General features: G+C 41.7%; 46 protein-coding genes and 3 pseudogenes (1 of these 49 running past the window's edge). 26 read left to right on the forward strand and 23 right to left on the reverse strand.

The window, feature by feature from the left end:
• Positions 1-31 precede the first annotated feature (31 nt).
• Positions 32-238 carry a hypothetical protein gene (locus HMPREF9009_RS26215; protein WP_083444197.1) on the forward strand — a complete coding sequence of 69 codons (207 nt, stop codon included), beginning with the start codon at positions 32-34 and terminating at the stop codon, positions 236-238.
• Here HMPREF9009_RS26215 and HMPREF9009_RS14735 read toward each other — a convergent pair.
• A pseudogene (locus tag HMPREF9009_RS14735) lies at positions 192-833 on the reverse strand (PAS domain-containing protein); the annotation flags it as partial. The gene HMPREF9009_RS26215 and the pseudogene HMPREF9009_RS14735 overlap by 47 nt on opposite strands.
• A 338-nt stretch (positions 834-1,171) precedes the next feature.
• Between HMPREF9009_RS14735 and HMPREF9009_RS14740 the strand changes: the two are divergent.
• The 3 genes and pseudogenes from HMPREF9009_RS14740 to HMPREF9009_RS26470 form a co-directional block, all read left to right on the forward strand.
• The gene (locus HMPREF9009_RS14740; protein ID WP_049702569.1) at positions 1,172-3,031 is read left to right on the forward strand and encodes an SLC13 family permease; all 1,860 of its coding nucleotides are present in this window, start codon (positions 1,172-1,174) and stop codon (positions 3,029-3,031) included.
• Positions 3,032-3,320: 289 nt separating this feature from the next.
• A complete protein-coding gene (locus HMPREF9009_RS26465; protein ID WP_032851507.1) occupies positions 3,321-3,821 on the forward strand; it encodes a hypothetical protein in 501 nt (166 codons plus the stop codon).
• A pseudogene (locus HMPREF9009_RS26470) lies at positions 3,757-4,194 on the forward strand (LruC domain-containing protein); the annotation flags it as partial. The gene HMPREF9009_RS26465 and the pseudogene HMPREF9009_RS26470, both read left to right, overlap by 65 nt.
• Positions 4,195-4,978: 784 nt before the next feature.
• Here HMPREF9009_RS26470 and HMPREF9009_RS14755 read toward each other — a convergent pair.
• Together HMPREF9009_RS14755 and HMPREF9009_RS26415 are read right to left on the reverse strand one after the other, a co-directional pair.
• On the reverse strand, positions 4,979-5,626 hold the full coding sequence (locus HMPREF9009_RS14755) for a GNAT family N-acetyltransferase (RefSeq protein ID WP_032811781.1): 648 nt from the start codon (positions 5,624-5,626) through the stop codon (positions 4,979-4,981).
• Positions 5,627-5,795: 169 nt separating this feature from the next.
• A pseudogene (locus HMPREF9009_RS26415) lies at positions 5,796-5,906 on the reverse strand (Ppx/GppA family phosphatase); the annotation flags it as partial.
• A 172-nt stretch (positions 5,907-6,078) separates the two neighbouring features.
• On the opposite strand from HMPREF9009_RS26415, the gene HMPREF9009_RS14760 reads away from it, so the two are divergent.
• From HMPREF9009_RS14760 to HMPREF9009_RS14770, 4 genes are all read left to right on the forward strand, one after another.
• Positions 6,079-6,657, forward strand: coding sequence for an HdeD family acid-resistance protein (locus tag HMPREF9009_RS14760; protein ID WP_004315724.1), 579 nt, complete (start codon positions 6,079-6,081; stop codon positions 6,655-6,657).
• 74 nt (positions 6,658-6,731) lie between these two features.
• Positions 6,732-6,881, forward strand: a complete 150-nt coding sequence (locus HMPREF9009_RS26000) for a hypothetical protein (protein ID WP_008022861.1) — start codon at positions 6,732-6,734, stop codon at positions 6,879-6,881.
• A 241-nt stretch (positions 6,882-7,122) separates the two neighbouring features.
• Complete coding sequence (locus HMPREF9009_RS14765) at positions 7,123-8,481, forward strand: transposase (protein ID WP_008022065.1); 1,359 nt, start codon at positions 7,123-7,125, stop codon at positions 8,479-8,481.
• Positions 8,482-8,617: 136 nt separating this feature from the next.
• Positions 8,618-9,055 carry a DUF6169 family protein gene (locus tag HMPREF9009_RS14770; RefSeq protein ID WP_083444198.1) on the forward strand — a complete coding sequence of 146 codons (438 nt, stop codon included), beginning with the start codon at positions 8,618-8,620 and terminating at the stop codon, positions 9,053-9,055.
• Between the two features lie 155 nt (positions 9,056-9,210).
• Here the strand turns inward: HMPREF9009_RS14770 and HMPREF9009_RS14775 are convergent, their stop codons facing one another.
• The 6 genes from HMPREF9009_RS14775 to dapF all read right to left on the reverse strand — a co-directional run bounded on the left by HMPREF9009_RS14775 (position 9,211) and on the right by dapF (position 16,584).
• Positions 9,211-11,400, reverse strand: coding sequence for a glutamine synthetase III family protein (locus tag HMPREF9009_RS14775; protein ID WP_009040499.1), 2,190 nt, complete (start codon positions 11,398-11,400; stop codon positions 9,211-9,213).
• A gap of 176 nt (positions 11,401-11,576) precedes the next feature.
• Positions 11,577-13,016, reverse strand: coding sequence for an ammonium transporter (locus HMPREF9009_RS14780; RefSeq protein WP_049702571.1), 1,440 nt, complete (start codon positions 13,014-13,016; stop codon positions 11,577-11,579).
• A 16-nt stretch (positions 13,017-13,032) separates the two neighbouring features.
• Positions 13,033-13,389, reverse strand: a complete 357-nt coding sequence (locus HMPREF9009_RS14785) for a P-II family nitrogen regulator (protein WP_004303701.1) — start codon at positions 13,387-13,389, stop codon at positions 13,033-13,035.
• A 148-nt stretch (positions 13,390-13,537) separates the two neighbouring features.
• A complete protein-coding gene (locus HMPREF9009_RS14790; protein ID WP_049702572.1) occupies positions 13,538-14,299 on the reverse strand; it encodes a hypothetical protein in 762 nt (253 codons plus the stop codon).
• 186 nt (positions 14,300-14,485) lie between these two features.
• Positions 14,486-15,718 (reverse strand): LL-diaminopimelate aminotransferase, encoded by a 1,233-nt coding sequence (locus tag HMPREF9009_RS14795; protein WP_004315728.1) that lies wholly within the window; start codon positions 15,716-15,718, stop codon positions 14,486-14,488.
• 50 nt (positions 15,719-15,768) lie between these two features.
• The gene (gene dapF / locus HMPREF9009_RS14800) at positions 15,769-16,584 is read right to left on the reverse strand and encodes a diaminopimelate epimerase (RefSeq protein ID WP_049702573.1); all 816 of its coding nucleotides are present in this window, start codon (positions 16,582-16,584) and stop codon (positions 15,769-15,771) included.
• Between the two features lie 414 nt (positions 16,585-16,998).
• Between dapF and HMPREF9009_RS14805 the strand changes: the two genes are divergently transcribed.
• Positions 16,999-17,295: a thioredoxin family protein gene (locus HMPREF9009_RS14805; RefSeq protein WP_049702574.1), complete on the forward strand. Its 297-nt coding sequence runs from the start codon at positions 16,999-17,001 to the stop codon at positions 17,293-17,295.
• Positions 17,296-17,397: 102 nt separating this feature from the next.
• On the opposite strand, the gene HMPREF9009_RS14810 is transcribed toward HMPREF9009_RS14805, so the two are convergent.
• From HMPREF9009_RS14810 to gltB, 6 genes are all read right to left on the reverse strand, one after another.
• Complete coding sequence (locus HMPREF9009_RS14810; RefSeq protein ID WP_083444199.1) at positions 17,398-17,976, reverse strand: GNAT family N-acetyltransferase; 579 nt, start codon at positions 17,974-17,976, stop codon at positions 17,398-17,400.
• A 5-nt stretch (positions 17,977-17,981) separates the two neighbouring features.
• The gene (locus HMPREF9009_RS14815; RefSeq protein ID WP_153882613.1) at positions 17,982-18,152 is read right to left on the reverse strand and encodes a hypothetical protein; all 171 of its coding nucleotides are present in this window, start codon (positions 18,150-18,152) and stop codon (positions 17,982-17,984) included.
• 110 nt (positions 18,153-18,262) lie between these two features.
• Positions 18,263-19,027 carry a glycerophosphodiester phosphodiesterase family protein gene (locus HMPREF9009_RS14820; protein WP_049702576.1) on the reverse strand — a complete coding sequence of 255 codons (765 nt, stop codon included), beginning with the start codon at positions 19,025-19,027 and terminating at the stop codon, positions 18,263-18,265.
• 172 nt (positions 19,028-19,199) lie between these two features.
• Entirely contained in the window at positions 19,200-20,867 is a 1,668-nt protein-coding gene (asnB, locus tag HMPREF9009_RS14825; protein ID WP_049702577.1) for an asparagine synthase B, read from the reverse strand.
• A gap of 214 nt (positions 20,868-21,081) precedes the next feature.
• Positions 21,082-22,422: a glutamate synthase subunit beta gene (locus HMPREF9009_RS14830; RefSeq protein WP_049702578.1), complete on the reverse strand. Its 1,341-nt coding sequence runs from the start codon at positions 22,420-22,422 to the stop codon at positions 21,082-21,084.
• Positions 22,423-22,543: 121 nt separating this feature from the next.
• A complete protein-coding gene (gene gltB, locus HMPREF9009_RS14835; protein WP_049702579.1) occupies positions 22,544-27,139 on the reverse strand; it encodes a glutamate synthase large subunit in 4,596 nt (1,531 codons plus the stop codon).
• A 362-nt stretch (positions 27,140-27,501) separates the two neighbouring features.
• On the opposite strand from gltB, the gene glmS reads away from it, so the two are divergent.
• The 5 genes from glmS (at position 27,502) to HMPREF9009_RS14860 (ending at position 37,075) form a co-directional block, all read left to right on the forward strand.
• A complete protein-coding gene (gene glmS / locus HMPREF9009_RS14840; protein ID WP_004315736.1) occupies positions 27,502-29,346 on the forward strand; it encodes a glutamine--fructose-6-phosphate transaminase (isomerizing) in 1,845 nt (614 codons plus the stop codon).
• Between the two features lie 132 nt (positions 29,347-29,478).
• On the forward strand, positions 29,479-31,362 hold the full coding sequence (locus HMPREF9009_RS14845) for an amidophosphoribosyltransferase (RefSeq protein WP_008022839.1): 1,884 nt from the start codon (positions 29,479-29,481) through the stop codon (positions 31,360-31,362).
• A 27-nt stretch (positions 31,363-31,389) separates the two neighbouring features.
• Entirely contained in the window at positions 31,390-32,523 is a 1,134-nt protein-coding gene (gene carA, locus HMPREF9009_RS14850) for a glutamine-hydrolyzing carbamoyl-phosphate synthase small subunit (RefSeq protein WP_007752280.1), read from the forward strand.
• A 73-nt stretch (positions 32,524-32,596) separates the two neighbouring features.
• Positions 32,597-35,824 carry a carbamoyl-phosphate synthase (glutamine-hydrolyzing) large subunit gene (gene carB / locus HMPREF9009_RS14855; RefSeq protein ID WP_004315739.1) on the forward strand — a complete coding sequence of 1,076 codons (3,228 nt, stop codon included), beginning with the start codon at positions 32,597-32,599 and terminating at the stop codon, positions 35,822-35,824.
• 204 nt (positions 35,825-36,028) lie between these two features.
• A complete protein-coding gene (locus tag HMPREF9009_RS14860) occupies positions 36,029-37,075 on the forward strand; it encodes a mannose-1-phosphate guanylyltransferase (RefSeq protein ID WP_049702580.1) in 1,047 nt (348 codons plus the stop codon).
• Between the two features lie 94 nt (positions 37,076-37,169).
• Here HMPREF9009_RS14860 and HMPREF9009_RS14865 read toward each other — a convergent pair whose 3' ends face one another.
• Positions 37,170-37,460, reverse strand: coding sequence for a helix-turn-helix transcriptional regulator (locus HMPREF9009_RS14865; RefSeq protein ID WP_049702581.1), 291 nt, complete (start codon positions 37,458-37,460; stop codon positions 37,170-37,172).
• Complete coding sequence (locus HMPREF9009_RS14870) at positions 37,457-37,810, reverse strand: type II toxin-antitoxin system RelE/ParE family toxin (protein WP_007752298.1); 354 nt, start codon at positions 37,808-37,810, stop codon at positions 37,457-37,459. The genes HMPREF9009_RS14865 and HMPREF9009_RS14870 overlap by 4 nt, the downstream gene beginning before the upstream one ends.
• A 173-nt stretch (positions 37,811-37,983) precedes the next feature.
• Between HMPREF9009_RS14870 and HMPREF9009_RS14875 the strand changes: the two genes are divergently transcribed.
• From HMPREF9009_RS14875 to HMPREF9009_RS14895, 5 genes are all read left to right on the forward strand, one after another.
• Positions 37,984-39,243, forward strand: a complete 1,260-nt coding sequence (locus HMPREF9009_RS14875; protein ID WP_049703338.1) for a TolC family protein — start codon at positions 37,984-37,986, stop codon at positions 39,241-39,243.
• Positions 39,244-39,259: 16 nt separating this feature from the next.
• Positions 39,260-40,171: an HlyD family secretion protein gene (locus tag HMPREF9009_RS14880; RefSeq protein WP_049703339.1), complete on the forward strand. Its 912-nt coding sequence runs from the start codon at positions 39,260-39,262 to the stop codon at positions 40,169-40,171.
• Positions 40,172-40,188: 17 nt separating this feature from the next.
• On the forward strand, positions 40,189-41,658 hold the full coding sequence (locus tag HMPREF9009_RS14885; protein ID WP_049702582.1) for an ATP-binding cassette domain-containing protein: 1,470 nt from the start codon (positions 40,189-40,191) through the stop codon (positions 41,656-41,658).
• A gap of 2 nt (positions 41,659-41,660) precedes the next feature.
• Positions 41,661-42,764, forward strand: coding sequence for an ABC transporter permease (locus HMPREF9009_RS14890; RefSeq protein ID WP_049702583.1), 1,104 nt, complete (start codon positions 41,661-41,663; stop codon positions 42,762-42,764).
• Positions 42,765-42,852: 88 nt separating this feature from the next.
• Positions 42,853-43,968, forward strand: coding sequence for an ABC transporter permease (locus HMPREF9009_RS14895; RefSeq protein WP_049702584.1), 1,116 nt, complete (start codon positions 42,853-42,855; stop codon positions 43,966-43,968).
• Positions 43,969-44,089: 121 nt separating this feature from the next.
• On the opposite strand, the gene HMPREF9009_RS14900 is transcribed toward HMPREF9009_RS14895, so the two are convergent.
• The 3 genes from HMPREF9009_RS14900 to HMPREF9009_RS14910 all read right to left on the reverse strand — a co-directional run bounded on the left by HMPREF9009_RS14900 (position 44,090) and on the right by HMPREF9009_RS14910 (position 46,076).
• Positions 44,090-44,518 carry an Hsp20/alpha crystallin family protein gene (locus HMPREF9009_RS14900; RefSeq protein WP_004300008.1) on the reverse strand — a complete coding sequence of 143 codons (429 nt, stop codon included), beginning with the start codon at positions 44,516-44,518 and terminating at the stop codon, positions 44,090-44,092.
• 271 nt (positions 44,519-44,789) lie between these two features.
• The gene (locus HMPREF9009_RS14905; RefSeq protein WP_008640605.1) at positions 44,790-45,266 is read right to left on the reverse strand and encodes an alanyl-tRNA editing protein; all 477 of its coding nucleotides are present in this window, start codon (positions 45,264-45,266) and stop codon (positions 44,790-44,792) included.
• Between the two features lie 3 nt (positions 45,267-45,269).
• Positions 45,270-46,076, reverse strand: coding sequence for a KilA-N domain-containing protein (locus HMPREF9009_RS14910; RefSeq protein WP_008022818.1), 807 nt, complete (start codon positions 46,074-46,076; stop codon positions 45,270-45,272).
• A gap of 345 nt (positions 46,077-46,421) precedes the next feature.
• On the opposite strand from HMPREF9009_RS14910, the gene HMPREF9009_RS14915 reads away from it, so the two are divergent.
• Complete coding sequence (locus tag HMPREF9009_RS14915; RefSeq protein ID WP_008022815.1) at positions 46,422-47,123, forward strand: SGNH/GDSL hydrolase family protein; 702 nt, start codon at positions 46,422-46,424, stop codon at positions 47,121-47,123.
• A 342-nt stretch (positions 47,124-47,465) separates the two neighbouring features.
• On the opposite strand, the gene uvrB is transcribed toward HMPREF9009_RS14915, so the two are convergent.
• A complete protein-coding gene (gene uvrB, locus HMPREF9009_RS14920) occupies positions 47,466-49,496 on the reverse strand; it encodes an excinuclease ABC subunit UvrB (protein WP_008643821.1) in 2,031 nt (676 codons plus the stop codon).
• A 135-nt stretch (positions 49,497-49,631) separates the two neighbouring features.
• Here uvrB and HMPREF9009_RS14925 point away from each other — a divergent pair, with 135 nt between their 5' ends.
• The 5 genes from HMPREF9009_RS14925 to HMPREF9009_RS14945 all read left to right on the forward strand — a co-directional run bounded on the left by HMPREF9009_RS14925 (position 49,632) and on the right by HMPREF9009_RS14945 (position 53,530).
• Complete coding sequence (locus HMPREF9009_RS14925) at positions 49,632-50,930, forward strand: phenylacetate--CoA ligase family protein (protein WP_008022811.1); 1,299 nt, start codon at positions 49,632-49,634, stop codon at positions 50,928-50,930.
• Between the two features lie 69 nt (positions 50,931-50,999).
• Positions 51,000-51,425, forward strand: a complete 426-nt coding sequence (locus tag HMPREF9009_RS14930) for an amino acid-binding protein (RefSeq protein ID WP_008022809.1) — start codon at positions 51,000-51,002, stop codon at positions 51,423-51,425.
• A 399-nt stretch (positions 51,426-51,824) separates the two neighbouring features.
• The gene (locus HMPREF9009_RS14935) at positions 51,825-52,628 is read left to right on the forward strand and encodes an outer membrane protein assembly factor BamD (RefSeq protein WP_004312707.1); all 804 of its coding nucleotides are present in this window, start codon (positions 51,825-51,827) and stop codon (positions 52,626-52,628) included.
• Between the two features lie 14 nt (positions 52,629-52,642).
• Positions 52,643-52,978, forward strand: coding sequence for a DNA-directed RNA polymerase subunit omega (locus HMPREF9009_RS14940; RefSeq protein ID WP_004299989.1), 336 nt, complete (start codon positions 52,643-52,645; stop codon positions 52,976-52,978).
• 108 nt (positions 52,979-53,086) lie between these two features.
• Positions 53,087-53,530, forward strand: coding sequence for a DUF4293 domain-containing protein (locus tag HMPREF9009_RS14945; RefSeq protein ID WP_004312708.1), 444 nt, complete (start codon positions 53,087-53,089; stop codon positions 53,528-53,530).
• Positions 53,531-53,796: 266 nt separating this feature from the next.
• On the opposite strand, the gene HMPREF9009_RS14950 is transcribed toward HMPREF9009_RS14945, so the two are convergent.
• The gene (locus HMPREF9009_RS14950; RefSeq protein ID WP_049703340.1) at positions 53,797-54,519 is read right to left on the reverse strand and encodes a porin family protein; all 723 of its coding nucleotides are present in this window, start codon (positions 54,517-54,519) and stop codon (positions 53,797-53,799) included.
• Positions 54,520-54,526: 7 nt separating this feature from the next.
• Positions 54,527-56,293 (reverse strand): PBP1 and LysM peptidoglycan-binding domain-containing protein, encoded by a 1,767-nt coding sequence (locus HMPREF9009_RS14955; protein WP_049702585.1) that lies wholly within the window; start codon positions 56,291-56,293, stop codon positions 54,527-54,529.
• A gap of 158 nt (positions 56,294-56,451) precedes the next feature.
• On the opposite strand from HMPREF9009_RS14955, the gene uvrA reads away from it, so the two are divergent.
• A protein-coding gene (uvrA, locus tag HMPREF9009_RS14960; protein ID WP_008022804.1) for an excinuclease ABC subunit UvrA crosses the window boundary here: on the forward strand, positions 56,452-57,671 show its beginning. It continues 1,606 nt past the right edge of the window; only the first 1,220 of its 2,826 coding nucleotides appear in the window; its start codon is at positions 56,452-56,454; its stop codon lies off the right edge, out of view.

A 57,671-nucleotide genomic window follows, 5' to 3' on the forward strand; every position in this document is an offset into this window, starting at 1 on the left:
TCAGACTGATTTTGGATAACGCCTACAACTTATGGGTATGATACTGCGTATTGCCTCAAGTCGCATAGTGGGGCAAGGGGATATTGTGGGCAGAAGTGGGTATTTCAGCCTCAATTTATCTGCTAATTCAGTGATGAGAGGACGTTTAGACGCAAGAAGGACGCTGAAGAGCTTAGTTGCGGATTTGAGGGTCTTGTTTCTTCCCATTGCACCCGGTAATTTTTATCAATATAGATAAGCCCGAAGTCAATACTTTTTAGAGCTAGTTTCTGCTTCTTCAATGCTTTTTCCAGTTCTTCTTTGGCTGCAACCAATTCTCTTTCATAATTCTTGAGTTGAGTGATCTCCCATCGGGTTGCGAGCAGCCATCTTTTTTCCCCTTCCCATGAAATAATTGATTTTACAGCAATCGTATCATGGGTGATTCCATCGGGAGTGATATATTTTTCTTCTTTGCGGTATACTTTGCCTTCTTGTACGAGTTCTTTGTCGATATTCCGGTATTTTTCTCCTCTTTCTTCTCCGTATATTTCGTAGTCAGTATGTCCGATGGCTTCTTCACTGCTAATGCCGGATTGAGCGGCTGATTCTTTATTCCAGTAATAGTATCGGAAATCATTTGTAATGTCTTTTACGAAGATAGGAAAAGGAAGGTTGTCGAGAATGTCAAAAGAGAAACGGTAGGAATGATTGGTTTTTTTAATCGTTTTTTGTAATTTACGGATTCTATATAATAAGATGCTGATGATAAGGAGTAAAATAATTACCAGTAAATAATTATAACTCCAATATGCTTCACTAATCCAAGAAATTAACAAAATATTGTTTGCCATAAAATGTTTGATATAAATGAGGTTGTAAAGATATGAATTGTTCTCTGAATTATCAAAAGATAATACATAAATATATTGATTTTCAACCTTATATTGTGACAGTGTAATAAAATGTGATGGATAAATGGGGACGTATGGTGTCTTTTATTTCCTGTATGGTATGATATTTTGCTTAATTTTGATTCTTTTTTTAGAGGTAAAATGTATTAAAATATTAAATGATGTCTCATGAACTAAAATCATTTCTAATTTGTTTTAATAACGCTGGAGTATTTTCTATTTTTGTTCACCTAAATTAGTTTTGATAGAGTCAAAATAAAACAATCATTTAATTACGTATGCTGATAACCATTATTATTCTCGTTCTTTCGGCTGTCTTTTTCGTGAACGGCAAGGTTCGTTCGGATATTGTGGCGCTATGTGCGCTGATAGCCTTACTTGTTTTTCAGATATTAACTCCTGACGAGGCACTCTCCGGTTTTTCCAATTCGGTAGTCATTATGATGATCGGATTGTTTGTTGTAGGAGGGGCTATTTTCCAGACGGGACTGGCAAAAATGATTAGTTCCCGAATTCTTAAACTTGCGGGAACCAGTGAGATCCGGTTGTTTCTATTGGTGATGTTGGTGACTTCTGTCATTGGCGCGTTTGTCAGTAACACAGGTACGGTGGCATTGATGCTTCCTATTGTTGTTAGTCTGGCGATGAGTGCCGGCATGAATCCCAGCAGGCTGTTGATGCCGTTGGCTTTTGCAAGTAGTATGGGAGGTATGATGACTCTGATTGGTACTCCGCCGAACCTTGTGATACAGAATACGTTGACTTCCGCCGGACTTGAGCCGCTTTCTTTCTTCTCTTTCCTGCCTGTCGGCATTGTTTGTGTAATTGTCGGTACACTGGTTCTGATGCCGCTTAGTAAATGGTTTCTTTCTAAAAAAGGCCAGAAAGATGATAATAAACGTTCGGGCAAGTCATTGAAACAGTTGGTTAATGAATATGGACTTTCCAGTAATTTGTTTCGTTTACAGGTGATAAAAGATTCAAGGCTTTTGGGGAAGACAATTATTGATCTGGATATTCGCCGTAAATATGGTTTGAATATTATGGAAGTTCGTCGTGGTGATGCATCGCAACATCGTTTTCTAAAAACGATTACTCAAAAGTTTGCTGCACCGGACACGATGTTAGAAGTAGAGGATATTTTGTATGTGACTGGAGACTTTGATAAGGTGCAACTCTTTGCGGAAGATTACCTGTTGGAGATCTTGGGCGACCATGCAACGGAAGAAACAAAAAGTACGACTAATTCGCTTGATTTTTATGATATCGGTATTGCTGAAATAGTATTGATGCCATCTTCTAATTTGATAAACCAGACAATTAAAGCAGCTGGTTTCCGTGATAAGTTTAATGTGAACGTATTGGGGGTTCGTCGTAAAAAGGAATATTTATTGCAAGATTTGGGGAATGAGCGTATTCATAGTGGTGACGTGCTTTTGGTGCAAGGAACATGGAATAATATAGCCCGTCTTAGCAAGGAAGATGCTGATTGGGTTGTTTTGGGACAACCTTTGGCGGAAGCGGCTAAAGTTACGTTAGATTATAAAGCTCCGGTAGCAGCTGCTATTATGGTGTTAATGGTGGCAATGATGGTTTTTGATTTCATTCCGGTAGCTCCGGTTACAGCCGTTATGATAGCGGGTATATTGATGGTGCTTACGGGATGTTTCCGCAATGTGGAAGCGGCTTATAAAACGATCAACTGGGAAAGTATTGTATTGATTGCTGCCATGCTCCCTATGTCTCTGGCATTGGAGAAAACGGGAGCTTCGGAATATATTTCCAATACATTGGTGAACGGTTTGGGATCATATGGACCGATTGCATTGATGGCAGGTATTTATTTTACGACTTCGTTGATGACGATGTTTATTAGTAATACGGCTACCGCTGTTTTGCTTGCTCCGATTGCTTTGCAAAGTGCCATACAGATTGGAGTCAGTCCGGTTCCTTTCCTGTTTGCCGTGACGGTAGGTGCAAGTATGTGTTTTGCTTCTCCGTTCTCTACGCCGCCTAATGCCTTGGTAATGCCTGCAGGACAATATACTTTTATGGATTATGTAAAAGTAGGATTACCGTTGCAGATTATTATGGGAATCGTGATGATTTTTGTATTGCCATTGATTTTCCCCTTTTAGTCTTTGTCTTTTTATGAAGAGTTGCATATTTCCATGCAACTCTTTTTTTTGCTGTATACTATTGAATAAATAGTATTAAAATTTTTATATTCAACGATATAACTAACTGTCATCTAATATAAATAATTAGAGTGAGGCGCTTTAAAAGATGTTAACTGCAAATCGGAAAATGCAATGTAATCTGTATAATGTTTATAAATACAATTATCTTTGTGCGTTCATTGCTGATTATTGATTAGTAGTGATTTATGTTTTTCGCAAATAAAACAAACTAAAGCATTAAAAGATTATGAAACAGAACATTGCAAAAGTATTCACTTTCTCGTTGTTGGCGTCTTCCATCAGTTTTATCAGTTGTGTTGATAATGAGAAAAATCTGTTTGATGCAGATCAACTGAAGCAAATTTACGAAGAAACTTTTCCTGTAAAAAACATCGATCTTGATGGTGATTGGACAGTGTCACGAAGTGTGATAGCGTGTGTGTCAGTTAATGGAGATCAGGGAGTAGATTATAAGATACAAATATTTGATGCCGATCCATTAAGTCCGGGAAGTACAGCAAAACTCTTAGCGGAAGGAACTGTCAATCAAAGTACGACTTTGAATGTGGTGATGGATTGTGCAACAGCGCTTGATAAGGTGTTTGTTGCACGCATAGATGAGCACAAACGCTATCTGGTTCAACCGGTAGCGATTGAAAATGGTACAGTGACAGCGCATTTAGGAGACGCACATTATATATGGATATACAGGAGCACAACGTCTCATGTTGAATACAGGGAATGCTAGTACCCCTCTGACCGATATATACATTCTTGAAGTGAACGTCAAACTTAAGAATACAATATCTGTCCCTAGTGTGACAGATGGCTTAGACTTCTTCATTGCTTATCAGGGGATAGGTCAAAAGAGAACGGAAATCCATTTGACTCATTTTAATTCGGCTACGGCGAATGGCCAATTAGCAGATAATGAAGTGCTCGAAGTAATCAAGGCAGTTAATAATACTTGGGCTCTTTGCGTTCCTGATAAATTTGTTTATCCAACAGAAACAACAGTGATAACGAATGCATATTCTAAATTTGCAGATTGGGCACACGATCAGAGCTCAACCACAGATTGGTATAAGACTGTTAGTAGTGACAAGGTGATTCAGTACTAAACTTTTCGTCATCTCTACACTTTTTACATAAAGTTTTAGAATCCCTGATTATACTGACGATTGTTTGTGTAATCAGGGATTTTGCTATCTCACATGTTTTGTTATTTTTCTCTGTTAGCAAGCAAAAACCTTTAAAATGCTGAAAATTTTGCTTGTTTTGTACAAAAGCACCGTGTTTCTCATTGAAAAGCATCGTTATATTTGTGAAAAACATAAGGATAAAGTAAGCAAAAGATGCGGATAATGTCACCAAAAGCTATGGATAGAGTAAGCAAACCATTGGGATAGTGTCGCTATGTCGTAAATATTGTTAGTATTTTCTACTTTCCTTCCATTGATTTTTCTACTTCGGTCTTTGATAATGATAAATAGAAAAGAATAAAAGGGAACTTTATTAGTATAGATAATATCTTTTTGGTGGTAAAATCTTTGATGATGTATCAAAAAGTGTATATATCGTGCCTGATTATAGAATAACGATTTGAGCAAATTCCTCTACAGTGACAGAAACTCTTTATTCCAATAAAAGGGAGGAAAGAAACGATTCCTGGTAGATTAAGAATTACAAAGTGTCAATGGTGACTTTTTGTAAACTATAGTTTCTATAAGATAGGTTTCATCAATTGTTAAGGCATTTTTTCTCTCTGTTACAATTATATATTTTAATGCTTTGTAACTATGAAGAGACAAAGAATAGTAGCTATGTTGAATAATAGTTGCTTGATGGCATAGCACGATAGAACTTCCGTAATGTACAAATCAAGCGATTTAAGGTTGAATAAACTTAAATCGCTTTTCTCCGCATCACTACTATCTGATCGAACCGCTTTTGTGACGGAGTGCCAACTATAATTTCCTTTGGAGGGAATCGCTTATCGAACTCATTAGCAGCTGATTTATCGACCTGATATATTTCATCTTCTATGTAACGTCCTTTAGCGTTGGCTAAAGCATTATCATATAATTCATAAACATGAAGAGCTGTGGCATACATATTATCTTCGGTGCGAATCCCTAATGTTTCAGCAGGAATGAATCTTTGCCGGAGGTAATAATCCGGATCACCGCAAAGTAAAATGGCACGAAATCCCATATCGAAAGCTCGTTCTTTGGTCAGCGCAATCATTTTTCCTCCAATACCTTTCTGTTGATATTCGGGAAGAACAGAAATAGGCCCCAGACTCAATACTTCATATTGGTTACCGTCATCTGCCATGATAAATGATTTAAGGCAGACCACATTGCCGACAATCTTGCCATTAAGTTCTGCAACAATATCGAGTTCCGGTACAAATTTGGGATGGTTACGCATGATATGGAGCAGATAATGTTCGTCACACCCCGGAGAAAAATGATTCCAAAAGGCTTCCCGTGTGACATTTTCGGTTTCATTATAATCCGAAGGTTGCTCAATTCTAAGTTTTATATCCATCTTATCAAATATATAGTTGCACAAATATAGAGAACAAAATTTGAATATTTACCTCTTTAAGGACGAATCTGTACATTATAGCAAGATGAGACAAAAACTCCCGATACAAAGTTTGAATATACACTAGTATCAGGAGCTTTTTGTATTGATGCATCAAGATTGTAGAGAATTAAACCTTGTTCATATTTTGCGTGTACAGACTATCGATGATACCGTCGGACAGTCCGATGGTAGGAACAATAACATCGGCCCGGTCTGGTTTCAACTTATATTGTTTCATACTGAAAGAGAACTGTTTAAATTTTCTGCAGAAATATCAATGCGAGATGTAATCGTCATAACGATATTATTACGAACTTATTACAATGTTTATTTGTTATTTTTATATATCAGTAGAAACACTTATATTCGCAAAAGTATTGAAACAGACTCGGTTAAAAAATATAGAATTTATGAAAACAATGAATTATTCCCTTATTCGCATTCTCTTTGCACTTGTAATAGGATTGGTGCTCGTTATTTGGCCAAATGCGGCTGCCAGCTATATTGTCATTACAGTTGGTGTTGCCTTTTTGATTCCCGGTGTTATCAGCCTTTTTGGTTATTTCGGCCGGAAAAGACAGGAAGGTGAAGCGGCTCCCCGTTTCCCGATAGAAGGAATCGGCAGTTTGTTATTTGGACTTTGGCTGATTGTGATGCCTGAATTCTTTGCAGATGTTCTGATGTTTTTATTGGGATTTATCCTGATAATGGGAGGAGTGCAACAGATTGCTTCTTTATCGATGGCACGTCGGTGGATGCCCGTTCCGGGAGCGTTTTACCTGGTTCCTTCATTGATTCTTATTGCGGGTATCATCGCTTTGTTTAATCCGACAGGAGCACGTAATACTGCATTTATAATTATTGGTGTGAGTAGTTTGGTTTATTCGCTTACCGAATTAATCAACTGGTTCAAGTTTACCCGTCGTCGTCCGAAGACTCCGGTGGTACATGACGATGATGATATTGAGGATGCAAAGATAATCGAATAAAAAAGAAAAAATAGTAGGTAATGTTGTTATGTCTCTGAAAAAGAGTATCTTTGTGGTATAATAAAAACAAATGTATGAAGCCTGAAAAGAAACAAAGCAAATCTTCTTCTTTCTTTCAAAAAGTATTGGAGGACAAGAAAGCGATAAGGAAATGTATACAGGAGGGTGGAGACTTGAAAAAAATAGCCAAAGAGCGTGACATCAAATTCTCAACTCCCGTATGAATTCTGTAAGGAATCAGATTGGAACTACTCATTTATAACGATAAGCGGTGTAAAATACATCGCTTATTTTGTTGATTACTCTGTATATCACCCGGATTTTGACGAAGTAGGGATATTCCTAAAATAATAAAATTTAAGGCAACTAATTCATTGCGAGTTAGTTGCCTTTTTTGTATCTTTAAGCATTCCCCCCAAAAAACGGTTTGACGGCCAAAACGGGGGTAATTAAAAATAAAAACACATGGTAAAGATACAAAAAATCTCAGAAATCGAACCTTGTTTAGGTTTTACTGAGTTCGATATGCTTAAAAAATATCGTCAAAGTTTTGCAACGAGTGAATTAGGTCGCCTCCATTCTCTGTTCCCTTTCTCGGAACTGGCCCGACAAATGCATTTGAAGTCCTCTCCTTTTGGGCGTAAAAGTTATTTTTCTCCCGAAGGTAAAATAGCCTTGATGGTCTTGAAGTCCTATACCAACTTTTCCGATGCACAACTGATTGAGCATTTAAACGGTAATATTCATTACCAGTTATTTTGTGGTGTTCAGATTGATCCGCTTCATCCACTAACCAATCCTAAAATCGTTAGTGCAATTCGTCAGGAACTAGCGGATCGCCTTGACGTTGAGTCCCTCCAGCTCATTCTTGCCGAGCATTGGACACCTTATCTTGAGAACCTTCATGTCTGTATGACCGATGCCACCTGTTATGAAAGTCATCTGCGTTTCCCTACTGATACCAAACTCTTATGGGAAGGTATTGTATGGCTTCATCGTCATCTGTGCAAACATTGCCAGACCTTGCACATACAACGTCCCCGTAACAAGTATCTTGATGTACGCCGTGCCTATCTTGCTTATAGCAAACTGCGTAAACGCAAGAAATCACAGACTCGTATGATTACACGAAGGTTACTTCAGTTATTGGAAAAGTTACTTGACCAGCTGGAGCTGCTTCATTCATCCTACAGGAACAGGCTTACACTATCCTCTGATTACCAAAGACGTTTCTCGGTCATACAGACAGTCCTTGAGCAAGGGAAGAATTTATTTGCAGGCAAAAAAGTGTCCAACCGTATCGTGAGTATCGACCGGCATTACCTTCGCCCCATTATCAGAGGCAAGGAAACCAAATCCGTTGAATTCGGAGCCAAAGTCAACAATATACAGATAGACGGAATCTCCTTTATAGAACATATCTCCTTTAAGGCTTTTAACGAAGGAGTACGTTTGAAAGACTGTATTCATCTGCAACAACAACTGACCGGGGTTAGGGTTAAGGCGCTTGCGGCGGATTCAATCTATGCCAATAATGCCAACCGGAAATTTTGTACAAAATATCATATAAGTACTTCCTTTAAGCGTAAGGGCAGAGCTGCCAAAGATGAGCCGCTTCGGAAAATCTTACGGTCGGAACTCAGCCGTGAAAGAGCTACCCGCCTGGAAGGAAGTTTTGGAACGCAGAAACAACATTACTCACTGGCCAGGATAAAAGCTAGAAACAGGAAAACGGAAGTACTTTGGATTTTCTTTGGGATACATACAGCCAATGCGGTATGTATGATAGAAAAGGTCGAAAAGAAAAAAAGAAAGGCAGCATAATCTAACTAAAATAACAGGAAAAACAGGAGAGGTTTTAACTTCCCCTAAAAAAGACATGTACATAATGCATGGGTGGGAAGGAAAAAATAAGAATATGTAAACAATATTCTACAAAAAAGATAGAAGACTGGGAGAGTTGAACGAAAAAATCAAGAGAAAAGCTCACGTAAAGCAAAGCTTTTCTCTTGATTTTTTAGAAAGAGGAACATTTACTGAATATCCCGAAGTATATACTTTTAGTTTTGAACCGGAAGAATCAACTCCTCATCCTATTGATCCAAAGATAGCGGCAACAATTGTTACGATCTTACAAGAATTCTTTCAAAGTAAAGAAAGAGCAATGATTCTTGTATGCGATAATATTGATGGAAAAGAAAATAAAAGAAATAGATTGTTTAGTCGGTGGTATACTAATTTTAAAACCAAAGATATTCTAAAATTTGATGCTTCGGCTACTACTGAAGGGTATCAATTATATGTTTCTATCTTGTTAAGTTCTTCCCATCCTCGAAAAGAAAAGTTGATTGCGGCTTTTTATGAGTTAGTTAAAAATGAATTTTATCCTGTTGAATAAAAAAGAAGAGGACTGCTTCACAGCACCCCTCCCCGCAAACTTAAAACAACCAACAAAAGAAATAGATAATTTCATAACGGTGAACTGTGAGTGGTAAACGGTAAATGCGTTGCAGTGCAATTTGTTCACCGTTTATCGTTCACCGTTCTTTTTTTCTATCTCACAAATAACAGTTCCCTGTATTTCGGAAGCGTCCACATCTGGTTGTCAACAATGAGTTCCAACTTATCGATGTGGTAGCGGATTTCTTCCAGTGCCGGAACGATCGTGTCGTGGTAGGCAATGGCTTTTTCCCGTTCGCTTTCTATCTTGTTCGCAACCTTACGAGCTTCAATCATTGCATCTACATGTTCCTTGATGAAGGCTGTGCGGTCGGCAATCTCTTCAATAAGTTCCAGGTTTTTAGCAGACAATTTCGCTGCCTTTTCTGCCGGGAAAAGAGATTGCATCTTATAGACATTATTAATTAAATCCGTTTGATATTGAGTGGCCACCGGAATGATATGGTTCATAGCCAAATCACCCAATACACGCGCCTCGATCTGAATCTTCTTCGTATACGTTTCCCATTTCACTTCGTTGCGGGCTTCCAGTTCTTTCTTTGTCATTACGCCGGTAGCTTCGAACATGGCAATGGTTTCCGGTTTCAGGTAGTTATCGAAGATAACAGGAACACTGGTTTCGCAATCCAGTCCACGACGGGCTGCTTCTTTCTTCCATTCGTCGCTGTAACCATTGCCGTCAAAATGAATCGCTTTACATTCCTTGATATATCCACGGATAATTTCGAGAATGGCAGACACTTTAGGTTCTCCTTTTTCAATCAAAGCATCCACATCTTTCTTAAACTTCACCAATTGGTCTGCTACGGCAGAGTTCAATGCAATCATGGCAGACGCACAGTTTGCCTCGGAACCTACGGCACGGAACTCAAAACGGTTTCCGGTGAAAGCAAAAGGAGAGGTACGGTTACGGTCAGTATTATCAATCAACAATTCGGGAATCTGCGGAATATCCAACTTCATTCCCTGTTTGCCGCTAAGACTAATCAAATCATCTTTCGTACTGTTTTCAATGTGATCCAATACCTGCGACAATTGCTTCCCTAGGAAAGAGGAGATGATGGCAGGAGGTGCCTCATTAGCTCCCAGACGGTGGGCGTTGGTAGCGCTGGAGATAGAAGCTTTCAACAATCCGTTATGATGATAAACTGCCATCAATGTGTTTACGACGAAAGTAACAAAACGCAGGTTATCTTCCGGAGTCTTACCCGGTCCCATTAATAAAATGCCCGTGTCAGTTCCCAGCGACCAGTTGTTGTGTTTGCCCGATCCGTTGACGCCCTTAAAAGGTTTTTCATGAAGCAGTACGCGGAAACCATGACGGCGACTAACCTTACGCATCAATGACATAATCAGCAAGTTATGGTCGTTAGCAAGGTTACACTCTTCAAAGATGGGGGCTAACTCGAACTGGTTCGGGGCAACCTCGTTGTGACGGGTCTTAACAGGAATACCCAGCTTTAACGCTTCAATTTCGAGATCCTTCATGAAAGCGGCTACGCGGGTGGGGATAGCACCGAAGTAGTGGTCCTCCAACTGTTGGTTTTTGGCACTGTCATGTCCCATCAAAGTACGACCGGTCATTAGCAAGTCCGGGCGTGCGGCATACAATCCTTCGTCTACGAGGAAGTATTCCTGTTCCCAGCCCAAGTAAGCAACTACTTTTTTCACTTCCGGGTTGAAGTAACGACATACGTCTACAGCAGCTTTATCTACGGCACGCAATGCTTTCAGCAAGGGAGCTTTATAGTCGAGAGCTTCACCGGTATATGCAATAAACACAGTTGGGATGCAAAGTGTATCATCTACAATGAAAGCAGGTGATGAGGGGTCCCATGCGCTGTAACCACGGGCTTCGAATGTGTTACGGATACCGCCATTCGGGAAAGAAGAAGCATCCGGTTCCTGCTGTACAAGCAGTTTACCAGTAAATTCTTCCATCATACCGCCTTTGCCATCATGTTCAACGAAAGCATCATGTTTTTCAGCTGTGCCTTCGGTCAGCGGTGCGAACCAGTGCGTATAATGAGTAACACCCATTTCAATGGCCCATTTCTTCATGCCGGCAGCTACCTCGTCGGCAATACTGCGATCTAGCGGAGCACCGTTGTCAATGGCGTCAATCAGTGCATTGTATACCTTGCTGGGAAGGTATTTGAACATTTTCTCCTTGTTGAATACATACTTGGCGAAATACTCCGAAGGACGTTCGGCAGGTGTTGCTACCTCAACAGCCTTTTTCTTGAAAGCTGTCTCTACTACTCTGAATCTAAGTTTTGACATAATACCTGATTTGATTTGTTGTTAAATATGTTAGAGTAAATAATTACTTTGTTATGTGGTTCCCGGAAAGGCGATCAAACCTGTCCGGAAGTTTTTTCTGTGATTAGCGGGGTAGTGATTAGTAGTAAGTTGTGCGTAGCTGTCTTTCACTAATCACTAAACCGTTCATCACTAAATTAGTTGTAAGCAGATTCTCCGTGTTCGTAAATATCAAGACCTTCTTCTTCGATACGTGCCGGAACGCGAAGTCCGTGAATCTTATCAAGCGTTTTGAAAATGATGAATCCCATGCCTGCTGCCCATGCACCTACTACCAATGCTCCAAATATTTGTGCACCGAGGAATCCGAAACCGTAGCCATAGAATAAACCTTCACTGGTGGAGAACAAACCTGTAAGAATAGTTCCTAAAAAGCCACAAACACCATGTACAGAAGATGCACCTACCGGATCGTCTATCTTTAACACCTTGTCAATGAAGTCAACGGAGAATATCATTACGACACCACATATTGCACCTATTAAGGCTGCTCCTGCAGGAGATACTGCGTCACATCCTGCTGTGATGCCTACCAGCCCTGCCAAGATACCATTCAGTGTCAATGACAGGGAAGGTTTTCCATATTTCATCCAGCTCACCAACAGAGCGAAGAAACCACCGGCACAAGCAGCCAGATTCGTTGTCAGGAATACGTGGGAGATGGCGATAGCATCGGCTTCGGTTGCTGCTGCCAATTGAGAACCGGGGTTGAATCCGAACCATCCGAACCAAAGAATGAATACGCCTAGTGCGGCAATAGTCAGGCTATGGCCTGGGATAGCTTTTGATTTGCCGTCTTTACCATATTTACCGATACGGGGACCAAGAATGGCAGCACCTACCAAAGCAATCCATCCACCTACAGAGTGAACGACCGTAGAACCGGCAAAGTCATGGAAGGTGGTTCCGAAGAGACTCATCATGAAAGAACCTTCTTCACCGTTCATCAACCAGCCTCCGCCCCATGTCCAGTGACCGGATATCGGATAAATCAGTACACTGATAAAGATGGTGTAGACGATATACATGGAGAATTTTGTGCGTTCTGCCATGGCTCCTGATACAATTGTAGCTGCTGTCGCACAAAATACGGTTTGGAATATGAGGAATCCTTCGGTTGGCAGACCATTATCAATGAAAGAAAGGTCGAAGAAGTGGGGCATTCCGATGAATCCGCCTGCGCCGAACATCAATCCGAAACCGATAAACCAGTATAGTAAAGAGCCGAACATGAAGTCTACAAAGTTCTTCATCAGAATGTTGGCAGTATTTTTCACTCTGGTAAAACCTGCTTCTACTAATGCAAATCCCGGCTGCATGAAGAATACGAGCATTGCTGCAAGCAACATCCATACAGTATTCAATCCAAGAGCTAATTCACCAACCGTATCGGGAGCTGCTGATGCTTCTTCGGCAGGAGCGGTAACGACTTCGGTAATTGTTTCTGTAACTGCTGTAACTGTATCGGCAGCGGCCGTGTTTTGTGCTGACATATCAGTAGTAAAACAGCACAAAATGAATATAGTAGTGGCTATCCACAGCTTTACGAAGCTATGGCTTTTATATTTTGTATCCATAATAGTATAATCTTATTTAACGTTCTTGTTCTGCATTGTAGAGGGCTATGTCACCACGTTCGGCAGTGCGTATGCGGATAGCGTCTTCAATAGGAATGACGAAAATACGTCCGTCACCGATTTCTCCGGTCTGTGCAGCTTTGATGATAGCCTGCACTGTTTTCTCGGTATTCTTGTCGCGCACGACAATAGAGATCAAAATTCGTTCAATGGTGCTGGTGTCATAAACTACGCCACGGTAGATACGTCCTTGCCGTGCTTTTCCAATGCCTCTTACATCGTAATAAGAGAACCATTCGATGTCCGCTTCGAGTAGGGCGTCTTTTACGTCCTCGAATTTGGTTTTACGGATGATAGCTTCAATCTTTTTCATATACCTTAAATATTAGTGTGTTCTGTAAAAGAAAGAGGTATAGGGTAGCGGTAGCCATAGCAGGTTACCATACAACAAACCGATAAAATCTAAACTCTAACTACCTTTTCTAATCCCTATACGCTCTTTGTATTGTAAATTCTCTCTCTTAAAAACTTAGTCCGAAAGCAAAGTAGGCTCCTTCAGTGCGTGGGTTCACTGTTACTTTGGCAAATGTCGGTACGGAGAAGGAATCTGTGATTTTAATCTCCTTGGATGCTCCGAGACTGATGTCTGTTACGCAGAATCCACTGGTATAGCCATTATAAAAAGTTGTTTCCCAGGGAACCATACCTAAATCTACTGTCCAGTCGAGACCTCCCAATTTGAAAGGTGCGCTAAGTGCGAGGTAAGAAGAATAAGCTCTTTTGCCGTTTTCTTTCACACCGTCGGCACCTGCAAAGTTTGTGTACCAGTTGACGGCTAGCGGACCGAAATCATATCCCACTTGTGCTTCAAATACATGTGCTGTAGAATAGGCCCCATATTGGAAATACTTATTGGTTGTATAAATCTCCTTTCCGTATTCATCTACATCCCCTGTATATGTTTTATCAAACCAATAATCCGTTATTGAAACACTAAATCCACCAATTGAATAACCGATAGTTAAGTCAAACTCTTTTGCATCTTTGGATTCAATTCCTACTGATCCCCATGCTCCGAGTGATAAACCTTTGTAAGAGATTCCCAGTGAAGGCTGGACGCTAACTCCGCCTAAATTCTGACCGCGCCAGATGTAACCACTTACCAAATCTGCCCCAACGGAAGCTTCTACCTTATCTTGTGCCATCATTGTAGACGGGACAAGTCCTGACAGTAATAATGCTACTGTTATTACCCCCAATTTGTTGTTAATCGTCGTTTTCATCGTCTTTTTACCTTTAAAAGTTAGAAAAATGTGGATGTACGGTCCATTTGTTATATAGTAGCGCGCAAAATACTATCGTTTTTTATGGATAACTGATTATGGATAACTGATCCTGCAGGAATGATGATGTTCGTTTAATGGGGGCATGTTGAACTTTCTATTTCCCGCTATCCATTATTCATTCAATCAGAGCCAGTTTTTTATTCTTCTCATCGCTTCGATACAGTCGTTGCGTTCGCCGAATGCAGTTAAACGGATATACCCTTCACCGCTTGGCCCGAAACCTACACCGGGAGTACCGACCACATTGGCTTCATACAACATCTGTTCGAAGAATCGCCATGAAGAAAGTCCGTTCGGAGTTTTCACCCACAAGTAGGGAGCGTTGACGCCGCCGTATACTTTCAGTCCCGTGGCTTCCAGTCCTTCCTTCATGATTTTTGCGTTGGTCATATAATAGTCGATTGTTTTCTTAATCTGTGCCTTGCCTTCTGCACTGTAAACGGCTTCAGCTGCCCGTTGGGTAATATAAGAAGTGCCGTTAAACTTAGTACACTGGCGACGGTTCCACAATCTGTTGAGTGGTATGCGATCGCCTTCCAGAGTGGCGGCAGTGAGCTCTTTCGGAACCACGGTATATCCGCAGCGTACTCCTGTAAATCCTGCCGTTTTTGAAAAACTACGGAATTCAATCGCGCACTTTTTAGCTCCCTTAATCTCATAGATAGAGTGGGGGACATTCTCGTCCTGGATATATGCCTCGTAAGCGGCATCGAACAGAATCAGTGTATCGTTTGCTAAGGCATAATCCACCCACTTTTTCAGTTCCGGTTTGGTTAAGGTGGTCCCTGTCGGGTTGTTCGGATAACAGAGATAAACGATGTCTATCCGTTTGTCCGGAATTTCCGGGATAAAGTTGTTCTCACTTGTGCAAGGCATATAAGTAACGTTGCTCCATTTACCCGTTTCTTCTTCCAATACTCCGGCGCGTCCGCACATAACGTTACTGTCTATGTAAACCGGATAAATGGGATCTGTAACACCTACGCTATTGTCGTGGCGAAGAATATCACCTATATTTCCGGTATCGCTTTTAGCCCCGTCACTGACAAAAATCTCGGATGCCGAGAAATGAATCCCGCGTGGAGCGAAATCGTTCTTTATGATTGCTTCAATCAGAAAATCATATCCCTGTTCAGGACCATATCCGCGGAATGTATCTTTGCCGGCCAGTTCTTCTACCGCTTTATGCATTGCTTCTATACAGGCTGGAGGAAGTGGCTGCGTAACGTCGCCGATACCTAGCCGGATGATGTCCTGTTTGGGATGCGTTATCCTGAAAGTATTTACCTTTTTCGCTATATCCGAGAATAAATAACTTCCCGGTAATTTTAAAAAATGCTCGTTTACTAATGCCATCTTGTTATTGTTTTAAGTTTCTATTACTATTCATTCTCAACTCTCCATTCTCAACTCTCAACTTCTTCAACAATTTCCCCATCGAAAACCTTGGTTGCCGGTCCGGTCATTAATATATGTCCGGAGGTTTCATCCCATTCGATGGTGACTGTCCCTCCATCCATTATCACATCGCTTTTTCTTCCTGCAAGTCCGTTGATGAAGGCGGTTACTGCTGTGGCGCAGGCACCTGTTCCGCAAGCTTGAGTAATTCCCGATCCTCTTTCCCACACTCTCATCCGTATGGTGTCTTTACCGACGATCTGTGCAAACTCTACATTCGTTCTGTCGGGAAAGAGAGGATGATTCTCCAGTTCAGGACCGATTTCCGGCAGATTAATTCGGGTAATGTCATCAATAAATGTGACAAGATGAGGATTGCCCATTGATACTTTAGTAGATTGGAAAGGATATTTCTTTCCCCAATCAATCTCTCCTGTTTCTTGCGGACTGCCCATATCTACGGTGACTGTACTGACTATTTTTCCCTCTACCTGCAATTTCAGAATTTTAATTCCCGATAGTGTATCCAAAGTTATTTCTGTTTTATCAGTCAATCCGTATTCATATACATATTTGCCTACGCAGCGGCTACCATTGCCACACATCATTGCTTCCGAACCGTCGGCATTGAAAATACGCATACTGAAATCCGCTTTATCAGAGACACCAATCAATATAAGTCCATCGCTTCCGATTCCTGTATGAAACTTGCTCCATTCGATTGCCTTCTTTTCAGGGTCTGCTATCGGATATCTGGTCGTGTCTACATATATGTAGTCATTTCCTGCTCCATGCATTTTGGTAAACTTGGTTTTTGTTGTCATTTTGATTGGTATTTATTGGTTGTTGTATCCTTTTGTTTTATTACAATGCAAAGGTATGACTTTTTGCTTTATATTTTATTAAAAAGCATGTCTAATATCTATTTATTTTCTTATAACTTATAATCGCCTTTGATATGACTGTGTTTAGTTATAATTTGAAATTATATATATCTATATATTAATAAACTGTTATTTGAGCGAATTGTTTTGCATATCCTTCCATTATATATGAAGAATATTTAGCCCTGATAATTCATTAAATTAGTTATAAAAACAAGAAATATATTTTTTTTCTTTTGACGATATGAAAGTGAAAATCCTTATTTCTCTATCATATTGTTTGCGGAGTGTTTTGAAGAACCTTTTTCTGTATTCATTGTTTTAGCACTATCATTAATATAAAAACGTAGCGATATGAATATAGAGAAACAATTAGAAACAGCTATTAAAACCAACCATTTGGTGTTGGTGGTGTTCTATGCCGATTGGTCCCCTCATTATGAGTGGATAGGGCCTGTGCTTCGAACTTACGAAAAGAGAACTGTGGAATTGATTAGAGTGAATGCAGAAGAGAATAGAGCAATTGCTGATGCTCATAATGTAGAAACAGTACCGGCTTTCCTTCTATTGCATAAGAGTCATGAACTTTGGAGGCAGGTAGGAGAGCTTACGGTAGAAGAATTAAAAGAGGTATTGGATGATTTTCAATAAGATGAGAGATTGTAATTTCATCTGTCGGTTTATTAAAAAAGTGCTATCACGTGAGTTAAACTTACTGAATAATAGCACTTTTTCTTATATATAACATAATTATTATCCTTCTGATACTTCATCATCAACAATATCATTCAAATCAAAAAACAACAAACGAGTAGAAGAATTTTCATCTTCAGGTGTCAGCGGGACAAAACCATTCTTTATATAAAATGGAACAGCTTCGGAATAGGCATCTACGGTAAGAAAGCGGCACCCTGTTTTATTATTTATAACAAAATAGCTCTGAATAAAAGCTAAAAGGAATGAGCCCATGCCTGTACCCTTCACTAAACGATCTACTCCTAAACGACAAATCTTCGCTGCCGGATAACTTCTTAATCGCTTTTCATTTACAAAACGATGCTTTCGGAAATGATTAAATTCAGTTTTATCTTTAAAATCAGTTAATGAGATTCTATCATTAGCCAGACTGAAATAGGCAGCAACCCGATTATTATCTTTCTTGTCTTCAACAACATAGCTTACTGCGAGTAATGCTTTCCGATATAATAATGACTCATTTAAAATAAAATCGTTCAGATCTGTGTCACCACAGTCGAACGATTTCACTGATTCTTTCATTTTCAAGCGGCGCACTATATATGTCTCTTGAAATATTTCTTCTGTTAAAATCATACTTATCAATCTTTGAAAACGTTCATTACGGCTTTGTAACGTTTCAATCTGATTGCTTTTTGTTCCGGTGTCTCTCTACGTTTTTCTTTCATTCGCGCTTCAAATTTCCGGGCATCCTCCCCAAACAAAATTGGGGTTTCTTTTATTGGCTTTGCCACTTTGCTTTCTCCTTTCATTGTTAATTCAACATACAAAGGTAGCACTATTTCTTTGTTATGGCAAGCCCAAAGAGTCTTTTCTTCAAGCTTGCTGTTCAATTTGCTTTTAAAAAAGTGTCCTTTCAGGATTAGAACTTCTTTAATTCTTCTTGTAAGATGACCGGTTCGTTAGTGGTGATGAAATCTACCTTTTGCTCGATCAGCCATTTCATATCTTCTACTTCGTCTACTGTCCATACGTTGACTTTCAAGCCGAGGTCGTGCGCTTCTTTGATCCATTCGGGGTGTTTCTTAATCACTCCCATGTGATAGTCCAGACCGGCAGCACCCAGTTCTTTCAGCTCTTTGGGAGACAATTCCCCGTTAAGGTAATATACCGGAGTACCGGCAGGAGCCAGACGGATAAACTCTTTCATGGCATGTAGAGAGAACGTGATATATTCCATACGGTTTTCCAGTCCCATTTTCTTCACCATGGCAACAATTCCTTGCACCGCTTTAGTCTCACGTTTCTTGTTGCTATGTGCTTTCAGTTCGAGAATCAATTGGGTTTTACAGTTTTTTCCAGTTTCCAGATACTGTTCCAGGCTGGGTAAGTTTTCTCCGTTGGATAATTTAAGTCCGGTCAGTGCATCACCTTTGGAATATTCCATCGGCCTCATCTTATATACAGGATCATGGTTAACCACTAACTTGTTATCCTTCGCGATCCATACGTCAAATTCTGAACCGTAACAACCGATGGAATCTGCTTTTAGAAGTGATGAAATACTGTTCTGCGATGATCCCGGAGTTTTCCAGAAACCGCGGTGAGCTATCACTTTTGTCTGTGCCTGCATACAACAAGCAGCCATTAGAAGGGCAGAAGCCATCATCATTTTTTTTAAATTCATTTGTTTGATCTTTTAAAAGTTTGATAGATTTAATTGGGTTTGGCCTCAAAATTATAAAAAAGAAAACGCAAATCAGCCGATAATATGCTAATCTGCGTTAATCCTTGGGATTTTAGAATAGAAATGCTACAAAAGAATAACAGAATTTGCTGTTTCCGTTATTTTTTATCAGTTAAGTATAGGCCTCTTCATGTATTCCTTTCACTGCACGTCCGCTAGGCTCATTCAGATTTCTGAAAGCGATATCCCAGGCTAGTGCTTCTGCTGTGGAGCAGGCTACACTCGGAACACTGGGGACGGTGCGTGCTGCACTTTCACTGGGGAAATGCTCTTCGAAAATGCTACGATAGTAGTACTCTTCTTTGTTTTGTGGCGTATTGATCGGGAAACGTTCGGCAGCATGTTCCATTTGCTCATCGCTCACGGCAGCTGCTGTGATCTCTCTCAATGTGTCAATCCATGAATATCCTACACCGTCACTGAACTGCTCTTTCTGTCTCCAAGCCACACTTTCCGGTAACATATCGGCAAAGGCTTCGCGAACAATTCGTTTCTCAATGTTTTTTCCGGGGCACATTTTAGCTTTCGGGTTCAGGTTCATTGCCACGTCGAGAAATTCTTTATCAAGGAAAGGGACGCGTCCTTCTACTCCCCATGCTGATAAACTTTTATTGGCACGGAGGCAATCGTACATGTGCAACTTTGAAAGTTTACGTACTGTTTCTTCGTGAAATGCCTGTGGAGTAGGGGCCTTGTGGAAATACAGATACCCCCCGAAAACTTCATCAGCACCTTCACCGCTCAACACCATTTTGATTCCCATTGATTTAATGACACGCGCCAATAAATACATGGGAGTGGAAGCGCGTACGGTAGTTACATCATACGTCTCGATGAAATAAATTACGTCGCGAACAGCATCCAGACCTTCCTGAACGGTGTAGTTGATCTCATGATGGACGGTACCGATATATTCGGCCACCTCACGCGCTTTAATCAAATCGGGGGCGTCCTTTAGACCGATGGCGAAAGAGTGGAGTTGAGGCCACCATGCATCGCTTGCACCGTCTGTTTCTATACGTTTTGCCGCATATTTTTTGGCAATGGCAGAGATAACAGAACTATCTAACCCGCCCGAAAGCAACACTCCATACGGTACGTCACTCATTAACTGGCGGTGCACAGCCTCTTCCAATGCCACTTTCACATCCTCGGTTTGTGCATCATTCTCTTTGACGGTTTCATATTCTGTCCAGTCGCGCGAATACCAACGTTTCATTTTTCCCTCTTTACTATAGAAATAATGTCCGGGGAGGAATACTTCATATTCGTCACAAAATCCTTCGAGAGCTTTCAACTCGCTGCCGAAGTAGATTTTTCCCTCTTTATCTTTTCCTATATATAAAGGAATAACCCCTATCGGATCACGGGCAATTAGAAATTCATCCTTTTCCTCATCATAAAGCACGAAAGCGAAGATACCGCTGATATCTTCCAAAAAATGGATGCCTTTATCTTTGTAAAGGGCAAGAATTACCTCACAGTCACTTCCGGTTTGAAAGTTATATTTTCCCGCATATTTAGCTCGAATATCACGGTGATTGTAAATCTCACCATTTACGGCGAGCACCTGTTTACGATCGGGAGAGTATAACGGTTGTCCGCCACTCTGCGGGTCGACAATGGAAAGACGTTCGTGTGCCAGGATGGCACTTCCGCCTACATAGATTCCGCTCCAGTCCGGTCCGCGATGACGGATCTTCTGGGCCATTTTCAGTGCTTTATCTCTTAGTTCTTTCGTTTGAACTTTGATGTTGAGTATACCTGCTATTCCACACATAACTTTAATTTTTAGAGGGGGTAATGTAATCTGTTGATTGTTTATTCGCTATTTCTAAGAAGCTGATTAGCTATTCTTAATTCGTTCCATAATTGTTATCGTTTAGTTCCACAACTGTTTCCCTTTAGTTCCATATCTGTTATCGTTTAGTTCCACAGATATGGAACGAACCGGTAATAGCAATCGAGCTTCTTGTTGTACACTGTTGCAAACCTTATTGTATTAGATAAGCATCTATTTCCGCAGCAGCCTTTCGTCCTCCCGCCATGGCGCGTACCACCAGGCTGGCGCCAGTCTCGGCATCACCGGCTAGGAATACATTCTTTGCAAATTTCGGTTGTTCCGGTTTCAGGAATCCCATTGCCAATAATACCATATCAGCTTCGATGACTTCCTTCTTCCCTGTTGGTTTCATCGTGGGACGTCCGCCATCTGCTGCCGGAATCCATTCCACTTCTTCCACTTCTACACCTGTCACTTTTCCATTCTTTCCGAGGAACTGATTGGAAGCCAGGCACCAGCGGCGTGTACAACCTTCTTCATGGCTGGAAGTCGTTTTAAAGACTGCCGGCCATTGTGGCCAAGGAGTAGCCGGATTGTAGCCGACAGGAGGTTTCGGCATGATTTCGATTTGAGTGACACTGACGGCTCCCTGTCTCACACTGGTTCCGATGCAGTCGGAACCGGTATCTCCGCCACCTATCACAAGTACTTTTTTGCCTTTGGCATTCACCAATTTATCTTTCGGGAAAGTCTGTCCTGCCAGAATCCTGTTCTGCTGTGCCAGCATTTCAAGTGCGAAATGGATGCCTTTCAGTTCACGTCCCGGAATACTCAAATCACGTGCAGTCGGCGTTCCGGTACAGATGCAGTAAGCGTCGAATCCTTCCGGCAAATGATTGATGTCTATTTCTACTCCCATCTCAAACAGTATTCCTTCTGCAGCCAATATCTTCATCCGTCGGTCAATTACATTCTTATCCAGTTTGAAATTAGGAATACCGAACCGTAATAACCCTCCGGGCGCTTCGTCCTTATCGAATAAAGTAACGCTATATCCTTTTAAATTCAGCTGATTAGCCACCACCAATCCGGCAGGACCCGCACCAATCACCGCCACTTTCTTTCCGTTTCTTCTCGGCGTCTTTACCTGTATATATCCTTCACGAAAAGCCGCTTCCACGATAGCTGCTTCATTCTCGCGAATAGTCACCGGCTGATCGCAGGAAAGTTTCAACACACACGATTTTTCGCAAAGAGCAGGACAAATACGTCCTGTAAATTCCGGAAAATCGCAAGTAGACGACAATACTTCGTATGCCTCCTTCCATTTTCCCCTGTATAATGCATCCTGCCATTCCGGTTGTTTATTTCCTATCGGGCATGCCCAATGACAGAAAGGTACGCCGCAATCCATACAGCGTGACGCCTGCAATTTACGGCTGTTTGTATTCAAAGTCTGTTCTACCTGACTATAGTCAGCGATTCGCTCGTTTACAGGGCGGTATCCCGCCTCTTGTCGAGGTATATTTAGAAATGCTTTAGGATCTCCCATCTTGTTATTTACTATTTGACGATTTACTATTTACTATTTTTAGACTATCTTGTCATTTGCTATTTGACTATTTACAGACTATACATTCAAATAGTAAATTGTAAATAGTCAAATTGTAAATCTAATAGTCTCTTTGCATGTCTGCAATTTTTTGTTGTAATTTTCTCATCTGTTCCTCCTGCAATACTTTTTTGTATTCGATGGGTACTACTTGGATGAACTGTTCTGCATAATGATTCCAGTTGTCAAGCATGGTACGGGCTAGTTTTGAGCCTGTGTACAGATAATGTTGGCGGATTAGTTCGTGTAGCTCCTTCCGGTAGCTGGCTTCTTCGATGAGTGACAGTTCCACCATTTCCATGTTGCAGAAATAATCGAAGTTGCCATCCTTGTTCCATACGTAAGCCACACCGCCACTCATACCGGCTGCAAAGTTACGTCCGGTTTGTCCGAGGACTACCACACGACCTCCTGTCATGTATTCGCAACAATGGTCGCCCACACCTTCCACTACGGCAACTGCACCGGAGTTACGAACTGCGAAGCGTTCTCCTACACGACCGTTGATATATACTTCACCGCTTGTTGCTCCATAAAGCAAGGTATTACCGGCAATTGTATTCTTTTCGGCTTCGAAGTTGCTGCGGATAGGAGGCAATACGGAGATGCGTCCGCCGCTCAATCCTTTACCCAGATAATCGTTTGCTTCACCTTCCAGTTTAAAGTTAACTCCCGGTACGAGGAAAGCCCCGAAAGACTGACCTGCCGAGCCTTTGAACTTCACATTCAGCGTATGTTCCGGCAATCCTTTAGCACCGTATTTCTTGGCAATCACTCCGGAGAGCATGGCACCTATTGCACGGTCTGTATTGGCAATCGTATATTCTAAAGAAATCTCTTTCTCATGTTCAATAGCTTCCTGTGCCGCATCAATAAGGGTTACATCCTTTACAGTAGAAACACCGTGATCCTGATCGATGACATGGCGGATAGCCGCGTTGTTATCAATGCGTGCCAGCAATTTGGTGAAGTCGATTAACGCATGTTTCGGATTCGGGTCGTTGGCAACGGACTTGCGTTCGATCAAGTCTGTGCGTCCGATAATATCATCCATTCTGGTGAATCCCATTTCGGCCAAATGCTCGCGGACCTCCTGTGCCAGGAATGTGAAGAAATTTACCAAATATTCACTACGCCCATGAAAGCGTTTACGTAATTCCTCATTCTGTGTGGCAACTCCCACCGGACAAGTATTCTGATGGCATTTGCGCATCATTACACACCCTAATACAATCAATGCCGAGGTGGCGAAGCCATATTCTTCGGCACCCATTAGCGCCATTAAGATGATGTCACGTCCGGTTTTCAGTTGTCCGTCGGCTTGCAGAACTACTTGCCCACGAAGTCCGTTCAAAACTAATGTTTGTTGTGTCTCGCTCAATCCCAATTCCGGTGAGATGCCCGCATAACGGATAGAAGAAGCCGGAGAAGCACCTGTTCCCCCTTCAGCACCGGAGATGACAATCAGGTCCGCCTTTGCTTTTGCCACCCCGGCGGCAATTGTACCGACGCCGCTTTCTGCTACCAGTTTCACACTGATTTTGGCCTGTGGATTTACATTTTTCAGATCGAATATTAATTGTGCCAAATCCTCAATCGAATAAATATCATGATGAGGTGGGGGAGAAATCAGTGAAATTCCCGGAATGGAATGGCGTGTTTTTGCAATCACATCATTCACTTTAAATCCCGGAAGTTGTCCGCCTTCACCCGGCTTTGCTCCTTGTGCTATCTTAATCTGAATCTCATCCGCATTAACCAGATATTCTGCCGTTACACCGAAACGTCCGGAAGCTACCTGCTTGATTGCACTTCGTAAGGAACTGCCATCGGGCAGCGGTTGGAAACGGGCAGCGTCCTCGCCACCTTCACCGGTATTGCTGCGTCCGTGAATTTTATTCATGGCAATAGCCATTGCCTCATGAGCCTCTTTGCTGATAGAACCAAAAGACATGGCCCCCGTGACGAAACGATGCAGAATGTTTTCCACCGGTTCTACCTGATCGATCGAAATCGGGTTACGACGGAATCCCAGAAAGTCACGAAGGAAAATAGGCTTCTCTTTTTCGTCTACCAGATGAGTATATTCTTTAAATTTCTTATAACTCCCCATCCGTGTAGCCAATTGCAGCGTACTGATTGTTTCCGGATTCCATGCATGCTCTTCTCCGTCTTTACGGAAGGCATACAAACCGTTGTTTTTTAATAATGGAAAGTTGAAAGTGGAAGATGGAGAATTACTTTGTGTTCCTTCATTTCTATTTTTGATTTCTGAAAATCCTTCCTCATGGAAAGCAATGGCATCTCTGGCTATTTCTTCCAAGCGAATACCTCCGATGGGCGAACCGAGTCCACCGAAATAGGTCTTACTCAATTCTTCGCTCAAACCGACGGCTTCGAAGATCTTTGCACCACGATAAGAGCGGATGGTAGAGATCCCCATTTTACTCATGATTTTAAACAAGCCTTTGCAGATGGATTTGATATAATTCTTTTCAGCAGTGGCATAATCCAACTGAATATCCCTGTCTTTAACCAAGCGGTCGAGAACAGCGAATGCCATGTAAGGATTCAGGGCACTTGCTCCGAAACCCAGTAATAACGCAGCGTGCATCACCTCACGTATTTCACCGCTTTCTACAATCAATGCTGTTTGTACACGTTTGCCGACTGAAATCAGATGGTGATGAACGGCGCTTACTGCCAGCAATGAAGGAATAGCGGCATGGGTAATATCCACGTCACGGTCGGTCAGGACAATGTAGTTTACGCCTTCCGTCACAGATTCTTCCGCCATTTTACAGAGGCTGTTCAGTGCCTCCTGCAATCCGGCTTTCCCTTTTGCTGCTTCAAATAACATGGGCAGTTTGACCGTTTTGAAGCCTTTATAGCGGATATTACAAAGAATATCCAGTTGTGTGTTGCTCAAAATCGGATGATTCAGGCGGACCATTTTGCAATGACTCTCGCTGGGTGTCAGAATATTCATGCCGACTGCCCCGATGTATTCTGTCAATGACATTACCAGTTCTTCGCGGAGCGGGTCGATGGGAGGATTGGTCACTTGTGCAAATTGCTGCCGGAAATAGTTGTAAAGCAATTGCGGCTTATCCGAAAGTACAGCTAACGGAGTATCATTACCCATTGAATGGATCGGTTCTGCTCCGCTGCTTGCCATCGGCATAATCAGTTTTTCGATATCCTCTTTGGAGTAGCCGAAAGTGCGAAGCATACAGTCGTAGTTTTCTACATGATGAGGTACTTTGCGTCCGCTCTTCAGTTCATCCAGTTCGATTCGGTTCGTAGACAACCAGGTGCGGTAAGGTTTGGCTTCAGCCAACTGTTTTTTCAGTTCGCCATCATAATAAATTTCACCTTTTTCTGTATCTACCAGCAAAATCTTACCGGGCTGTAAGCGGCCTTTTTCTTTGATGTCTCCCGGTTCGAAATCCATCACACCGACTTCCGAAGCCACTACCATCATATCATTTTTAGTAATCAGATAACGGGCAGGGCGCAGACCGTTGCGGTCGAGCATACCTCCGGCAAATCGTCCGTCGCTGAATAGTAGTGCGGCCGGTCCGTCCCACGGTTCCATCAAGATAGAGTGGTATTCGTAGAATGATTTCAGATCCTCGCTGATGGGATTCTTTTCGTTGAAAGATTCCGGCACGAGCATAGCCATAGCGTGTGGCAGGCTCAACCCCGACATCACCAGGAACTCCAGTACATTATCCAAGGAAGCACTGTCGCTCATGCCCGGTTGTATAATCGGGCGAAGTTCTTTTATGTCACCCAAGGTAGGAGTGGAGAGTACGCTTTCGCGGGCTTCCATCCATCCGCGGTTACCACGGATCGTGTTGATTTCACCGTTGTGTGCCAGAAGGCGGAATGGTTGTGCCAATCCCCATGTAGGGAATGTATTGGTACTGAAACGGGAGTGCACCAGTGCCAGTCCGCTGGTAAAATAGCTATTCGTCAGGTCCGGATAGTAGTTGCGCAGTTGCAACGACGAAAGCATACCTTTATATATAATGTTTTTTGTAGAAAGCGAAACAACATAAAAATCGTCCTTTGTCGGAATGGATGACAGTCTGACCTTATTCTCGATTCTTTTCCGGATCAGATATAACTTCCGGTCGGCCGTTTCCGTTTCTGTAAATCCGGTGATAAACACCTGCTTGATGTCAGGTTCGTTTGCCAAAGCAGATTCTCCTAGAATTTCAGGGCAGGTGGGCACATTGCGCAGATGCATCAATGTGAGTCCTTCTTTTTCAATTTCTTCAATAATGATACTTAAAATGGCTGCCTGGTCTTTCTCATTTTTCGGCAAAAATAGCAATCCTGTGCCGTACCGTCCTTTTTCGGGTACAGGAATACCTTGCAATAAAATAAACTCATGCGGAATTTGCAGCATGATACCTGCACCGTCGCCGGTTTTGTTATCCGCACCTTCGGCGCCGCGGTGGCGCATGTTCTCTAATACCTTTAAAGCCGACTCAACAATGTCGTGTGACTTTTCTCCATGAATGTTTACCAGCATACCAACACCGCAGGCATCGTGTTCGTATGCCGCATTGTACAAGCCCATCTGTTTGGGCTGTCGTTGGTAAGGGGATCCTTCTGTTACGTTGTTAAAAAGTTCTTGTTTCTTCATTCTTACTAGCTTTATTGTATGATAATACCTAATTGAAGTGTCAATTTGTTCGGCAAAGTTAGTAGTTTAATTTCAAAATGATAGTAAAATATAAGTTTTCTGTAACGCGAAATTAAAAGAAGAGCCTGTCTTCTTCTAATTTGTAATTAAAAGAAGGAGATTTACTTTTAATTTGTTAGCTCTTTTAGGTGAATGGTGAACTAATTGTAATTTGTTTCTTTTTGAGCTAAAAATAATATATTATTTAACTTTTTGATGTGTTTGCAACTTTTTTATGCGTTTCTGTCAAATAAATATGCTTTTTGTTGTCTTTATGTTATTTGTAATGTGTATATTTGCAGTCGAAATAAAAATATCATAATATGTGTGGAATAGTAGGCTATATTGGTAAACGAAAAGCCTACCCTATCCTTATAAAAGGGCTGAAGCGACTGGAGTATCGTGGATATGATAGCGCGGGGGTAGCAATCATCAGTGATGACCGACAGTTAAATGTGTATAAGACGAAAGGAAAAGTCTCCGATCTTGAAAATTTCGTCACACAAAAAGATATTTCCGGTACAATCGGAATTGCCCATACTCGTTGGGCTACTCACGGGGAACCTTGTTCCGCTAACGCCCACCCTCATTACTCTTCTTCCGAAAAGCTCGCTCTCATTCATAACGGTATTATTGAAAACTACGCCGTTCTCAAAGAAAAACTTCAAGCCAAAGGCTATATTTTTAAAAGTAGTACAGATACCGAAGTCCTTGTTCAATTAATAGAATACATGAAAGTCACTAATCAAGTCAGTTTGCTGACAGCCGTTCAATTGGCGTTGGGAGAAGTGATTGGTGCCTATGCGATTGCGATTCTTGATAAAGAGCATCCCGATGAGATTATTGCTGCCCGTAAGAGTAGCCCGCTGGTAGTGGGGATTGGAGCGGACGAGTTCTTCCTTGCTTCGGATGCCACTCCGATTGTAGAATATACAGATAAGGTGGTTTATCTGGAAGACGGAGAAATTGCTGTTCTCCATTTGGGAAAAGAATTGAAGGTGGTCAACTTGAGTAATGTTGAAATGACACCTGAAATTAAAAAGGTGGAGCTTAATCTCGGCCAGCTGGAAAAAGGGGGATATCCGCATTTTATGTTGAAAGAGATTTTCGAACAGCCCGATTGTATTCATGATTGTATGCGCGGACGTATCAATGTGGAAGCAGACAATGTGGTACTTTCCGCTGTGATCGATCATCGGGAAAAGCTACTGAATGCCAAGCGGTTTATTATCGTTGCCTGCGGAACTTCCTGGCATGCCGGACTGATTGGTAAGCATCTGATTGAAAGTTTCTGCCGCATACCGGTGGAAGTGGAGTATGCTTCCGAATTCCGTTACCGTGATCCGGTGATTGACGGACAGGATGTAGTGATAGCAATCTCCCAAAGCGGTGAGACTGCGGATACTTTGGCTGCTGTGGAATTGGCAAAAAGCCGCGGAGCATTTATATATGGTATTTGCAATGCTATCGGGTCTTCTATTCCCCGTGCCACTCACACCGGTTCGTATATCCACGTAGGTCCGGAAATCGGAGTCGCTTCCACCAAAGCGTTTACCGGACAGGTCACTGTGTTGGCAATGCTGGCATTGACGCTTGCCAAAGCGAAAGGAACAATTGACGAACGGCATTATCTTTCAATTGTACAGGAATTAAATCATATTCCGGAGAAGATGAAAGAAGTGCTGAAACTGAATGATACCCTGGCGGAATTATCGAAAACTTTCACGTATGCGCATAACTTTATTTACCTGGGACGCGGATATAGTTATCCTGTTGCCTTGGAAGGTGCATTGAAATTGAAAGAAATATCGTATATTCACGCCGAAGGTTATCCGGCTGCCGAGATGAAGCACGGACCGATTGCCTTGATTGACGCGGAAATGCCGGTAGTGGTGATTGCTACGCAGAATGGACTGTACGAAAAAGTGCTAAGTAATATTCAGGAGATCAAGGCGAGGAAGGGAAAAGTGATTGCGTTCGTTACGAAGGGAGATACGGTTATCAGCAAGATTGCCGATTGTAGTATCGAACTTCCTGAAACAATAGAGTGTCTCGATCCGTTAATAACTACGGTACCTCTCCAACTTCTTGCTTATCACATTGCGGTATGTAAGGGGATGGATGTAGACCAGCCGAGAAATCTGGCGAAGTCGGTAACGGTGGAGTAATGTGATTTACAATTAGACAATTTACTATTTACGATTTACGATTGAAGAATCAATGATAGATAGTAAGTTGTTTGATTGGCAGGTGGTAATTTAAATCGTAAATAGTAAATCGTCAAATCGTAAATAGTATAGATGGAACAATTGAAACATGAATGTGGCGTTGCCATGATACGCTTGCTTAAACCGTTGGAGTATTACGAGAAAAAGTACGGAACATGGATGTACGGTCTTAATAAGCTCTACCTGTTGATGGAGAAACAACATAACCGTGGACAGGAAGGTGCGGGACTGGCATGTGTGAAACTGGAAGCAAATCCGGGTGAAGAATATATGTTTCGTGAACGTGCTTTAGGCTCCGGAGCTATTACGGAGATTTTTGAAAATGTTCAAAACAATTTTAAGGAGCTCACTCCCGAACAGTTGCATGATGCTGCGTATGCCAAACGAGTCCTGCCTTTTGCCGGGGAAGTATATATGGGGCATCTTCGTTATTCCACTACGGGAAAATCCGGAATCTCATACGTGCATCCATTCTTAAGAAGAAATAACTGGCGTGCCAAGAATCTCGCTCTTTGCGGAAACTTCAATATGACGAATGTAGACGAAATATTTGCCCGTATCACTGCCATTGGTCAGCATCCGCGTAAATATGCCGATACATATATCATGTTGGAACAGGTGGGACACCGTCTTGACCGTGAAGTGGAGCGTGTATTCAATCTTGCCGAAGCCGAAGGGCTTACGGGCATGGGCATCACGCATTATATAGAAGAACATATTGATTTGGCAAACGTACTGCGTACTTCCAGTCGCGAATGGGATGGGGGGTATGTTATTTGCGGATTGACCGGAAGCGGTGAATCTTTCGCTATTCGTGACCCGTGGGGCATCCGGCCTGCATTTTGGTATCAGGATGACGAGATAGCTGTTCTTGCTTCCGAACGTCCGGTTATCCAGACAGCTTTGAATGTTCCGTTTGAGGAAATCAAGGAACTGCAACCGGGGCAGGCATTGTTGATTAGCAAAGAGGGAAAGATCCGTACTTCGCAAATCAATAAGCCGCGTGAAAATCAGGCTTGTTCTTTCGAACGTATCTATTTCTCCCGTGGCAGTGACGTCGATATTTATAAAGAAAGGAAACGGCTGGGCGAAAAGTTGGTTCCGAAAATACTGAAAGCAATCAATAATGACATCGATCATACGGTCTTCTCTTTTATTCCCAACACTGCAGAGGTTGCTTTCTACGGAATGTTGCAGGGACTGGATGATTACTTGAATGAGGAGAAAGTGCAGCAGATCGCTGCATTGGGGCATAACCCGAATATGGAGGAGTTGGAAGTTATTCTTTCCCGTCGTATTCGTAGCGAAAAGGTGGCAATCAAGGATATTAAGCTCCGTACGTTTATTGCCGAAGGAAACAGCCGTAATGATTTGGCTGCCCATGTGTATGATATTACATACGGAAGTCTTGTACCCGGTGTTGATAATCTGGTGATTATCGACGACAGCATTGTGCGCGGTACTACGCTGAAACAAAGTATTATCGGTATTCTCGACCGTCTCGGTCCGAAGAAGATTGTCATCGTATCTTCTTCTCCGCAGGTGCGTTATCCTGACTATTACGGTATTGATATGGCAAAGATGAGCGAGTTTATCGCCTTCAGGGCTGCTGTAGAACTTTTAAAGGAACGGGATATGAAAGATGTGATTGCGGCCGCCTACCGTAAATCGAAAGAGCAGGTAGGACTGCCGAAAGAGCAGATGGTAAACTATGTGAAAGATATTTATGCTCCGTTCACTGATGAGGAAATCTCTGCCAAAATGGTGGAACTGCTGACACCCAAGGGAACCAAGGCGAAAGTGGAAATCGTCTATCAACCGTTGGAGGGATTGCACGAGGCTTGTCCGCATCATAAAGGCGACTGGTATTTTAGCGGTAACTACCCTACACCGGGTGGTGTGAAAATGGTGAACCGGGCGTTCATCGACTATATAGAACAAATGTATCAATTCTAACAACCATACAACGATTCAATAATAAGAATGAGAAATGTGACATTAATCCTTGACGACGGGAGCCGGTTTTCCGGTAAGTCGTTTGGCTACGAGAAGCCGGTGGCGGGCGAAGTAGTGTTTAATACTGCCATGACCGGATACCCGGAGAGCCTCACTGACCCTTCATACGCCGGACAGTTGATGACGCTTACCTATCCTTTGGTAGGTAACTACGGTGTTCCTCCTTTTACTATCGAGCCGAATGGACTTGCCACTTTCATGGAAAGTGAGAAGATCCACGCGGAAGCGATTATCGTAAGTGACTATTCTTATGAATACAGCCACTGGAACGCTGTGGAAAGTCTTGGTGACTGGTTGAAACGCGAAAAGGTTCCTGGTATCACCGGCATTGACACACGCGAGTTGACGAAAGTTCTTCGTGAACATGGAGTAATGATGGGGAAAATAGTATTTGAAAATGAAGAATTAAGAATGAAGAATGAAGAATTTCCGTCTTATAGCGATATAAACTATGTAGACCAGGTTTCCTGTAAAGAAATTATTCATTATTTCCCTAGTGGAACAAGCAGCCACAGCGCAGCTAATTCTTCATTCTTCATTCCTCATTCTTCATTAAAAAAAGTTGTCCTGGTAGATTGCGGTGTGAAGACTAATATCATTCGTTGTCTGCTGAAACGTAATGTAGAGGTGATCCGTGTACCTTGGGATTATGATTATAACGGACTCGAATTTGACGGACTGTTTATTTCTAACGGACCGGGGGATCCGGATACCTGTGATGCTGCGGTGCAGAATATCCGCAAGGCGATGGCAAACGAGAAACTGCCTATTTTCGGAATCTGCATGGGTAACCAACTACTTTCGAAAGCGGGAGGAGCCAAGATTTATAAATTGAAATACGGTCACCGTAGCCATAACCAACCGGTGCGTATGGTAGGCACTGAACGTTGCTTCATCACCTCGCAAAATCACGGTTATGCCGTAGACAATAATACGTTGAGTGCAGATTGGGAACCGTTATTTATTAATATGAATGATGGCTCTAACGAAGGAATCAAGCATAAAAGAAACCCTTGGTTTTCTGCACAATTCCATCCGGAAGCAGCAAGTGGACCTACGGATACGGAATTCCTGTTCGACGAATTTGTAAAACTATTATAACCCATATTCATCACGGATTATAAAAAATCTGTGTTAATCTGTGTAATCTGTGGTGAACCAGAAAGTAGAATCAATGAAAGAAAATATAAAGAAAGTATTGCTGTTGGGTTCCGGTGCCCTGAAGATCGGTGAGGCCGGTGAGTTTGACTATTCCGGTTCGCAGGCACTCAAAGCCTTGAAAGAAGAAGGCATTGAAACGATTCTTATCAATCCTAATATTGCTACGGTACAGACGTCCGAAGGAGTGGCGGATCAAATCTACTTCCTCCCGGTGACTCCGTATTTCGTAGAGAAAGTGATTCAGAAAGAAAAACCGGAAGGCATTATGCTGGCGTTCGGTGGTCAGACAGCTTTGAACTGTGGAGTGGCATTGTACAAAGAAGGTATTCTTGAAAAATATAATGTGAAAGTACTTGGTACTCCGGTACAAGCCATTATGGATACCGAGGATCGTGAACTTTTCGTTCAGAAATTGAATGAAATCAATGTAAAGACCATTAAGAGTGAAGCCGTAGAAAATGCGGAAGCTGCGCGTCGCGCAGCAAAAGAACTGGGGTATCCCGTAATTGTTCGTGCTGCGTATGCATTGGGTGGCTTGGGCTCCGGTTTCTGTGATAACGAAGAGCAACTGGATATTCTTGTAGAAAAAGCGTTCTCTTTCTCTCCGCAGGTATTGGTGGAAAAATCTCTTCGTGGTTGGAAAGAAGTGGAATATGAAGTGGTGCGCGACCGTTTCGACAACTGTATCACAGTTTGTAATATGGAAAACTTCGACCCGCTGGGTATTCATACCGGTGAATCTATCGTTATTGCTCCGTCACAAACGCTTACGAACAAAGAGTATCATAAACTCCGGGAACTGGCAATACGTATCATCCGCCACATCGGTATTGTGGGCGAATGTAATGTACAATATGCTTTCGACCCCGAATCCGAAGATTATCGGGTGATTGAAGTAAATGCCCGTCTTTCTCGTTCATCGGCTTTGGCATCTAAGGCAACGGGCTATCCGCTGGCTTTCGTTGCGGCTAAATTGGGACTGGGTTACGGACTCTTCGACCTGAAGAACTCTGTAACAAAGACTACTTCTGCTTTCTTCGAACCGGCACTGGATTATGTTGTATGTAAGATTCCACGTTGGGATTTGGGTAAATTCCACGGTGTAGATAAAGAATTGGGATCTTCTATGAAATCTGTCGGTGAGGTGATGGCTATCGGTCGCACTTTTGAAGAAGCTATCCAGAAAGGGCTCCGCATGATCGGACAGGGAATGCACGGATTTGTAGAAAACAAGGAGCTAGTTATTTCCGACATCGACAAGGCTTTGCGCGAACCGACTGATAAACGTATTTTTGTTATCTCGAAGGCTTTTCGTGCCGGCTACACCATCGATCAGGTACACGAACTGACTAAGATTGATAAATGGTTCCTTCAGAAATTGATGAATATCATGCAGACTTCCGAAGAACTGCATAGCTGGGGAAATAATCACAAACAAATAGCCGATCTGCCAAACGAACTGCTTCGTAAAGCCAAGGTTCAAGGTTTCTCTGATTTCCAGGTTGCCCGTGCCATCGGCTACGAAGGTGATATGGAGGATGGTATTCTTTATGTCCGCAAACATCGTAAAGAGGCGGGTATTCTTCCGGTAGTGAAGCAGATCGATACTTTGGCAGCCGAATATCCGGCACAAACCAATTATCTGTATCTTACTTATAGCGGTGTGGCAAATGATGTTCATTACTTGGGCGACCATAAATCCATTGTCGTATTAGGGTCTGGTGCTTATCGTATCGGTTCTTCCGTAGAATTTGACTGGTGCGGTGTGCAGGCTTTAAATACTATTCGTAAAGAAGGATGGCGCAGCGTGATGATTAACTATAATCCTGAAACCGTATCTACGGACTATGATATGTGCGATCGCTTGTACTTCGACGAATTGACTTTCGAACGCGTGATGGATATTCTGGAGCTTGAGAATCCGCATGGAGTAATTGTATCTACCGGTGGTCAGATTCCAAATAATCTTGCTTTGCGTCTGGATGCACAGAATATCAATATCCTTGGCACAAGTGCCAAGAGCATTGACAATGCTGAAGACCGTGAGAAATTCTCTGCCATGCTCGACCGTATCGGTGTGGATCAGCCCCGTTGGCGTGAATTAACATCTATGGATGATATTCAGGAGTTTGTTGAAGAAGTAGGTTTTCCTGTACTTGTCCGTCCGTCATACGTGCTTTCGGGAGCTGCAATGAATGTTTGTTCCAATCAGGAAGAACTGGAACGTTTCCTGAAACTGGCAGCCAATGTCTCGAAAAAACATCCGGTAGTAGTAAGTCAGTTTATTGAACATGCCAAGGAAGTAGAAATGGATGCCGTGGCGCAGAATGGCGAAATTGTGGCATACGCTATTAGTGAGCATATCGAATTTGCGGGAGTACACTCCGGTGACGCGACTATTCAGTTCCCGCCACAGAAGCTATATGTAGAAACTGTTCGTCGTATTAAGCGTATCAGCCGTGAGATTGCCAAGGCTTTGAATATCTCCGGTCCGTTTAATATTCAGTATTTGGCAAAAGACAATGATATCAAGGTGATTGAATGTAACTTGCGTGCCAGTCGTTCTTTCCCATTTGTCAGCAAGGTACTGAAGATTAACTTTATTGAACTGGCAACCAAAGTTATGCTTGGCCTGCCTGTCGAAAAACCGGAAAAGAATCTTTTCGAACTGGACTATGTGGGAATCAAGGCTTCCCAATTCTCCTTCAACCGTTTGCAGAAAGCCGATCCGGTGTTGGGAGTAGATATGGCTTCCACCGGTGAAGTAGGTTGTATTGGTATGGATACTTCTTGTGCCGTATTGAAAGCAATGCTTTCTGTAGGTTATCGTATTCCGAAGAAGAATATCTTGCTTTCTACGGGTACGATGAAGCAAAAAGCGGATATGATGGATGCAGCCCGTATGTTGGTGAATAAGGGATATAAACTCTTTGCGACGGGCGGTACACATAAAGCGCTTGCCGAGAGCGGTATTGAGAGTACTCATGTTTATTGGCCGAGTGAAGAGGGACATCCGCAGGCGTTGGAGATGCTTCATAGTAAGGAAATAGATATGGTAGTCAATATACCAAAGAACTTGACTGCCGGAGAATTAAGTAATGGGTATAAAATCCGTCGTGCCGCTATTGATTTAAATATTCCGTTGATTACGAACGCTCGTCTGGCTAGTGCATTTATCAATGCTTTCTGTACAATGAGTGTGGATGATATAGCTATCAAGAGCTGGGCAGAATATAAATAAGATGATTATATTCTATTGAAATGAAAAGACAAAGGTCGTTCTTATTATTCGAGAGCGGCCTTTGTCTATTATTGTAGAAATACAATTTTTCGATTATTCAGTTGGAAAATTAAATACTCTTGGTCTTTATTTGCTGTTTTGGACATTTTAATGTAACTTGCGCGCTTATTTAAAATAGTATTTTTTTACAGGAGGATAATAGGTATGGATAATCATGTTGTAATAATGGCTGGTGGCATAGGGAGCCGTTTCTGGCCGATGAGCACTCCGGAATGTCCTAAACAATTTATTGATGTAATGGGATGTGGCCGGTCACTGATTCAATTGACGGCAGACCGGTTTGATGGTGTTTGCCCCAGAGAAAATATGTGGGTGGTAACTTCTGAAAAATACATTGATATTGTTCGGGAGCAGTTGCCGGAAATTCCGGAAAGTAATATTTTAGCGGAACCCTGTGCACGAAATACTGCGCCTTGTATCGCGTTTGCTTGCTGGAAAATCAAAAAGAAGCATCCCCATGCTAACATTGTAGTAACTCCTTCGGATGCATTAGTCATCGATACGAGCGAGTTCCGTAGAGTGATGGAGAAAGCACTTCGTTTTACGGATGATAGCAGTGCTATTGTCACAATAGGTATTCGGCCGACTCGTCCGGAGACAGGCTACGGATATATTGCTGCTGCCAACCAGCTTCAAACAGATAAAGAAATTTATACAGTAGACGCATTCAAGGAAAAACCCGATAAAGAGACAGCAGAAAAGTATTTGGCGGAAGGTAATTTCTTCTGGAATGCGGGAATCTTTGTGTGGAACGTGCGTACTATCACTTCCGTGATGCGTGTATATGCTCCGGGTATCGCACAGATTTTTGACCGTATTTTCCCGGATTTCTATACGGAAAAAGAAAATGAAACAATCAAAAAGTTGTTCCCGACTTGCGAAAGTATTTCTATCGACTATGCGGTGATGGAAAAAGCGGAGGCAATTTACGTGTTACCGGCTTCTTTCGGCTGGTCGGATTTAGGCACATGGGGAGCACTTCGCGGTCTTTTACCACAGGATAAATCGGGAAATGCTACGGTAGGAACCGATATACGTTTGTATGACAGTAAGAATTGTATTGTGCATGCCAGCGAAGAAAAACGAGTTGTTGTTCAAGGATTAGATGGATATATCATCGCGGAGAAAGATAATACATTACTGATTTGTAAACTGGAAGAGGAACAACGGATTAAAGAGTTCTCGAAATAAAGATTATTTCGTTTGCTGATATTCGTGTGGTGTCATTCCTGTCATTCAGCTGATATTCAATTGAAAGCCGGAGTTAAGTACTCCGGCATTATTTTTATAATTGCACTTCGATATTTAATTTTCCACCAAGTCCACGTTCTACAATATCAAATAATGTTTTGAGAGTAATATTTTCTCCATCGTTTTCAACTTTTGATATGAATGTACGTTTCTTGTCAATGCGACTTGCAAGCTCTGCTTGTGTCATCTCTAATTTTTCTCTGGCACTTCGTATCTTAAAGCCAATGCGCAAAGCCTCAAGTTCTCGCTCAAGCCTGTCTCGTTCCGGTGCTCCAACTTCACCGTAATACTCATTTTTAATTTGGTCTAATGTCTTTGTATTCATTCTAAAATCTCCTTTTCTTTTTCTTTATAATAGTCGGTCATAAGCCGTTCTGCTCTTTTTATTTCTTCTGGTGGTGTTTTTTGTGTCTTTTTCTGAAAGCCACTTAACAAAACAACCAATTTATTACCGTCAAAGAAACAAAAAATGCGGAAGATATTATTGCCTAGTTGCACGCGAACCTCAAATAGTCCATTAGTACCTTCTATGTATTTTAGATATGTCGTTGGGATTCGGTCTATCTGCTCGATAATATCTAGCACTTTGATGATTTTATCGCGAACCTTCTGTGGTTGTTTCTTGAAAAAATCATCAAAATATTCTTTATATGTTATGACTTCTCTTACTTTCATTTTACAAAGGTAACTTATAAATTACATAAAAGCAATTTTAGGCTACTTTTTCTTTAATTTTTCTCATCATTTTATCCATTATCTCTTCAGAACATTTTGCCAACTCATAGAGAGTGACTGTATTCAGGAAATCCCTATCTTTGTCTTTCGAAGAAACCAAAGAAATAATGGATATGAAAAGAATGATTTTCAGTTTCTCCTTTTTACTGTATGTAGCAGGAGCGTATGCGCAGATTACATTGGAAGAATGTCAGCGGAAGACGCAGGACAATTATCCGTTGGTACATCAGTATGGCTTAGTGGAGAAGACAAAGGAATATAATCTGGAAAATGCAGCCAAGGGATATTTGCCTCAATTTGCTCTTTCGGCAAAGGCCTCTTATCAGAGTGATGTGACAGAAATTCCGGTAAAACTTCCCGGAGTAGATTTAAAAGGATTGTCCAAAGACCAATATCAGGTCATGTTGGAATTGCAACAGAAGATATGGGACGGGGGAGGAATCCGTATGCAGAAGAAGCAGACGATTGCAGAGGCTGAAGTGGAAAAAGAAAAACTGAATGTAGATATGTATGCGCTGAATAACCGCGTGAATGATCTTTATTTTGGAATTCTCCTGCTGGACGAGCAAATCAAACAAAATACATTGTTGCAAGATGAACTGGAGAGAAATTATCGTCAGATTACTGCTTATGTGGAAAATGGAATAGCCAATCAAGCTGATTTGGATGCAGTGAAAGTGGAGCAGCTGAATACAAAACAGAAAAGAGTGGATTTAGTATCATCACGGGCAGCTTATTTGAAAATGCTTTCGCTGTTGGTAGGAGAAGCACTGTCTCCGGAGACAGTGCTGGAGAAGCCTGTACCTCAAAGTATGGTTTCGGCTGTCAGTGAGATTCGTCGGCCGGAGTTGGCTTTGTTTGATGCACAGGGAGCCGGACTGCAAGTGCAGGAGAAGGCTTTGAATGTGCGTCATCTTCCGCAGTTCGGACTGTTTGTGCAGGGGGCATACGGAAATCCCGGATTGGATATGCTGAAGAATGAATTTTCTCCTTATTATATGGCAGGTGTCCGGCTTTCATGGAATTTTGGTAGTCTGTATACTTTGAAAAATGACCGTCGGGTGATCGAGAAGAAAAGACAGCAACTGGATAATAACCGGGATGTATTCCTTTTCAATACAAGACTGGAAATGACGCAGCAGGATCAGGCTATCCATTCTTTGGAGAAGCAAATGCGGGATGATGATGAAATAATCCGGTTGCGTACAAATATCCGTAAAGCTGCCGAAGCAAAGGTGGCAAATGGAACATTGACCGTGACTGAAATGTTACGTGAACTGACTAATGAGAGCTTGGCGCGTCAGTCGAAAGCCATACATGAGATTCAACGGTTAATGGGAATTTATCAATTGAAATATACAATAAATGATTAATATAACTTCTCCGGATATGAAAAGAATAACAAAAATAGGAATGTGGGGGATAACGCTGATGATGTTATCTGCCTGTGGAAATGGAACACCAGATTATGACGCAACCGGTACATTTGAAGCTACGGAAGTAATAGTGTCCGCCGAGGCTGCCGGAAAATTGCTACGACTGGAAGTAGAAGAGGGAACAAAGCTGAAAGCGGGTGAGGAGATCGGGTTGGTAGATACGGTACAATTGTATTTAAAGAAACTGCAATTGGAAGCCAGTATGAAATCGGTAGAAAACCAGCGTCCTGATCTTGCCAAACAGATTGCCGCTACCAAACAGCAAATTGTCACGGCAGAGCGTGAGAGGAAACGGGTGGAAAACTTGCTTGCTGCAGGTGCGGCCAATCAGAAGCAACTGGATGATTGGGACGCGCAAGTCAAATTACTCGAACGGCAGCTCGTTGCACAGGAATCATCGTTGCGTAATAGTACGAATAGCCTTACAGAACAAGGCAATTCGGTTGCTATACAGGTAGCGCAAGTGGAGGATCAGTTAGCTAAATGTCATGTTCAGTCACCTATCGCAGGTATAGTATTGGCTAAATATGCGGAAGCCGGTGAATTGGCGGCTATCGGCAAGCCTTTATTTAAGGTGGGCGAAGTGGATCGTATGTATTTGAGGGCTTACATCACTTCCGAACAGTTGTCAAAAGTGAAACTGGGAGATCAAGTGACTGTGTATGCTGACTATGGCAACTCGGAGCAGAAAGCTTATCCGGGGGAAGTGACCTGGATTTCCGATCGTTCGGAATTCACTCCAAAAACAATTCTGACGAAGAATGAACGTGCTAATCTGGTATATGCAGTGAAGATTGCGGTGAAGAATGACGGAGCGTTGAAGATTGGTATGTATGGCGGAGTAAAATTAAAGAATGAAGATTAAAAATTAAAGTCAGGGAGATGGAGAAGGATGTACCCATAGTGGTTGTGAAAGAAGTCGGCAAGAGCTATGGAACGGTGGAAGCGCTGAAAGAGGTTTCTTTTGTGGTAGAACGGGGAGAGATCTTTGGGCTGATAGGTCCTGACGGTGCCGGTAAGAGTACCTTATTCCGTATTCTGACTACTTTGCTGCTGGCAGATAAGGGAACGGCCACGATCGGCGGACTGGATGTGGCAACAGACTATAAACAGATTCGTACGAAGGTTGGATATATGCCCGGCCGTTTTTCACTTTACCAGGATCTTTCAGTAGAGGAGAATCTGGAGTTTTTCGCTACCGTATTCCATACAACTGTTCAGGAGAACTATGATTTAATTAAAGATATCTATCAGCAGATAGAACCGTTCAGGAAAAGAAGGGCAGGGGCTTTGTCGGGTGGTATGAAGCAGAAACTGGCATTGAGTTGCGCTTTGATTCATAAACCGGATATTTTATTCCTGGATGAACCCACTACCGGAGTGGATCCTGTGTCGCGCAAGGAATTTTGGCAAATGCTTCGGAACTTGCGGGAACAGGGTATTACCATTGTTGTTTCTACTCCCATTATGGATGAAGCCCGGCAATGTGACCGGATTGCTTTTATCAATCATGGAAAGATTCATGGAATTGATACTCCCGAGCGTATTCTTCAGCAATTTGCATCCATCCTTTGCCCGCCTTCTTTGGAACGGGAGGAGGTGAGGCATGAAACCGCTCCGGTCATTGAAGTGGAGCAGCTGACAAAGTGTTTTGGCAATTTTACAGCGGTAGATCATATCTCCTTTCAGGTGAACCGGGGAGAGATATTTGGCTTTTTGGGTGCTAATGGAGCCGGAAAGACTACGGCCATGCGCATGCTTTGCGGATTGAGCAAACCGACATCGGGCATCGGAAAGGTGGCAGGATATGATATTTTCCGGGAAGCTGAACAAGTAAAGAAGCATATCGGCTATATGAGCCAAAAGTTTTCGCTATATGAAGACCTGAAAGTGTGGGAGAATATCCGTCTGTTTGCCGGGATTTATGGGATGAAAGAGCAAGAAATAGAGCGGAAGACAGAAGAATTGTTGGATCGCCTGGGGCTTGCTGCCGAGCGGGATACTCTGGTGAAGAGTCTTCCGGTGGGGTGGAAGCAGAAATTGGCTTTTTCAGTTTCAATCTTCCATGAGCCGAGAATTGTTTTTCTGGATGAGCCGACGGGTGGAGTAGATCCCGCTACGAGAAGGCAGTTCTGGGAATTGATTTATCAGGCAGCCGACCAGGGAATCACCATATTTGTCACTACCCATTATATGGATGAAGCGGAATATTGTAACCGGATATCTATCATGGTGGACGGTCAGATTAAAGCTCTTGATACACCTGCCCGTCTGAAGCAACAATTCGGTACGGAAACGATGGATGATGTTTTTCAGCAATTAGCCCGCGGTGCGGTGCGCAAAGCAGATTGATTATGAGACAGTTTATAGCTTTTGTAAAGAAGGAATTTTATCATATTTTCCGTGACCGGCGAACCATGCTGATTTTGTTGGGGATGCCGGTTGTACAAATTATACTATTCGGTTTTGCCATCAGTACAGAGGTGAAAAATGTCCGGTTGGCGGTGCTCGATCCTTCTAATGATGTGGTGACACGAAAGATAATTGATCGTTTGGACGCCAGTGAGTACTTCACCGTTACTGCACGTTTTCATTCGCCCCAGGAAATGGAAGCTGCTTTTCTGAAGAATAAGGTTGATATGGCGATTGTTTTTAGCGAACGTTTTATAGATGATCTCTATACGGGTGATGCTCGTGTGCAGCTGGTAGTAGATGCGACAGATCCGAATATGTCGACTTCGCAGGTTAATTATGCAACGGGAATTGTTTCTATGGTAGGTCAGGAAATGATGCCGCCCAATATGTCGGCTGCCCGTTTAACGTCGGATATAAAACTGTTGTATAACCCGCAAATGAAGAGTGCTTATAACTTTGTTCCGGGGGTAATGGGGTTGATCCTGATGCTGATTTGTGCTATGATGACCTCGATTTCCATCGTTCGTGAAAAAGAGACGGGGACCATGGAGGTATTACTGGTTTCGCCTGTGAAGCCACTATTTATTATTTTGGCAAAGGCTGTGCCTTATTTTGTGTTGTCGTTTGTCAATCTGATAACAATTCTTTTACTTTCGGTCTTTGTGCTGGATGTTCCGGTAGTAGGAAGTTTGTTCTGGTTGATAACCGTCTCTTTGTTGTTTATCTTCGTATCCTTGGCGTTGGGTTTATTGATTTCATCAGTCACGCGTACACAGGTTGCAGCCATGCTGGTTTCCGGTTTGATGTTGATGATGCCCACGATGCTTTTATCGGGGATGATTTTCCCTATTGAGAGTATGCCGTTGATACTTCAGTGGATTTCGGATATACTTCCGGCACGTTGGTACATTCAGGCTGTGCGAAAGTTGATGATTGAAGGAGTACCTGTTGTATTGGTATATAAGGAGATTGGTGTCTTATTATTAATGGCGACGGTACTTATTACGATCAGTATCAAGAAATTCAAGTATAGATTGGAGTAGAGAAGAATAATATGTTAATGTGCCAATTGGCTGTGTTATACTACATGGCATTGACATATAAACATATCAGCAAATTGAAGAATTATTTATGATAAAGTTTCTGATAGAAAAAGAGTTTAAACAATTGCTTCGCAATTCGTTTCTTCCGAAATTGATTCTTGTATTTCCATGCATGATTATGCTATTGATGCCTTGGGCGGTAAATCTGGAAATCAAGAATATACAGCTGAATATTGTGGATAATGACCATTCGGCTATTTCACAACGTTTAGTGAATAAGATTGCTGCCTCCACTTACTTTCGCTTGGTAGAAGTACCGGCCTCGTATGAAGAAGGTCTTCGAAACATTGAAATTGGAACGGCTGATATTGTGATGGAAATTCCAAGGCATTTGGAACGGGATTGGATGAATGGAGAGGATGCTCATGTATTGATAGCAGCCAATGCCGTGAATGGAACGAAAGGTGGTCTGGGCAGTTCTTATTTGTCTTCTATCATTAATGATTATGCAGCCGAACTACGTTCGGAACATCCCGAAGCAGCTACCGTTTCCGGCACTTTCCCTTCCATACAGGTTGATACGCAGGGATTGTTTAATCCGAATCTGAACTATAAGCTCTATATGATTCCGGCATTGATGGTCATGTTGTTGACTTTGATTTGTGGTTTCTTGCCTGCGTTGAATGTGGTTAGCGAGAAGGAAGTGGGGACAATAGAACAAATCAATGTGACTCCGGTTCCGAAGTTTGTTTTTATTTTGGCAAAGCTCCTGCCTTATTGGCTGATTGGTTTTCTGGTGCTGACGGTGTGTTTCATATTAGCCTGGTTAATTTATGGCATAGTACCTGTCGGGCATTTTCTGTTGATTTACTTTTTCGCGGTTCTTTTTGTTCTGGTGATGTCCGGCTTCGGACTAGTCATTTCCAACTATTCAGCAACGATGCAGCAATCAATGTTTGTTATGTGGTTCTGTTTGTTGGTGGTGATTTTGATGAGCGGTTTGTTTACCCCCATTAGCAGCATGCCGGAATGGGCACAAATAATAACGATATTCAATCCTTTGAAGTATTTTATGGAGGTGATGCGAATGATATATCTGAAGGGGAGTGGTTTCTTTGATCTGCTGCCGCAGTTCGGAATATTGTTGCTTTTTGTAGTCGTATTTAATAGTTGGGCGGTAATTAGCTATCGGAAGAACAACTGAAGATAATAAGGCGGCATTGCCTGCAAAGACAATAAAAAAACAGCTCGTTTCCCTTTAAGGGAGAGAGCTGTTTTTGATCCTTTTCATCACCATCTCCGGTGAATAGTAAGTGGTTACTTTATTACTTTATTTCGATTTGTCTATTTGGCTTCTTTACTTCTTCTTCAGAGAGTTTCGGAAGTTCGATATTTAGAACGCCATGTTCTACAGATGCAGCAATTTTCTCTTTGTCTACATTATCCGGTAGAATCATTGTTTGCTGGAACTTAGAGTATGAGAATTCGCGACGCAGATAGCGACCGTCTTTCTTTTCCTCCTTGTTTTCTGTCTTCTTCTCCATGCTGATAACGAGGTTATTATCTTCATCAATGCGAACATTGAAATCATCCTTCGTCATACCTGGAGCAGCCAATTCCACTTTGTATTCTTTTTCTGTTTCCAAAACATTAATTGCAGGTGCAGTAGCATTTGCTTTTACCATCCAATCGTTATCAAAGAAATCATTAAAGATACTTGGTAACCAACTTTGAGTTCTTCTAACAGGCATCATAATTTTAGTCTCCTATCTTTAAGTTAAACATTCAGTTAATTATTCTTGAACTTCGGTATTTTCACTTCTGATGGTACCGGTTGTCCCGGTTTCCATCGTTTGCTCTCGAACCGTTGTTCGCTTCTATAAGTGCAAACCTCATGCCAAGTGATTTTTGAGACTAAAATTGTCTATTTGTCATTATAATAATGCCAAATTTGCAATAATAATGACAAAATGTATTCTGTTTTTATTTATTTTATATAAGATAGATATTAATTTGATAATATGTCTATTTCTTCTCGATTAGTTTGAATCTCATTCTTAATGTTTGCCTTTCTTCGTCATAGTCATAGCTAATGATTTTGAAAGTTCCCATTTCAGAAGTATTTGATACATGCAATCCGATACAGGCACAGGCGTCATAATCTCCAATGCGGACAATGCGAAGGGTAGGACTTGCGTCAGCAGGTAGTTTGCTTAAATCTACGATGTCTTTGGCCTGTTCATGTGTCATATACTCAACAGTCACAGGTAGGTTTTGACTGATTGCTTCATTTACTGTCTCTTCAATGGACTGGATTTGTTCCGCTGTCGGACATGAAGAAAGTATATAGTCGCATTTGCTCTTTTTTCTTTCGATGTGGGCATTGCGAGAACGCGGGCAGCCAAAGGTTTTTACCATGGTTGCATTGAGTAAATGCTCTGCTGTATGCATAGGAGGATACTCCTGCTTGTTGTGGTCGTTGAGTTGAATTTGTTGTTCCATAAATTATTTCAATAACTTTTTATTTTTGATATCTTCTAGTATGCTCATTTGTTGAATTGCTATTTGATTTAATTTGATAAGTCTGTCTTTGGGTGTCAAACCTTCATTTATGAAAACGGCATTTAAATTTTCCATGTTTGATAAGCAGATAAGTTCATTGATTGAGGCATAATCACGAATATTACCTTTTAAATTAGGGTGTGTATCACGCCATTCTAAGGCTGTCATTCCAAACATAGCTACATTAAGGATATCAGCTTCGCTGGCATAAATCATGGATGCTTGCTGTGGGGTGATTTCTTGAGGGATAAGATGCTGCTTGATTGCATCAGTATGAATATGATAATTAATTTTAGATAGTTCTCGCTTCGCTGACCAACCAATTTGAGCTTGCTCTTGCTCTTTGAGACGTTGGAATTCTTTTACTATATATAACTCAAATTCAACAGAAATCCAACTTGCAAATTTGAAAGCAATATCTTTGTGAGCAAAAGTGCCGCCATATCTTCCGGATTTGGATATGAGTCCAATAGCACAGGTCGTTTCTATCCATTTTTGAGGAGAAAGAGTGAATGCATTTAAACCTGCTTCTTTTCTAAACCCCTCGAATTCGAGGGGTTTAAAATGGGGGTTATATAATATTTCCCATAATCCTAGATATTCAATAGTCATTCTATTACGTAGCCAGTTGGCAATAACAGTATTAGCATCTGTTGTCTTGTATTTAGCTATGTCGGTTAAAGAAATATAATCTGTATCGTTGATCTTTAAGATAGTAACGTCTGTGGTCTGAACTGTAATCTTTGCCATATTCTGATTTTTCAGTAAAGGTAAAGTTATATTTGGGAATAAAGAAATGTATATCACTTTTTATTCAAGGTATGTTAAACTCACTTCTAATATATAGGCATAAAAAAAGGAGCAACGCCTTGCTCCAACCTTTGTTAACCTTAAATCTAATACTATGAAAAACACATTGCAAAGATACGGACTCCTGGGAAATTAGCAAATAATCCAAGTAAAATAGCATGTTATATAACATAGATTAAGAAAAACATCTTTCGTCTTAACGGTTATTCGATATTTTGGGCGTCTATGTATGGAGTTTTTTCTATCTTTGTGCAAAATATCATATTACTAATACTTAATATAAACATGGATAAAAGAAGATTAAGCCAATGGATGTTATTGGCTGTTGTTTGCTTGAGTTTCTCAATAGGAGAAAGCTATGCACAGAAAAATGATTTTGGAAATTTAGCTCGTTATTCAAAACAAAATGCTGCACTTCCAAAGGCGACGAAGAAAGACAAACGAGTTATTTTTATGGGAAATTCCATTACGGAGGGCTGGGTACGTACTCATCCGGACTTTTTCAAATCAAACGGTTATATCGGCCGTGGAATCAGTGGGCAGACTTCTTACCAATTCTTGTTGCGTTTTCGGGAAGATGTGATTAATCTTTCTCCTGCTTTAGTGGTGATTAATGCCGGAACCAATGATGTCGCCGAAAATACACAAACTTATAATGAAGATTATACATTCGGAAACATTGTTTCTATGACAGAATTGGCAAAAGCAAATAAGATAAAAGTGATTCTGACTTCCGTATTGCCTGCCGCTGCATTTAAATGGAGAATGGAAATAAAAGATGTTCCACAGAAAATTAAATCTTTAAATGATCGGATAGAGGCTTATGCAAAAGCTAATAAAATTCCGTTTGTTAATTATTATAAGGCAATGGTGGATGAAAATCAGGCCTTGAATCCCCAATATACTAAAGATGGAGTTCATCCGACAGGCGAGGGGTATGATATTATGGAGCCGTTGATTAAGAGTGCGATAGAGAAAGCACTCTAAGGTTTATTGATGTAAATTTTGAAATATAAATGCTGTCTGATAATCAAGTTGGGCAGCATTTATTGTGAATGTGCACTTCTAATGAAGATAGTTGTTGAAAAGGTTTAGATGACGTATAGACATAAAAAAAGGAGCAACGCCTTGCTCCAACCTTTGTTAACCTTAAATCTAATACTATGAAAAACACAGTGCAAAGATACGGAGTTTTGGCAACTTTGCAAATTATAAGCTGCTAATTGGTGTTTTTATAACACTAATTAATAGATTAAATCCTGTGTTACAGGTTTGTTAAGAGTTTTATCCTTTGGCAATTCTCATGTAATATATGAAGAGTGGGAGTTTTTACCCCCATTTCTCTTTCATCAAATCTTCCAGTTTCAACAACTCGTCACGGTATTGTGCAGCTTCAATAAATTCGAGTTTCTTGGCTGCTTCCTGCATCAGTTTGCGAGTACGTTCGATACTCTTTTCCATTTGCGCTTTACTCATATACTGCACTACCGGATCTGCTGCAATGTTCGGAGTAGAGGGTTCTACATAAGCATGTCTTTCTTTTAGCAGTTCATCCGCCTCTTTGGCATTACCGAATACCGACAAGTTTCTGGCCTTTTTAATCTGTTGAGGAGTAATTCCGTTTGCTTCATTATATGCCAACTGTTTTTCCCGGCGGCGATTGGTTTCGTCAATCGTCAGTTTCATGCTATCCGTCATTCTGTCCGCATACATGATTACCTTGCCGTTTACATTACGGGCAGCACGTCCTGCGGTTTGCGTCAGTGAACGGTGGGAGCGGAGGAATCCTTCTTTGTCGGCATCAAGAATAGCAACGAGCGACACTTCCGGAAGATCGAGTCCTTCACGGAGCAGGTTGACTCCGATAAGCACATCATAGATTCCTTGCCGGAGATCATCCATAATCTTCACACGTTCCAATGTATCGACATCACTATGGATATAGTTACATCTTACATTATTATTAAGAAGATACTCTGCCAGTTCTTCTGCCATTCGTTTGGTTAGTGTGGTGACGAGTACGCGTTCTTCTTTTTCAATGCGGAGCTGGATTTCTTCCATTAAGTCGTCAATCTGATTAAGGCTCGGGCGCACTTCGATGACAGGATCAAGCAGTCCCGTAGGACGAATCACCTGCTCTACGACGATACCTTCAGACTGAATCAATTCATAATCTGCCGGTGTGGCACTGACATAAATTACCTGTTTCGCCATTTCCTGAAACTCTTCGAATTTCAACGGACGGTTGTCCATAGCCGCAGGCAATCGGAAACCATATTCCACCAGATTGATTTTACGTGCACGGTCTCCTCCGTACATCGCACGGATTTGAGGTACACTTACGTGGCTTTCGTCAATGACAATCAGAAAATCATCCGGAAAGAAATCGAGCAGACAATAAGGACGGGTACCGGCAGCACGACCATCGAAATAACGGGAATAATTCTCAATTCCGGAGCAATGCCCTAACTCCCGTATCATTTCCATATCGTAAGTCACCCGTTCATATAGTCGTTTGGCTTCATATTCTTTACCGATAGACTCGAAGAATGCCACTTGTTTGGTTAGGTCATCTTCTATTTCGTGGATAGCACGGAGAGTAGCCTCTTTGGTCGTCATAAACAAATTGGCCGGATAAATCTTATAGGCGTCAAATGGTGCGATAGTGACTCCTGTGATAGGGTCTACTTCTTCTATACCATCAATCTCATCTCCCCAGAAAGTGACACGGAGCAGATTGTCGGTATAAGCCAGATAGATATCCACGGTATCACCTTTAACGCGGAAATTTCCACGGTTCAAGTCAATATCATTGCGGACATACAAGCTGTCTACCAGACGACGTAAAAAGACATTGCGGTCCATCATCCGTCCCCGTTCTATTTCAATGACATTTTTGTAGAAGTCCGAAGGATTTCCCATACCGTAGATACAAGATACGGAAGAAACCACTACCACGTCTTTTCGTCCGGAGAGTAGGGCAGAAGTGGCTGCGAGTCGAAGCTTGTCGATTTCGTCATTGATGGCAAGATCTTTCTCTATATAAGTATCACTGCTCGGGAGATAGGCCTCCGGCTGATAATAGTCATAGTAAGAAACGTAATATTCTACCGCGTTATTGGGGAAGAAACCTTTAAACTCACTATAAAGCTGGGCAGCCAATGTCTTGTTATGGCTCAAAATCAACGTAGGTTTGTTGATATTGGCGATCACATTGGCAATGGTAAATGTTTTTCCCGATCCGGTCACTCCCAGTAAAGTCTGTGCGGGAACTCCCTGAAGTACCCCTTCAGTCAGTTGTGCTATCGCTTCCGGCTGATCCCCGGTAGGTTTGTAAGCTGATGTTAGTTCATAATTCATAGTTAAATCCTAAAAAGTGGAGCAATATTCGGTAAAATAATCGAGATAACAAATCATTTTTCCAAATAAATCCTTTACTTTGCAACATATTAATATCAAAAAACAGATTCATACAACTAGTAATACCAGAAACACATGATTTGGAATGAGAGCATTGAGTGTATGGACCGCGAAAGTCTTCGCAAGATTCAAAGCATACGACTCAAGAAAATTGTAGATTACGTCTATCACAACACTCCTTTCTATCGAAAGAAGATGCAGGAAATGGGAATAACCCCCGATGATATCAATAGTATCGATGATATTGTAAAACTGCCGTTTACCACGAAACATGATTTAAGAGATAATTATCCGTTCGGACTTTGTGCCGTGCCGATGAGCCAGATTGTACGTATTCATGCCTCTTCCGGAACGACCGGAAAGCCGACGGTTGTCGGATATACCCGTAAGGACTTGGCCTCCTGGGCGGAATGTATATCACGTGCTTTTACCGCTTACGGAGCGGGCCGTTCTGATATTTTTCAGGTATCATACGGATACGGACTGTTTACGGGCGGACTGGGAGCACATGCCGGAGCCGAGAATATCGGTGCTTCTGTTATTCCGATGTCCAGTGGCAACACTGAAAAACAGATTACCTTGATGCATGATTTCGGATCGACAGTGCTTTGTTGCACCCCTTCTTATGCGCTCTACCTGGCAGATGCAATCAAAGATTCCGGTTTGCCACGTGAAGAATTTCAACTGAAAGTCGGTGCGTTCGGTGCGGAACCCTGGACGGAAAATATGCGTCATGAAATTGAAGAGAAACTGGGAATCAAAGCATACGATATTTATGGGTTGAGTGAGATTGCCGGACCGGGTGTCGGTTACGAGTGCGAATGTCAGAACGGCACTCACTTGAATGAAGACCATTATTTCCCGGAAATTATCGATCCGAATACTTTGCAACCGGTTGAACCGGGACAAACGGGCGAACTGGTGTTTACCCACCTCACCAAAGAGGGTATGCCATTGCTCCGTTACCGTACGCGTGATTTGACTGCCTTGCATCATGATAAATGTTCTTGTGGTCGTACATTAGTACGTATGGATCGTATTTTGGGACGCAGTGATGATATGATGATTATCCGTGGTGTAAACGTATTCCCGACACAGATTGAATCCGTTATCCTTGAAATGGCAGAATTTGAACCGCATTATTTGTTGATAGTGGGTCGTGAAAATAATACCGATACGATGGAGCTCCAGGTTGAAGTACGTCCGGAATTCTATTCTGATGAGATCAACAAAATGCTGGCTTTGAAGAAAAAGCTGGGAGGACGTTTGCAAAGCGTACTTGGATTGGGAGTCAACGTGAAACTGGTAGAGCCTCGCAGCATTGAGCGTAGCGTAGGTAAAGCAAAACGTGTGATTGATAACAGAAAAATATAAATAAGTATTAGGTATACCTAATGCTTGTTACCTAATACTTAATACTTATTACTTAATACTTTAATAAATATGGTAGCAAAACAACTTTCTATCTTTTTGGAAAATAAGTCAGGCCGTTTGACGGAAGTGACTGAAGTGCTGGCGAAAGAAAATATCAATCTTTCTGCCTTGTGCATTGCCGAAAATGCTGATTTTGGTATTTTGCGTGGAATAGTATCTGATCCGGATAAAGCATACAAAGCTTTAAAAGATAATCATTTTGCAGTGAATGTGACTGATGTAGTAGGTATAAGCTGTCCCAATATACCGGGTGCTTTGGCAAAAGTGCTGGGATATTTATCAGACGAGGGTGTATTTATTGAATATATGTATTCGTTTGCCAATAACAATATTGCAAATGTGGTAATTCGCCCCAGCAATCTGGATAAATGTATCGAGGTACTGAAAGAAAAGAAAGTCGATCTGCTGGCTGCAAGTGATTTGTACAAGCTGTAGATATAGCAGTAAACGATAAACAGGGAACGGTAAATAGCTGTGTTGTCTTTGAATGGGATAACACATTTGTTTGCCGTTTTCTGCTATAAAAAATAGTGACGCTATCCGATGCGGATAGTGACGGTATGCTTCACCGATACCGTCACTATCCCGGGCATATACCGTCACTATTTTTTTTCTGCCTTATAACAAGGAATCTGATGTTTGTTCGTCAGGTTTATGTCAATCATGATTTCTGTGTGATTCGTTTATTACCTGCCGTTTACAGTTTGGTGTTTGCAATTCGACGTCATTTTCTCTCCTTTTGTCGATGTTTAACGCCTTTTATGTATTAAAAAACACAGATTAATTGCTAAATTCCCAGCGAATAAGTAACTTTGCGCATTATTTTTAAATAGGATGAAGAAAAATATCATTATAACTTTGCTTGCGGCGGCTACTCTGACATCATGTGGAGAGTACAATAAATTGCTGAAAAGCACCGATTACGAATACAAGTACGAAGCCGCCAAAAACTATTTTGCGAAGGGACAGTATAATCGTTCAGCTACGTTGCTGAATGAGTTGATAACCATTCTGAAAGGAACCGATAAAGCGGAAGAGTCTTTGTATATGTTGGGAATGAGTTATTATAATCAGAAAGATTATCAGACAGCTGCCCAGACATTTATCACCTATTTCAATACGTATCCCCGTGGCACTTTTACCGAATTGGCACGTTTTCATGCAGGTAAAGCTTTATTCCTGGATACCCCGGAACCACGTTTGGATCAATCAAGCACTTATCAGGCTATCCAGCAGTTGCAGATGTTCATGGAGTATTTCCCGAACAGCACAAAGAAGCAGGAAGCACAGGATATGATTTTTGCTTTGCAGGATAAGCTGGTTTTGAAAGAACTTTATTCTGCAAGATTATATTATAATCTGGGTAATTATTTAGGCAATAACTATGAGTCTTGTGTAATCACAGCTCAAAATGCACTGAAAGATTATCCTTATACTGACTATCGTGAAGAACTTTCTATCTTGATTCTGCGTGCAAGACACGAAATGGCTATTTATAGTGTAGAAGACAAGAAGATGGATCGTTACCGCGAAACAGTGGACGAATATTATGCTTTCAAGAATGAATTTCCTGAAAGTAAATATTTGAAAGAAGCCGAGAAAATATTCAATGAATCACAGAAAGTAATTAAAGACTAAATTTAAATAGATTTATGGACTACAAAAAAACGAATGCTCCTGCTACAACAGTAACCCGTGACATGATGGAACTCTGTGCTGATACAGGTAATGTTTACGAAACTGTTGCCATTATTGGCAAGCGTGCTAATCAGATCAGTGTAGAAATCAAAAACGATCTTTCAAAGAAATTGGCAGAGTTTGCCTCTTACAATGACAACTTGGAAGAAGTGTTTGAAAATAGAGAGCAAATCGAAATTTCTCGTTATTATGAGAAATTGCCGAAACCGGACTTGATTGCTACGCAAGAATACATCGAAGGGAAAATATATTATAGAAATCCGGCTAAGGAGAAAGAAAAACTTCAGTAATTTATTTTCTGACGAAGAATTTGATAGTCAAGTAGTAAGTGGGATGATTATCCCTACTCCTTATTGCTTGGCTATTATTGTTTAACTCAACTACTATTTAGAATACTTATGATTCAACGAATTCAAACTGTTTATTTATTGATTGTTGCAGGATTGCTGATTACAGCTATGTGTATGCCGATAGGTTACTTCATTGATACAATGGGCGAACATCCTTTTAAGGCATTAGGATTGGAAATAAACGACGCTTTTCAGTCTACATGGGGTTTATTCGGGATTCTGATGCTTAGTACTATCGTTGCCGTGGCTACCATTTTTTTATATAAGAACCGTATGTTGCAGATTCGCATGACGATTTTCAATAGCTTGTTGTTGGTTGGTTATTACATTGCTGCCCTCGCTTTTTATTTTGCGTTGAAGAATGATGCAAATATGTTCCGGGTAGGCTGGGCATTGTGTTTACCACTTATTTCCATCATTCTGAATATATTGGCTGTTCGTGCTATTGGACGCGATGAGGTGATGGTAAAGGCTGCAGATAGATTGAGATAAGACTTTTCCCTATATCTGGGTAATTCGTTAATATGATTAATGAAAAGCATCGCTTTATAAGAGTTAAAGCGGTGCTTTTTGCTCTCTAAAGCTATGCTTTAGCATCCCTAAAACGGTGCATTTACTGAATATTCCTGTTTTAAAGATACAAATAAGGCAACTAATTCATTGCGAGTTAGTTGCCTTATTTATTTAAAGAGTATCCCTAAAGCGCTGCTTTGTAGATATTCAAGCTCCTTCTCTCGAAAGGGAGGAGGGAGAGGATTTTATTTCTTCAAGTCAAATAGGTACGTGAGCTTTATGGTAATTGTTCCATGCGCTGCACGGGCGAAATAGTCTTTCTTTGTGGTGCTATAAAAGTCAGACAGCGCAAAGTAGTAACGGCCTTCAACGATGAAGCTGCCGGCTTTCTTTGTTCGGAGTTCTACACCGCCGCCACCGGCAATACCGTAGTCGAATTTATTCTGAATCTTAACTCCGTATACGGCTTTCTGTGTATTGGAAAGTTGGTCCATGTTTACACCTGAAATAGTCTCTGATTCTCCAATGAGAAAGCTTATTTGTGGACCTGCATGAACAAAGAATTGTAGTCCTCTGTCTCGTCCGAAAGCAAGGTGGGCAAGGAAAGGAATATCGATATAAGTCATTTTACGGGTGTAAGTTTGAGTAGGGTCTTTTACCATTTCTCCGTTTTCCCCTGGTATCTCAAACAATTGGTCCCACCCCCTTTGTGATACATTCAATTCGACTTGTGCACCGCAAATCATGGCAAAATACTTCTCGGATATATAACGTGCCGTCAAGCCTCCGGTAATTCCCATCAAGCTATTTTGCTTGATGCTGGGAGTGAAAGAAACACTGTTTAAGTTGACACCTCCATTAACACCTACTGATAAATTGCTGCGTGCTTCTCCAATTTGGGCAGTGGCAGGAAGAGCAAATCCTGTAAGTAGGAGTGTTGCAATCAAAAATGGTTTTATCTTTATCATTTTCGTATTATTCGAAGTCAAGTTTTACTAATTCAAAATTCTTAGTGAAACGTATGAAGAACACTTTTTTATTAATAAATCCTCCCCAGTTGTTCACGCGCTGGAATTTGAATCCTGTCTGGATTGGCGTCAGGTTCATCTTAGGCAGATTGTTTTCCAATTCCGAGCCATAGAGCGATAATCCCTTCAAGAAGAAGAAACCGGTGTCGAAGCCAAGCATTGCGTAATTGGGGTATTTGCTTGCCAAATCTTTACTATACCATTTATGATAAGCGTTGGTGAATTGCACGGCTGCCGGAAACAATGTATTCGTATAGAATGAAGAGTAGAAATATACATCCAACTCAAAGAAATTTTCCAGATGATCTCTGGTGTAAGTCTGCCATTCCGGGTAGCCGAACAGGTGAATTTTTTCTGCAGGATTCTCTCTGACTAACAACGTCAGTTGAGGAAGTACCTTAATCAGTAAAACATTACTGCCCGATGTCGGGATAAAAATGTTTTCTTTATCACTGCGAAGTGTTGCTTTCAATGTTTCTTTAGTTGCGCTTTCGCTGACGGTTCTCATAGGAATTCCTTTGCTCTTCAACTCTTGTTTCAAGCCGCTGATAAATTCCGCTTTCTCCTTGTCAGCACTCGACGGTTCGATGAAAATAACGTTCGCATTAGGGAATTGGCGGGTGAAATGCTCATAAACCTCTGAATATAAATAAGATTGAGGCGTATTAATCTGATAAATAGCAGGATTTTTGAATACCTCTTCTCCTTTTTGAGAGAAAGGGATCACCAGGCGTATATCGTTCTTTTCCGCGAAGTCTGACAATGGTTTTATTTGATTCTGATGCATCGGACCGAAGATGATATTCATATTCTTCATCTCGTTTTTGGCAAGAATCGTATTCAATGTAGAAATGTCTTTTCCACTGTCATATACATATAAATCAAGAGAAACGCCCGTACGTTTCAGACTGTCTACTGCCATCAGGAAACCTTCGTAATATTCCACCATGCGTTTGTCCTCCTGGAAAGGCAACAACAAGGCAGCCTTAATAGTAGACAGCTTTTGGGGAGTCTCCTTATTTTTGCGGAAAAGCTCGCTATTGCTGGGAGGAACAGCGTATGGATCTTCTTTCTTTGTTGGCTGTACAGTGGTTGCTGCCGGGTAGGGGATGCAAAGGAATTGTCCCTTTTTCATTCCCTTTTTCAGTTCCGGGTTAGCGTCAATCAACTCCTGCTCGCTGATTCCGTATTCACGGCTCACGCTGAATATAGTCTCTTTGCGCTTTACCTTATGCATATCTTTGCATCTCGGAACGACAGGACCTTGAATAGTCGATTGTTCAGTAGGCGTTTGAACTACGGCGTCAGTTTGTTCTTCTTTTTTCTGCGGAATCAGAATAACTTGTCCGATACGGAAATTCTCGGCACTCAAACCTGGGTTTGCTTCACAAATATCTTTGGCGGACACATTATACATCGTTGTCAGTTTGTACAATGTTTCTCCGGCTTGGATCGTATGGAATGTTTCTCCCTTCTGGCTTTCTTTCCCAGTAGGGATTTTGATGGTCTGTCCGGCATAGATTTTTTCGTCACAACCAGGATTCAGACGTATGATGTCTGACGTAGTGACATTATACATCTTGGAAATGGAGTATAAACTTTGTCCTTTTTCGATGGTATGCAAGAAATAAGATTGGTTTTCCTGTGCATAACTGATAGCGTATGAAACGCTTATAAAAAGCAGAAATAAGAATATTCGGTTTATCGGTTTCATCAAATTATAACTATTGGTTCTTGAAATCAAGGAACAAAGGTACAAATAATGCCCTATATCTTCATAAGATTTGAGTTAAGAAAATAATATTGTGCTTTTTTAGGAGCATATTTCGGGCGGAAACATTAATTTTGCAACATTTATGGAAGGATATGAATATGCAGGAAACAGAATATATTAATGTGTACGGTGCGCGCGTGCACAATTTGAAGGACATTGATGCCGAGATTCCCCGTAATAGCTTGACTGTTATCACCGGATTGAGCGGTAGTGGAAAATCTTCTTTAGCCTTCGATACGATTTTTGCCGAAGGACAGCGCCGCTATATCGAAACTTTTTCAGCCTATGCCCGCAATTTCCTGGGCAATCTGGAACGTCCGGATGTCGATAAAATAACAGGCTTGAGCCCGGTTATCTCCATTGAACAGAAAACAACGAATAAAAATCCCCGTTCTACCGTAGGAACAACTACCGAGATCTACGATTATCTCCGTTTGTTGTATGCCCGTGCGGGAATCGCTTATTCGTATTTGTCGGGGGAAGAAATGGTGAAATACACCGAAGAGCAGATTCTGGATTTGATTCTGAAAGATTATAAAGGAAAGAAAATATATCTGCTGGCGCCATTGGTGCGTTCACGTAAAGGACATTATAGAGAACTTTTTGAACAGATACGTAAAAAAGGATATTTATATGTACGAGTAGACGGAGAAGTGCGTGAAATCACGCATGGTATGAAGCTCGACCGTTATAAGAACCACGATGTAGAAGTGGTTATCGATAAATTAGTGGTTGCAGAGAAAGACGACCGGCGTCTGAAACAGAGTGTGGCAACTGCTATGCGTCAGGGAGACGGGCTGATGATGATTTTGGATGCCCAGTCCGAAAGTATCCGGCATTATAGTAAGCGACTCATGTGTCCTGTCACCGGGTTGTCTTATCGTGAACCTGCTCCGCATAACTTCTCATTCAATTCACCGCAAGGCGCATGTCCGAAGTGTAAAGGGTTGGGAGTAGTCAATCAGATTGACGTGGACAAAGTGATTCCCGATCGTGAACTTTCCATTTACGAAGGTGCGATAGCTCCTTTGGGAAAATATAAGAATGCGATGATTTTCTGGCAAATCGGTGCTTTGCTTGAGAAGTACGATGTAACGTTGAAAACACCGGTTAAGGAGTTGCCGGACGATGCGATTGATGAAGTGTTGTATGGCTCTGACGAACGGATTAAAATCAAGAGTTCGCTGATCGGCACTTCATCCGATTACTTTGTTACCTATGAAGGAGTGGTGAAGTATATTCAGATGTTGCAGGAGAAAGATGCTTCTGCGACAGCGCAGAAATGGGCGGAACAATTTGCCAAAACAACGGTTTGTCC

Source organism: Bacteroides sp. 3_1_13, assembly GCF_001185845.1.
Classification (GTDB): Bacteria; Bacteroidota; Bacteroidia; order Bacteroidales; family Bacteroidaceae; genus Bacteroides; species Bacteroides xylanisolvens.

Coding starts and splice junctions, on each gene's coding strand:
- HMPREF9009_RS26215 (WP_083444197.1), top strand. CDS start 32: ATGGGTATGATACTGCGTATTGCCTCAAGTCGCATAGTGGGGCAAGGG.
- HMPREF9009_RS14740 (WP_049702569.1), top strand. CDS start 1,172: ATGCTGATAACCATTATTATTCTCGTTCTTTCGGCTGTCTTTTTCGTG.
- HMPREF9009_RS26465 (WP_032851507.1), top strand. CDS start 3,321: ATGAAACAGAACATTGCAAAAGTATTCACTTTCTCGTTGTTGGCGTCT.
- HMPREF9009_RS14755 (WP_032811781.1), bottom strand. CDS start 5,626: ATGGATATAAAACTTAGAATTGAGCAACCTTCGGATTATAATGAAACC.
- HMPREF9009_RS14760 (WP_004315724.1), top strand. CDS start 6,079: ATGAAAACAATGAATTATTCCCTTATTCGCATTCTCTTTGCACTTGTA.
- HMPREF9009_RS26000 (WP_008022861.1), top strand. CDS start 6,732: ATGAAGCCTGAAAAGAAACAAAGCAAATCTTCTTCTTTCTTTCAAAAA.
- HMPREF9009_RS14765 (WP_008022065.1), top strand. CDS start 7,123: ATGGTAAAGATACAAAAAATCTCAGAAATCGAACCTTGTTTAGGTTTT.
- HMPREF9009_RS14775 (WP_009040499.1), bottom strand. CDS start 11,400: ATGTCAAAACTTAGATTCAGAGTAGTAGAGACAGCTTTCAAGAAAAAG.
- HMPREF9009_RS14780 (WP_049702571.1), bottom strand. CDS start 13,016: ATGGATACAAAATATAAAAGCCATAGCTTCGTAAAGCTGTGGATAGCC.
- HMPREF9009_RS14785 (WP_004303701.1), bottom strand. CDS start 13,389: ATGAAAAAGATTGAAGCTATCATCCGTAAAACCAAATTCGAGGACGTA.
- HMPREF9009_RS14790 (WP_049702572.1), bottom strand. CDS start 14,299: ATGAAAACGACGATTAACAACAAATTGGGGGTAATAACAGTAGCATTA.
- HMPREF9009_RS14795 (WP_004315728.1), bottom strand. CDS start 15,718: ATGGCATTAGTAAACGAGCATTTTTTAAAATTACCGGGAAGTTATTTA.
- dapF (WP_049702573.1), bottom strand. CDS start 16,584: ATGACAACAAAAACCAAGTTTACCAAAATGCATGGAGCAGGAAATGAC.
- HMPREF9009_RS14805 (WP_049702574.1), top strand. CDS start 16,999: ATGAATATAGAGAAACAATTAGAAACAGCTATTAAAACCAACCATTTG.
- HMPREF9009_RS14810 (WP_083444199.1), bottom strand. CDS start 17,976: ATGATTTTAACAGAAGAAATATTTCAAGAGACATATATAGTGCGCCGC.
- HMPREF9009_RS14815 (WP_153882613.1), bottom strand. CDS start 18,152: ATGAAAGGAGAAAGCAAAGTGGCAAAGCCAATAAAAGAAACCCCAATT.
- HMPREF9009_RS14820 (WP_049702576.1), bottom strand. CDS start 19,027: ATGAATTTAAAAAAAATGATGATGGCTTCTGCCCTTCTAATGGCTGCT.
- asnB (WP_049702577.1), bottom strand. CDS start 20,867: ATGTGTGGAATAGCAGGTATACTCAACATCAAAGTTCAAACGAAAGAA.
- HMPREF9009_RS14830 (WP_049702578.1), bottom strand. CDS start 22,422: ATGGGAGATCCTAAAGCATTTCTAAATATACCTCGACAAGAGGCGGGA.
- gltB (WP_049702579.1), bottom strand. CDS start 27,139: ATGAAGAAACAAGAACTTTTTAACAACGTAACAGAAGGATCCCCTTAC.
- glmS (WP_004315736.1), top strand. CDS start 27,502: ATGTGTGGAATAGTAGGCTATATTGGTAAACGAAAAGCCTACCCTATC.
- HMPREF9009_RS14845 (WP_008022839.1), top strand. CDS start 29,479: ATGGAACAATTGAAACATGAATGTGGCGTTGCCATGATACGCTTGCTT.
- carA (WP_007752280.1), top strand. CDS start 31,390: ATGAGAAATGTGACATTAATCCTTGACGACGGGAGCCGGTTTTCCGGT.
- carB (WP_004315739.1), top strand. CDS start 32,597: ATGAAAGAAAATATAAAGAAAGTATTGCTGTTGGGTTCCGGTGCCCTG.
- HMPREF9009_RS14860 (WP_049702580.1), top strand. CDS start 36,029: ATGGATAATCATGTTGTAATAATGGCTGGTGGCATAGGGAGCCGTTTC.
- HMPREF9009_RS14865 (WP_049702581.1), bottom strand. CDS start 37,460: ATGAATACAAAGACATTAGACCAAATTAAAAATGAGTATTACGGTGAA.
- HMPREF9009_RS14870 (WP_007752298.1), bottom strand. CDS start 37,810: ATGAAAGTAAGAGAAGTCATAACATATAAAGAATATTTTGATGATTTT.
- HMPREF9009_RS14875 (WP_049703338.1), top strand. CDS start 37,984: ATGAAAAGAATGATTTTCAGTTTCTCCTTTTTACTGTATGTAGCAGGA.
- HMPREF9009_RS14880 (WP_049703339.1), top strand. CDS start 39,260: ATGAAAAGAATAACAAAAATAGGAATGTGGGGGATAACGCTGATGATG.
- HMPREF9009_RS14885 (WP_049702582.1), top strand. CDS start 40,189: ATGGAGAAGGATGTACCCATAGTGGTTGTGAAAGAAGTCGGCAAGAGC.
- HMPREF9009_RS14890 (WP_049702583.1), top strand. CDS start 41,661: ATGAGACAGTTTATAGCTTTTGTAAAGAAGGAATTTTATCATATTTTC.
- HMPREF9009_RS14895 (WP_049702584.1), top strand. CDS start 42,853: ATGATAAAGTTTCTGATAGAAAAAGAGTTTAAACAATTGCTTCGCAAT.
- HMPREF9009_RS14900 (WP_004300008.1), bottom strand. CDS start 44,518: ATGATGCCTGTTAGAAGAACTCAAAGTTGGTTACCAAGTATCTTTAAT.
- HMPREF9009_RS14905 (WP_008640605.1), bottom strand. CDS start 45,266: ATGGAACAACAAATTCAACTCAACGACCACAACAAGCAGGAGTATCCT.
- HMPREF9009_RS14910 (WP_008022818.1), bottom strand. CDS start 46,076: ATGGCAAAGATTACAGTTCAGACCACAGACGTTACTATCTTAAAGATC.
- HMPREF9009_RS14915 (WP_008022815.1), top strand. CDS start 46,422: ATGGATAAAAGAAGATTAAGCCAATGGATGTTATTGGCTGTTGTTTGC.
- uvrB (WP_008643821.1), bottom strand. CDS start 49,496: ATGAATTATGAACTAACATCAGCTTACAAACCTACCGGGGATCAGCCG.
- HMPREF9009_RS14925 (WP_008022811.1), top strand. CDS start 49,632: ATGATTTGGAATGAGAGCATTGAGTGTATGGACCGCGAAAGTCTTCGC.
- HMPREF9009_RS14930 (WP_008022809.1), top strand. CDS start 51,000: ATGGTAGCAAAACAACTTTCTATCTTTTTGGAAAATAAGTCAGGCCGT.
- HMPREF9009_RS14935 (WP_004312707.1), top strand. CDS start 51,825: ATGAAGAAAAATATCATTATAACTTTGCTTGCGGCGGCTACTCTGACA.
- HMPREF9009_RS14940 (WP_004299989.1), top strand. CDS start 52,643: ATGGACTACAAAAAAACGAATGCTCCTGCTACAACAGTAACCCGTGAC.
- HMPREF9009_RS14945 (WP_004312708.1), top strand. CDS start 53,087: ATGATTCAACGAATTCAAACTGTTTATTTATTGATTGTTGCAGGATTG.
- HMPREF9009_RS14950 (WP_049703340.1), bottom strand. CDS start 54,519: ATGATAAAGATAAAACCATTTTTGATTGCAACACTCCTACTTACAGGA.
- HMPREF9009_RS14955 (WP_049702585.1), bottom strand. CDS start 56,293: ATGAAACCGATAAACCGAATATTCTTATTTCTGCTTTTTATAAGCGTT.